The sequence below is a fragment of the Saccharopolyspora rectivirgula DSM 43747 genome (assembly GCF_000497205.1).
GTDB classification, from domain to species: domain Bacteria; phylum Actinomycetota; class Actinomycetes; order Mycobacteriales; family Pseudonocardiaceae; genus Saccharopolyspora; species Saccharopolyspora rectivirgula.
Window position 1 is genome coordinate 1 of record NZ_AYJW01000005.1, and the last position, 55,440, is coordinate 55,440.

The following is a 55,440-nucleotide window of genomic DNA, read 5'->3' on the forward strand; positions in this document are numbered from 1 at the left end:
AGGGCGATCGGGTCGTGCAGAACCTTGCGGGCGCGGCGCAGCGCGTCCCGGATCGCGGCGGTCTTCCGCATCCACGCGCGGTCGTCGATGCCGGTTCCGCGGCCGACCACCGCAACGGGCTCGGTGCTGGTCAACGCCGAGATCAACACCGCGGCCGGGGTGGTGTTGCCGATCCCCATGTCCCCGGCGACCAGCAAATCGGCACCCGAGTCGATCTCCTCGTCCGCGACGGCCTGCCCAGCCCGCACGGCGGCCAGCGCTTCGTCGTGGGTGAGCGCGTCCTCCCGGTCGATCGAGCCCGAGCTGCGCCGGACCTTGTGCCCGCTCACCGGGGCAGGGGTGTCGCCGTTGACCGCCATGTCCACCACGCGCACGCTGGCACCGGCGTTCGCGGCGAGCACGTTGACCGCCGCGCCCCCGGTGAGGAAGTTCTGCACCATCTGCCCGGTGACGTCGGGCGGATAAGCGGACACGCCGTGCTCGGCCACGCCGTGGTCCCCGGCGAACACGACCACGCGAGCCCGCTGGAACGGTTGCGGCGGGCAAACCCCCTGCCGGGCGGCCACCCAGACGCCGAGCTCTTCCAACCGGCCCAGGGAACCCGCCGGCTTGGTCAACTCGCGTTGCCGGGCAGCGGCCTGCTGCCGGGCCTCCTCGTCCGGTTCGGGAACAGCGGGGAACGTGATCGACCCGGGGGAGTCGGTGGACAAGCGGACCTCCGTTCAGCGCAGCTGCAGCGGTAATCCCGCCACGAGCAGAGTCACCTCGTCGCAGATCTCGGCGAGCTGGGCGTTGAGCGCGCCGAGTTCGTCCCGGAAAAGTCTTCCAGACCTGGTTGCGGGCACGACCCCCAGACCGACTTCGGCGGAGACCAGGACGAGCCGGGCGGCCGTGCAGCGAGCCACCGCGTCGGCCAGTTCGCCGGTCCGGGCGTGCACGGTGGTCAGCGCGTCCGGCTCCCGCTCCCACGCGCCGGCGTCGTCGATCGCGTTGGTCAACCAGGTGGCCAGGTCGTCCACCAGCACGAGGTCGCCGGGGGCGGCCTGGTCGACGACCCGCACCAGGTCGGACGGGTCCGGCGCCTCCACGGTGCGCCACGCCGCGGGGCGGCGGGCGGCGTGCGCGGCGATCCGCTCCGCCCACTCGGCGTCTCCCGGGTGGCGTCGAGCGGTCGCCACGTAGACGACCTCGGCAGAACCCGGCATCAGGCCTTCGGCGTGCGCCGACTTGCCCGAGCGAGCTCCGCCGAGCACGAGCGTTCGCTTTGCCAAGCGAGACCTCCGGTACAGCGCGGCTTCACCACGCTGCACGCTACCGGCACCCCGGTGCGCCGCCCCGGCCGGGACTACTGGTGGGAGGCGGTGTTCCGGGGGTCGTAGGTCACCAGGCCGTCCAGCACCTCGTCGATCTTGGCCAACACCTCGCTGGACAGCCGGACACCGGAGGCCTTGGCGTTCTCCGCGACCTGCTCGGGGCGGGAAGCGCCGATGATGGCTGCCGAGACGTTGTCGTTCTGCAGCACCCAGGCGACCGCCAGCTGGGCCAGGGACAACCCCAGGTCGGACGCGATCGGCTTGAGCTGCTGGACGCGTTCCAGCACGTCGTCCCGCATCCAGCGGGAGATCATGTCGGCGCCGCCGCCGGTCTTGTCGGTGGCCCGGGAGCCCTCCGGGGGTTGCTGTCCCGGCAAGTACTTGCCGGTGAGCACCCCTTGGGCGATGGGCGACCAGACGATCTGCCCGATGCCCTCCCGCTGGCAAGTCGGGACCACCTGCGGCTCGATCACCCGCCACAGCATCGAGTACTGCGGCTGGTTGGAGATCAACGGGACCTGGAGCTCGCGCGCCAGTTGGGCGGCCCGCGTGATCTGGTCCGCGGTCCACTCCGACACCCCGATGTAGAGGGCCTTGCCCTGCCGCACCAGGTCGGCGAAGGCCAGCATGGTCTCCTCGAGCGGCACCGTCGGGTCGAACCGGTGCGCCTGGTAGAGGTCCACGTAGTCGGTCTGCAGCCGGCGCAGCGAAGCGTTGCAGGACTCGATGATGTGCTTGCGGCCCAAACCGCGGTCGTTCGGCCCGTCCCCGGTCGGGAAGTAGACCTTGGTGAAGATCTCCACGCTCTCCCGCCGGACTCCCGAGAGCGCGCGGCCGAGCACCGACTCGGCCTTGGTCAGCGCGTACACGTCCGCGGTGTCGAAGGTCGTGATACCGGCGTCCAGCGCGGCCTGCACGCACGCCTTCGCCTGGTCCTCCTCGACCTGCGAGCCGTGGGTGAGCCAGTTGCCGTAGGCGATTTCGCTGATGGACAGTCCGCTGTTGCCGAGGCGACGAAACTCCATGGACAACTACCCTAGAACGTCGAGCCCCCGCCGGCGTGGCGCCGGACTCAGGCGAGCTTGTGGGCGTCCTTGGGGGAGTAACGCGGACGGGGGACCCGCAGCTTGCGCAGCTGCATGGCGCGGGTGAAGGCGTACCAGCCCAGGGAGAACGGGCGGTCCTTGGCGTCCGGGAACTTCTCCCGCACCCGGCGGTTCACCCACATGCCCAGCATCGTGCCCTCGATGACCATGCTCAGCAGGATCGCCATGCACACCAGCGAGGCGTACTGCTGGACGACGACGTTGGGCACCAGCGTGGTGGCGAACACCACGAGCACCAGCGGCATGAACAGCCCCATGACGTGCCGGCGGGAGTCCACCAGGTCCCGCACGTAAGCCCGCACCGGGCCGCGGTCGCGGGGCATCAGGTAGCGGTCGTCGCCCTGCATCATCCGCTCCCGGCGTTCGCGGGCGGCCTTTCGGCGCTCCTCCTTGTTCGCGCGAGCCCGCTTGATCGCCTCCCGCTGGGTCTTGGGAGGAGGTGGAACCGGCCCGCGGCGCCTGCGCTCGGCTTCCCGGCGCTTGGGAGTCGGACGGCCTTTCTTCTGGGCGCCGGCCCGCTCCGCCGTTGACTGGGCAGTTTCTCCCGACTGTGACTCGGTGGTGGCAGCCTGCTCAGTCTTGGTGTCACTACGGCGAAGGAACCTCACACCACAAGGGTATGTGACGCCTCACCGCGGCTTGCACGAGACCGGACACTCGGTGCGGAATTGACGTAGTGTCAGCTCACAACAGCTCCGCGCCCAGCTGTGCCACCATGGACGCTGGAGCCAGACGTACTTCCTCGGGTCCGCCCGTGGGAATAGCCCGGGGCCAGTGCGAGGTTGAACCTCGTGCCGGAATCGGACTGTGAGACTTAAAGGGAGAGTCCATGACCGCCCCTAACACCGCTACCGAGAACGAGGCGCCCGCCCACGGTGTCACGTTGACCGAGGCGGCGGCCAAGAAGGCCAAGGCGCTGCTCGAACAAGAGGGCCGGGACGACATGAGCCTGCGGATCGCCGTTCAGCCGGGTGGCTGCGCGGGTCTGCGCTACCAGCTGTTCTTCGACGAGCGCACGCTCGACGGGGACGCCCGGCGGGATTTCGACGGTCTGGAGGTCGTCGTCGACCGGATGAGCGCGCCGTACCTCGAAGGCGCGGTCATTGACTTCGTCGACACGATCGAGAAGCAGGGCTTCACGATCGACAACCCGAACGCGACCGGTTCCTGCGCCTGCGGTGACTCGTTCCACTGACGGTGCATAGTCGATCTGGCGGCAAGGCCGGGTGCCCGCACGGGCGCCCGGCCTTCGTCATCCACCGCGACCTCACGAAGCGGTCACTCGCACGGTCTCGCCACCGAAGGAGACCTCGTCGCCCACGACCAGCTGCCTGCCGCGGCGGGTCTCGACCTCCCCGTTGACCTGCACCTGGCCATCGGCGATCAGCATCTTCGCGTCAGCCCCCTGATCCACCAGGCCGGCCAGCTTGAGCAGCTGACCGAGCCGGATGGTGCCTTCCCGGATTGGTACGTCACGCATACCCGGCATTGTCCGCTCAGCGGAAAATCGGCCGGCATCCGCTGCCGGCGGTAAGCTCGGAACTTCGTTGACGGTGTCCTTCCACCGGGAGCGTGGGCCGTGCCGGTAGCCGTGACAGGCAGCATCGCAACCGACCACCTGATGCACTTTCCGGGCCGCTTCTCCGAACAGCTGGTCGCGGAGAACCTCTCGAACGTGTCGTTGAGCTTCCTGGTCGACGACCTGGTGGTGCACCGGGGAGGTGCCGCCGCCAACATCGCCTTCGCGCTGGGCGTGCTCGGCCAGCGCCCGGTGCTGGTCGGAGCGGTCGGGACCGACTTCACCGACTACCGCTCCTGGCTGGAGCGGCACGGCGTCGACTGCCGCGGAGTCCACGTCTCCGAGGTGGCGCACACCGCGCGTTTCGTCTGCACCACCGATGAGGAGTTCAACCAGATCGCCTCCTTCTACCCCGGCGCGATGCGGGAGGCGCGCAACATCGAATTGGCCCCGGTGATCGCTGCCACCGGAGCCGATCTGGTGCTCATCAGCCCGAACGACCCGCTGGCGATGCGCCGGCACGCCGAGGAGTGCCGGCAACGGGGCTACCGCTTCGCCGCGGACCCGTCCCAGCAGCTCGCTCGGCTCGACGGCAGCGAGATCCGCGACATCGTCGCGGGAGCCGACGTCCTGTTCACCAACGAGTACGAGTGGGGCCTGCTGCGGCAGAAGACCGGGTGGTCGGCAGCCGACGTGCAACAGCGGGTGGGCATCCGGGTCACCACGCTGGGGCCCAAAGGAGCCGAGGTGTCCGGGCCCGGTGGTGAATGCTTGCAGGTCCCCGCCGTCCCCGAGGAGAAGCGGGTGGACCCCACCGGTGTGGGGGACGGCTTCCGAGCCGGGTTCCTCAGCGCCTTCCAGGCCGGCGCCTCGTTGGAACGCGCGGCCCAGTTCGGCTCCCTGGTGGCGGTGCACGTGCTGGAGACCTCCGGAACCCAGGAGTGGGTGCTGGACCGGGAACGAGCTCTCGACCGGTTCGCCCGCGCCTACGGGGACGCCGCGGCGAGCGAGGCCGAAGCGCTGCTGCCGGTCAGCCCACCAGGAGTTCGGGCGAGAGGACGGTAAGAAGTCCCTGGTGCCGCCCCCGGCACGCTGCATAGCGTCGAGCTGTCGTCGGGAGGAAGGGCAATGACCAAGATGGGTGATCGCCTGGCTTCGGAGATCTCCGGCCGGGTGTTGGAACCGACAGACCCCGAATTCGAATCGGCGCGGAGCTTGTTCAACTCCGCGGTGGAAACTCGGCCGCGGCTGATCGCGCAGTGCGCCAGCGCTGCGGACGTGGCAAGCGCTCTGCTGTTCGCCCGACGCAACGAACTGGAGATAGCGGTCCGCGGCGGTGGGCACAGCGTGGCGGGGGCCAGCCTGGTCGAAGACGGTCTCGTCATCGACATGAGGCGGATCAACTCCGTCGTGGTGGACCCGGACCGCAAGACCGTGCGGGTGGGGGGAGGAGCGGTCTGGCGGGACGTGGACACCGCCACCCAGCCCTACGGGCTTGCCACCACCGGAGGACGGGTGTCCACCACCGGCGTAGCCGGATTGGCGTTGGGCGGAGGATCCGGCTGGGTGGAGCGCAAGTACGGCCTGGTCTGCGACAACCTGCTCGAGGTCGAGCTGGTGCTGGCGGACGGCAGCAGGATCGTCACGAACGAGCACCAGCACTCCCAGCTGTTCTGGGGACTGCACGGCGGAGGCGGCAACTTCGGGGTGGCCACCTCGTTGACGCTGCGCCTCCACGAACTTCCCGAGTTCTCCGCGGCGCTGCTGATCTGGCCGGCCGAGGAAGGACCGCGGGTGACCCGCGGGTACCGGGACTTCCTGGAGAACGCCCCGCGGGACATCGGGGGTGGGCTGCTGTTCTTGACCGCCCCGGAAGAGGAGTTCATCCCGGCTTCCCTGACCGGCCAACTGGCCTGCCTGGTGCTGGTGACCTGCACCGGCCCGGAGGAGCAGCTGCGCCGGGAGATCGGGCCGCTGTTGGCGTTGCGGCCGCACGGTCAGGTCAGCATGGACCTCCCGTACGCGGTGCTCCAGTCCATGTTGGATGACCCCCCGGGCTACCGGAACTACTGGTCCGCCGAGTACCTGCGGGAATTCCCGAACACAGCGGTGGATCTGTTCTGCCGTCGGGCGTACGACATGGTCGTCCCCTCCCCGTCGCAGCACGCACTGCTCCCGTGGGGCGGTGCGGTGGCCGAGGGAGAAGGTCGCTGGCCGATGGCGAACCGCGCCGCCCCGTGGGTGGTGCACCCGCTGGGCTTGTGGGAGAACCCCGAGGACGACCGGAAAGCCCGGGATTGGGCGCACGATCTGCGCGACGACATGCTCCCGTACTCCACCGGTGCGGTGTACCTGAACTTCATCGGTGACGAGGGCCAGAAGCGAGTGGTCGCCGGCTTCGGGGAGGGGAACTACCGGGAACTGGCGAAGCTGAAAGCCGCGTACGACCCGGACAACGTCTTCCACCGCTGGCACAACGTGCGACCCCAGTTGGCCCACGCGTGATCTGGTGGGACGTCAGCTGCTCACCGCGCGGGCGGCCGCGGCCACTCGACCGATGTCGGCCGGACTCACCCGGCAGCACCCGCCGATCAGGCGCGCCCCGTCAGCGCACCAGCGGGGGACGAGATCAGCGGAGAACCCGGCTGGCCCGGTCCACTCCTGGCGGACCGGGTCCCAACCTTCACCGCTGTTGGGGTACAGCACCACCGGTTTCCCGGAAACTTCCCGGGCAACGGACACCGCCCGGGTGGCGTCGGCCGGGGACGAGCAGTTCACCCCGACCGCGATGACGCTCTCCTGGCCCGCTGCCACCGCGAAGGCCTCCTCCAGCGGTTGACCAGCGCAAGTGCGCTCGCCGCGGATCGTGTAGGACAGCCACGCGGGAATCCCGAACTCGGCTGCGAGCTCCACTTCGGCCGCCGCTTCGTCCACGTCCGGGATCGTCTCCAGTGCGAAGAAGTCCGGTTCCGCCTCGGCGAGGACCTCCATGCGCGGGCGGTGGAAATCGCGCAGCTGCCGCGCCGTCAACCCGTAGCGGCCGCGGTACTCGGAGCCGTCGGCCAGCACCGCGCCGTAAGGACCCACCGAAGCCGCCACGTAGCGCTGCGGAGCACCAGCGGCGGCGCGCCGGGCGAGGACGACGCTGCGCCGCATCAGCTCCGCGGCTTCCTCGTGCCCGATGCCGTGCGCGGCGAAGCCGGAAAAGCTCGCTTGATAGCTGGCCGTGGTGGCCACCATGGCTCCGGCTCGGAAGAACGCCTCGTGCGCTGCGGTGATCTCATCTGGACGGTCGGCGAGCAGGCGCGCCGACCACAGCGCGTCGTTCAAGTCGTGGCCACGGGCTTCCAGCTCGGTGGCCAAACCGCCGTCGAGCACCAGCACACCACCGGGAACGGAGCTCACCCCTCCAGGCTAGGCCAGGGCGGAGGGCCGCCGGTGGTTCCAGTCGATCCGCAGAAGGGGCAGGGCGGCGGGAGGAACACCGGGCCGGGGAGGGCAGGAGCGCTTCCTCCCCGGCCACCGTTGAGCTCTCAGAGCCGCACCGGGTACTGCGGTTCGGGCACCCGGGGCGACAGCCGGCCCTCGATGAAGATCGCGTGCCAGATCATGAACACCAGCAGCGCCCACAGCCGGCGGCTGTGGTCAAGAACACCGGACCGGTGCTCCTCCAGCAGCTGCAGCACGGCCCCGCGGTCCAGCAGGTGGTCGGTCTGCGACTGCTGGATGATGTTGCGGGCCCAGTCGTGCATCTCGTCCTTGAGCCAGTGCCGGATCGGCACCGGGAAGCCCAGCTTGCGCCGGTTGATCACGTGGGGCGGGACGACCTGCTGCAGCGCCTGCCGGAGCGCGTACTTGGTGGTCTCCCTGGTGATCTTCTGCTCCAACGGGACCGTGCTGGCGACCCGGAAGACCTCCGCGTCCAGGAACGGAACCCGCAGTTCCAGCGAGTTCGCCATGGTCATCTTGTCCGCCTTGACCAGGATGTCGCCTCGCAGCCAGGTGAACAGGTCCACGTGCTGCATCCGGGTCACCGGGTCCCAGCCGACGGACTGCCGGTACGGCTCCGCCGTGATGTCCTTGTGCGAGACGCCGGGGTCGAAGGCGCGCATCACGGAGCGCAGCTGGTCGTCGCGGAAGATGCGGGCGTTGCCGTAGTAGCGCTCTTCCAGGCTGAGCGAACCGCGGCGCAGCAGGTCCTTGCCGCGCACCCCCTCCGGAATGGCGCTGGAGACCCGGCCCATGGCCTTGCGCAGCGCCCCCGGCACCTTCTCGAACGGTGCCAGCGACAGCGGCTCCCGGTAGATCGTGTAGCCGCCGAACAGCTCGTCGGCGCCCTCACCGGAGAGCACCACCTTCACGTGCTGCCGGGCTTCCCGGGCGATGAACCACAGCGGCACCAGGGCGGGGTCGGCCACCGGGTCGTCCAGGTACCACACGATCAGCGGGAGGGACTCCATCATCTCCTCCGGGGAGACCGTGCGCACCACGTGCTTGACCCCGAGCGCGGCGGCCGATTCGGCGGCCACGTCCACCTCGGAGTACCCCTGCCGCTCGAACCCGGCTGTGAAGGTGATCAGGTTCGGGTTGTGCTCCTTGGCCAGGGCTGCGATCGCGGTGGAGTCGATGCCGCCGGACAGGAACGACCCGACCGTGACGTCGGCCCGCATGTGCTTGGCGACCGAGTCGCGCATCACGTCGATGATCTCGTTCTGCAGCCGCTTGGCGTCCGCGTCGGTGTTCACCGGCCGGGGGTTGAAGTTCGGGTAGAAGTAGCGCTGGGTCACCACCTGTCCGCCGGGGGAGACGGTGAACGAGGTGCCGGACTCGATCCGCCGGATGGACCGGTGCAACGACTCCGGCTCCGGGACGTACTGCAGCACCAGGTAGTGCTGGAACGCCTTGTGGTCCACCTCCTCGGTGATCCCGAGCGTGTTGACCAGATGCAACAGGCTCTTCTTCTCGCTGGCGAAAGCCGAGCCACCGGGGCCGGTGGCGTAGAAGAGCGGCTTGATCCCGAACGGGTCGCGGGCGCCGAAGACCACCCGGCGCTCGCTGTCCCAGATCAGGAACGCGAACATGCCGCGCAGCCGGCTGACCACCGAAGTGCCCAGGTAGTGGTACGCAGCGACGATCACCTCGGTGTCGCCGTCGGTGTTGAACCTGGCGCCGAACCGGCCCATCAGCTCGCTGCGCAGCTCCAGGTAGTTGTAGATCTCGCCGTTGAACGTGATCGTGTAACGATTCGGGTTCTCCGGCGGTCCCCAGGTCAGCGGCTGGTGGGAGTGCTCCAGGTCGATGATCGACAGACGGTTGAAGCCGAAGACCACTTCGCCGTCTTGCCACGTACCGGTCTCGTCCGGACCTCGGTGCCGCTGGCACGGCAGCGCGTTCGCCACGGCGTTGACCGCATAACCGGCGTTTTCTTCAGTGGGACAGACAAGTCCAAGCAGGCCGCACACGCGTCTCGTGCACCTCTCGAGTCGGCGGTGTCTCTTCAGCCCTCGGCGGGTTGCTCCAGTATGCCGCTCTTCTTCCAGGCGCGTGCACGCGCGGGGGGCGTGATACGCCCGGAAAGTGACCGGCGTCTCGGTGTTCGTCAGCTGATCCGGGGTGAAGGTCGAATATGTGCCCCCGAAGCAGTATCGCGGCTACACCTGGGCTAGGCTCAGCGCAGGATTCCGGCGGCGGCCTCAGCAGGACCCGGCAGTGGGACGTGGGGCGCATGCCGCAGCGGTAAGTTTTGCACGAGGAGGCGTCGCGCAGTGGGCCTGAAGGAGGGGACCCGAGTGCCACGGCTGGTCAAAGTCGCTGGTCTGATCGGCCTGGTTGGGGTCGCGGCCACCGGCTGCACGACTGAAGAAGTCCTGCGGTTCGGCTGGCCGGAGGGTGTCACCCCACAGGCCGAATCGATGCGGCAGTTGTGGACCTGGTCGGTCATCGCGGCACTCGCGGTCGGTGTGATCGTGTGGGGCCTGATGTTCTGGAGTGCCGCCTTCCACCGGAAGAAGACGGACGAGCTCCCCCGGCAGTTCCAGTACAACGTGCCGCTCGAAGTCATCTACACGGCGATCCCGTTCGTGATGGTCGTCGTGTTGTTCTACTTCACGGCCGTCACCCAGAACGAAGTGCTGGCCAAACCGGCCAATCCCGACCAGAAAGTCAACGTAACCGCGTTCCAGTGGAACTGGGAGTTCTCTTACCCGGAGTACCGGACTCCGGACGGCGAGCCGGTCCGGACGGTGGGGAGCAGTGACGAGATCCCGCTTCTGGTCGTGCCGACCAACCAGCGGATCGAGTACACGCTGCGCTCCACGGACGTTATCCACTCCTTCTGGGTTCCGGAGTTCCTGTTCAAGCGGGACAACTTCCCGAACCCGGAGAAGAACGACCAGGACAACGTCTTCCAGAACACCATCGATCGCGAAGGTGCCTTCGTCGGTCGCTGCGCCGAGCTGTGCGGCACCTACCACGCGATGATGAACTTCGAGGTCCGTGCGCTTTCTCCGGACAAGTTCGACCAGTACATGCAGCTGCGGACGCAGATCAACCCGCAGACCGGGCAGCCGTACACTGCCGCAGAAGCACTCGGACAGATGAACTGCGGCGAACTGTGCACGCCGCACGCGGTGACCACCACCCCGTTCAACACCGATCGCACTTCCGGAGAGCCCTCGTGATCGAGCGCATGACTCCAGGGGTGCCTTCGGCAGAGCGTACGGCGTGAGAGCGAGGACTCCATGAAGGTCGAAGCCAGGATCTTCAACATCATCACCCTGTTCTTCTTCGTGTCGGCGGCGGTCTACGGGTTCTGGTCCAAGGAGCCCGTGGGCATCGTCGCCCTGCTACTGACCGGTGGGCTGGCCCTGATCATCGGCACCTACTTCCAGTTCGTGGCGCGCCGCATCGACCAGCGGCCGGAGGACAACCCGGACGCCGAGGTCAGTGACGGCGCAGGTGAGCTGGGCTTCTTCAGCCCCGGCAGCTACTGGCCGTTCGGGGTGGCGGCAGCATCCGCTTTCGCCGGTCTCGCGTTGGCGTTCTTCCACGCATGGATGATCGTCCTCGCAATTGGCTTCCTGCTGATCACGGTCGCCGGGCTGGTGTTCGAGTACCACACCGGTCCCAACCACGAGTGATCTGAAAGCCAGAGCTGGAAAGGCCCCCGGTCCGCTTCGGACACGGGGGCCTTTCCTCGTTAACATCCCGTTCTTGTCATCCCGTGGAGCTGGAGGTTCCCGTTGATCACGGCAATCGTGCTGATCCAGACCGCTGCCGACCGGCTTGCCGAAGCTGCGCAGGAAATCGCCGACCTGGACGGCGTGGACGAGGTCTACTCGTGCGCGGGTGATGTGGACCTGATCGCCATCCTGCGGGTCAGCAAGCACGAAGACCTCGCGGACATCGTCCCCGGCCGGATCAACAAGGTCGAGGGAGTGCTGGACACCGACACGCACATCGCGTTCCGCTCGTACTCGCGCCGGGACACCGAAGCGGCCTTCTCGATCGGCCTGGACGAGCAGTGACGCCGCTGCTGCGGCAGGCCTGACTAGGCCTCCTGAGCCTTCAGCTCGGTGGAGCGGGTGGCCCAGCGGTTGAGCAGATCTGCCGCAGCGCCGGAATCGATGGTTTCCGCGGCGCGTGCGATGCGTTCCTGCAGCCCGGTCTTGATGTCGTCGCCCGGCCCGTCGTAGGCCAGCATCGCGCCGGCGGCATTGAGCAGCACGGCGTCCCGCACCGGGCCTTTTTTGCCGTCGAGCAGGTCGCGCACGACAGCGGCGTTGACCGTGGCGTCCCCGCCCTTGAGGTCCTCCGGACGGCAGTAGGGGACACCGAGCTCGGTCGGGACGATGCGGTCTTGCCAGACCGTTTCCTCGTGCACCACCCAGACCTTGCTGTCCGCGGTGGTGGTGATCTCGTCCATCCCGTCGTCGCCGCGGACGACCAGTGCGGAGTTGCCCCGTGCGGCGAAGACCTCCGCCAGCACGGGCGCGTTGTTCAGGTCGGCGCAGCCGATCAGCCCGGCGGCGGGGCGAGCCGGGTTGGTCAGCGGCCCCAGGATGTTGAACGCGGTCGGGATGCCGATTTCCCGGCGCGGAGCGGCGGTGTACTTGAAGGCCGGGTGGAAGACCGGTGCGAAGCAGAAGCCGATGCCCACATCGGCCAGGCACTGCTGGACACCGGCCGGGGTGAGGTCGATCGCGACTCCCAGTTCTTCGAGCACGTCCGCGGTGCCGCACTTGGACGAGGCCGCCCGGTTGCCGTGCTTGACCACCGGAACCCCGGACGCGGCGACCACGATGGACGCCATCGTGGAGATGTTCACGCTGCCGGTGCGGTCGCCGCCCGTTCCGACGATGTCGACCGCGCGGTGCGGCGTGTCCAGCTGGCGGGCGTGCGCCAGCATGGCATCCGCCAGACCGCGCACTTCGGCGGGAGTTTCCCCTTTGGCGCGGAGCGCGACCATGAAAGCCGCGATGCGGGCCGGGGTGGCCTCGCCGGCCATGATGAGGTCCATCGCCCAGGCGGTGTCCTCGGAGGAGAGGTCCTTGCCCTCCACCAGGCTTCCGAGTAGTCCCGCCCAGCTTCCCGCCATGGTTCCCAAGTTTCCTCGCTCCTGCTGCTCGCTGGCGGGCATGGCGCTGCGCGTGCCCGGACTGGCGGGGCTCGCCCGCGCTCAGTCCCCGGAGAAGAAGTGCAACGTCATCGCGGGCCCGCGTCACGTCACGCCGAAATGGCTGGCTTGACCTTGCTGCGCAGCACCTCGGCCACCGTTTCGGCCGAGGCCAGCGGGTCCAGCGGGTGCACCAGCACCGCGTCCGCTTGCGACCAGGTGGCCAGCCATCGGTCGTCCTTGCGGCGCACTGCCACCACGGTGGGCGGGCACTGCGCGATCTCGTTCTTCAGCTGTCGCGAAATGCCCATGCCGCCGGTGGGCTGCGCTTCGCCGTCCAGAATAATCAGATCGGCTCTACCGGCGTCCACCTCGCTTATCACCTCGGCCACCGAAGAGCATTCGGTGTAGTGCAGCCTGCCGAGGTCGGGGGCGGGGCGCCGACCGATCGCTGTGATGATCGCCTCGCGGACTTCGGGGCGGTGGCTGTATACGACGACGTTCGTAGCCGGTGTGCTCATCACGTGCTCCTCGCTGCTCGGCGCAGACTGCCGGTGGACGCTGAGTTACCGGAATGCTAGCGGTCAGCCCGGTGCTGGAATAGTCACTTCGTCGGGTCCGCCCGGTTCGGTGGCGGCTGGAGCGCGTCCCAGCCGAAGGTCTGGCCGCCGTGCCGTTGGGCCAGTCCGGCCATCCGGGAACTCTGCTGTGAGCAAACTAACGCATCCAGCTTCTCCACTCGCAGTGCCTGCCAGGCTTCGAGCTGTCCGTCGGCGCTCTCGGCGCCTCGGCCGCCTGGGCGGAGTTCCCAGCCGTCCGCGGTCAGCAGTTCGAGAGCCGACTGTGAAGTCTGTCTCGGCAGGGCCAGATGGTGCCGCAGGACGGCGGGCAGGTCTGTATCGAGTTCAGTGGCCCGGGCGAGTGCCGAGGAAGCAGCTTCGGTTTCGTCGTAAGCGGTGGCGACGACCCGCAGATCGGGGTCGTTAATGCTGATCAGCGGCTCTTTCTGGCGGCGGAAGCGAGCCTTGAGGGAGCGGTGCAGCTCGGCGAGTTTCTTCACGGGGAGTCACCTCCGGGACTACTTCCGGTCACCCGCTGCTGGGTGGGTAGACCCGAAGCGCGCGCGAAAAACGTCCAAGACATAATGCGTCGTGTGACAACGGCAGCGCCCTCTATCAGTCAACGCGTGCACTCGCTGAACCGGCCGAACATGGTCAGCGTAGGCACCATCGTTTGGTTGGCCAGCGAGCTGATGTTCTTCGCTGGGCTCTTCGCCATGTTCTTCACGGTGAAGGCGCAGAACGAGGGCGAGTGGCCACCACCGCCCGCTCACCTGAACCTCCCGTACGCTCTTCCGTTCACGATCATCCTGGTGGCGTCCTCGTTCACCTGTCAGTGGGGTGTGTTCGCGGCAGAGCGAGGGGACGTCTACGGCCTCCGCCGCTGGTACGTCGTCACGTTGATCATGGGCACGATCTTCGTGCTCGGGCAGGCCGGTGAGTACTACCAGATGGTCACGGAGCACGCGACCACGATCTCGTCGTCGGCCTACGGAAGCGTCTTCTACATGACGACCGGGTTCCACGGCCTGCACGTGATCGGTGGTCTCATCGCCTTCGTTTTCCTGATCATCAGGACCAAGCTGAGTAAGTTCACGCCTGCCCAGGCCATCGCCGCGATCGTCGTGTCGTACTACTGGCACTTCGTGGACATCGTGTGGATCGGCCTGTTCGCCGTGATCTATCTCGTTCCTTGAGTCTGCTCGATGCAGATGAGGTCGTAACCGAACTCCCCGAACTGGACAGCAAGGGTTGCCGCACTCATGACCACGAAAAAGAAGCGAGACCGCGCGGCCTCGAAGCTCAAGCGGCGGGTCTCCGGTGTGTTGGCGCTTGGGATCGCGCTGGTTGGTGCCGGTGGGCTTTACACCGTTGTGACACCAGAGCCGCAGACCGCGCACGCAAGTGCGGACCCGGCTCTGGTTAGGCAGGGTGAGCAGCTGTACAACAACGCCTGCATCACCTGCCACGGCGCGAACCTGCAAGGTGTCGAGGACCGTGGGCCGAGCCTGGTCGGCGTCGGTGAAGCCGCCGTGCACTTCCAGGTGGCCACCGGCCGGATGCCGATGATGCGCCAGGAAGCCCAGGCTTCGCGCAAGCCGCCGGCGTTCAGCCCGGAGGAGATCGACGCGCTGGCCGCCTACGTCCAGACCTACGGCGGCGGCCCGAAGTCCCCGGAGAAGACCGGTGAGGCTCTGCGCGGCGATGACCCGGCGCGTGGTGGTGAGCTGTTCCGGTTGAACTGCGCCTCCTGCCACAACTTCACCGGCCGGGGTATCGCGATGTCCTCCGGTAAGTACGCCCCCAACTTGGACGCTCCTACTGAGCAGGAGATCTACGAGGCGATGCTCACCGGGCCGCAGAACATGCCGAAGTTCTCGGACCGGCAGCTCACTCCGGAGGAGAAGGAAGACATCATCGCCTACATCAAGTCGGTCACCAACGGGAACAACAACCCGGGTGGTAACGCTCTTGGCGGCTACGGGCCTGGGCCGGAGACGGTGGTCGCTTGGGTGATTGGTCTCGGCTCGTTGATCGGCCTCACCCTGTGGATCGGAGCCAGGGCATGAGTGAGCAGAAGAAGGATTACACCGAAGCCGAGCTGGCCGAGATGAGCCGTGAGGAGAAGGTCCGGCTCGGGCTGGCGCTCGACGACGTCGAGCTGGTCGAATACCGCGACAACTGGCCGGTCAAGGGGACCCGGGCTGAGCGCCGCGCCGAACGGGCCGTGGCAGCCTGGTTCACCGTTGCCGGGTTGTCCGCGCTGGCGTTCATCGCCGTCTTCATCTTCTGGCCGTGGGAGTACCAGGACCCGAGCGATGGGCGCGGGCACTTCCTCTACTCCCTGTACAACCCGCTGATCGGCTTCTTCCTCGGGCTGTCGATCCTGTCGGTCGGCATCGGCGTGGTGCTGTACCAGAAGAAGTTCATCCCGCACGAGGTCGCGATCCAGCAGCGGCACGACGGGCACGGTTCCAGCGAGGTGGACAAGCAGACCACCGCGGCGCTGCTGGCCGATGCGGGTGAGCGCAGCGGCATCGCCCGGCGTTCGCTGATCAAGCGGACCGCTGGATTCGGTGTCGGGGCGTTCGGTCTGGGCGCGGGCGTGTACGCGCTCGGCGGTCTGGTGCGCAACCCCTGGGCGGAAGAGGGTGCCGACTCGCTGGAGCACACCCTGTGGCTGTCGCCGAACGGGGAGAAGACCTACCTGCGTCGGGACACCGGTGACCCGCACGAGGTTTCCCTGGTCCGTCCCGAGGACATCGACGCCGGCGGGTTCGAGACCGTCTTCCCGTTCCGGGAATCGATGCGGAACAACGAGGAAGAGCTGGTCCGCTCGCTGCGCAGCGGTGACTCGCCGGTCATGCTGATCCGGCTGCGCCCGGGCAGCAAGCCGATCAAGCGCAAGGGCCAGGAGGACTTCAACTACGGCGACTACTACGCCTACTCGAAGATCTGCACCCACCTGGGCTGCCCGACGTCGCTGTTCGAACAGCAGACTGGTCGCCTGCTCTGCCCGTGCCACCAGTCGCAGTTCGACGTGGTCAACACCTATGCCAAGCCGGTGTTCGGTCCGGCTACGCGGGCTCTTCCGCAGCTGCCGATCACCGTGGACGAGGATGGATATTTCGTGGCGAAGGGCGACTTCATCGAGCCCGTCGGCCCGGCGTACTGGGAGCGTGACTCATGAGTTCCATTACCACGCCCACGAAGCCGGAGAGCGCCCTGTACCGCAAGGCGGCGCATGCGGCCAACGAGCTCGACTCGCGGTACCGGCTGGCTCCCGGACTCCGGCGGCAGCTGAACAAGGTCTTCCCGACGCACTGGTCATTCCTGCTCGGTGAGATCGCGCTCTACACGTTCATCCTGCTGCTGATCACGGGTACCTACCTGGCGTTCTTCTTCGACCCCTCGATGGCGGAGGTCGAATACCAGGGCGCTTACACCAACCTCCGCGGTGTGGAGATGTCCAGGGCCTTCGAGAGCGCCTTGAACATCTCGTTCGAGGTCCGCGGCGGTATGTTCGCCCGGCAGCTGCACCACTGGGCGGCACTGCTGTTCATGGCGTCGATGGTGGCGCACATGTTCCGCATCTTCTTCACCGGTGCGTTCCGCCGCCCGCGCGAAACGAACTGGATGATCGGTATCGCCCTGTTCGTGCTCGGCATGTTCGAGGGCTTCACCGGTTACTCCCTGCCGGACGACCTGCTGTCCGGTACCGGTGTCCGGATCGCTTCCGGCATCACCATGTCGGTTCCGGTCGTCGGCACCTGGCTGCACTGGATCCTGTTCGGCTCCGAGTTCCCGGGCACCGAACTGATCCCGCGGTTCTACCTGTTCCACGTCTTCCTGCTGCCGGGCCTGATCCTGGGTCTGGTGGCGGTGCACCTGGCGCTGGTCTGGTACCAGAAGCACACCCAGTTCCCGGGCGTGCGGCGCACCGAGGAGAACGTGGTCGGCGTGCGGATCATGCCGGTGTTCGCGGTGAAGGCCGGCGGGTTCTTCGCGATGGTCGTCGGTGTCTGCGCGATCATGGCCGGTGTCTTCCAGATCAACCCGATCTGGAACCTGGGTCCGTACCTGGCTTCGCAGGTGTCGGCGGCTTCGCAGCCCGACTGGTACATGATCTGGACCGACGGCTCCAGCCGGTTGTGGCCGGCCTGGGAGGTCTACCTGGGCTCGTTCACGATCCCGGCGCCGTTCTTCCCGACGGCCCTGTTCATGGGCTTGATCTTCACGGTCGCAGCCCTGTACCCGGCCATCGAGCGGAAGCTGACCAAGGACAACGCGCACCACAACCTGCTGCAGCGGCCGCGTGACGTGCCCGTTCGCACCTCCCTCGGTGTGATGGCCATCACCTTCTTCGCGGTGCTGATGATCTCCGGTGTGAACGACATCATCGCGTTCCAGTTCCACATCTCGCTGAACGCGATGACCTGGATCGGTCGCATCGGGCTGCTGGTGCTCCCGCCGATCGCCTACTACATCACCTACCGGATCTGCCTGGGTCTGCAGCGCAGCGACCGGGAGGTGCTGGAGCACGGCATCGAGACCGGCATCATCAAGCGCTTGCCGCACGGTGAGTTCATCGAGCTCCACCAGCCGCTCGGCCCGGTGGACGAGCACGGTCACCCCGAGCCGCTGCCGTACCAGGGTGCTCCGGTTCCGAAGAAGGCGAACAAGCTGGGAGCTGCGGGCAAGCCGGTTCAGGGCAGCCTGCTGCGCCCCGACCCGCCGGAGGAGACGGAGGCGCTGGAGCGCGCTCGGCGCGAGGAGGCCGAGCGCGAGCGCCAGGAGCGCGAGCAGCGCTCGCTGAGCGCAGGCCAGTCCGAGTCCTCGGAGTGAGCGTCTGACGCGCAGAAAGGCCCGGTGCCGTGCGGCACCGGGCCTTTCTGCGCGTGCGGTGGGCGCCACGCCCTTGCGGTCTGCTCATGGCTACTGTTCAAGACCCCGAGATCCGCGAGTTCCTGACTCGGGGCACGAGAACCGGAATGCTCGCCTACAGCGCTGGTGATGGGCGTCCGCTGGTGGCTCCGGTGTGGTTCGTGCTCGAGGGCTCCGAGATCGTGTTCAACACCGGCAAGAACACCGCCAAGGGCAGGTCCATCGCGCGTGATCCCCGGGTATCGCTCTGCGTGGACTTGCCGGAGCCTCCCTACGGGTTCGTGCAGGTCCAGGCGGAGGCATCGATCTCGGAGGACCCCGCTGAGCTGCTGCGCACGGCGACTTCGCTGGCCGAGCGCTGCATGGGGCGGGAGCGTGCCGAGGAGTTCGGGCGGCGCAACGCGGTACCGGGTGAGCTGGTGGTCCGGCTGCGTCCGGTGAAAGTGGTGGCGAACCTCGACATGACCGCCTAGTTGGCCGCGCCGTACGGCTGGCGCGCGCTGCTGGCCTGCTTCGCCCACTCGCGCCAGGAGCCAGCTGAGCGCGCGGGTTCCGCCCATGGTTCGACGCAGTTCACCAGGCGGGTCTCGCCGCTGGTCAGCCAGCGGTAGAGCACGGTGGTCTCGTCGGCCGTGCTGCCGCGCAGCGGTCCCGGGCCGGGAATGACGTTCTCCGCTCCGGTGCGGAGCTCGTTTGCTGCGGGCAGCGGCGGAACACCGCGCGGGGCGGTGCTGGCCGCGGCGAGTTTGCCGTAGCGGATCACAGCAAGTTGCCAGCCGCCGTGCCCGTCCGGTCGGGCCGCGGTCATTTCCGGGATGCTGGCCAGGGCGGCGAGCCGCTGACCGCGGTCGAGGGCTTGGACGAGCTGGGCCAGCCGGTCCCGGTGGGCGGCGGCTTCTTCGAACCGGTGCGCGGCGGAGAGCCGGTCCAGCTCCGCGCGCAACCGGTCCAGCAGCGTGCCGCTGTGCCCGTTGAGCGCGCTGCGCAGCTCGATGACCTTCTTCGCGTACTCGGTTCGGCTCTCCAGACCGGCGCACGGGGCGCCGCAGTGCCCCAGCTCGTGCAGGGCGCACGGGCGGCCGCGCTGGTTCTCCGCGGGGATCCGCTCGGTGCACCGCCGAATCGGGACAGCTGACTGCAGGGTCTCCACCGCTTCGGCAGCGGCTCGACGGGAGCTGAACGGGCCGAGCGCGTCAGCCGGTGGTTTGCGCACCACTGACAGGCGGGGGAACGGTTCTTCGGTCAACGCCACCCACCAGGAGCGTTGGGGGAATTTCGACCGGCGGTTGTAGCGCGGTTGGTGGGCGGTGAGCAGGCGCAGCTCGCGGACTTCGGCTTCCAGCGGGTGCGCGCACACCACGTGGTCGATCCGTTCGCACAGCGCCACCATTTCCTTGATCCGGGCGCGCCGCTCGCCGGCGGTGAAGTACTGGCGCACTCGTTTCCGGAGGCTGGTCGCGGTGCCCACGTAGAGGACTTCGTCGTTGGGGCCGCGGAACAGGTACACCCCGGGGCTGTCGGGGAGCCCGTCGGCGAGGGCGCGTTTGCTCCGCTGGGCGGCGGTGACCCCGGCCAGGTGGGTTTGGAGGTCGCCCAGGGTCTGCACTCCCAGGTTCCCGATCCGTTCCAGCAGGGTGTGCAGCACGTCCACGGTGGTGCGGGCGTCGTCGAGCGCGCGGTGCACGGGTTCGGTGCCGGCGTGCAGCACCTGGGCGAGAGTGGCGAGCCGGTAGTTGGGGGTTTCGTCCTTGGTGATCACTCGTTTCGCCAGCCGCACGGTGTCCACCACCTGCGGTTTCGGCCAGGGGAGTCCTAGTCGTTCGCAGTTGGCCCGCAGGAATCCGATGTCGAACGGGGCGTTGTGGGCGACGAGCACCGCTCCGCGGCTGAACTCCAGGAACGCCGGGAGCACGGAGTCGAGGGGAGGAGCGTCGGCCACCATTTCGTTGGTGATGCCCGTGATCGCGACGATCGACGGCGGGATGTCCCGGCCCGGGTTCACCAGGGTGGTGAATTCACCGAGCACCTCACCACCGCGGATCTTGACGGCACCGATTTCGGTGATCGCGTCTCCGGCGCGGTCGGTTCCGGTGGTCTCCAGGTCCACCACCACGAACGTGACATCGGATAAGAGCTGATCAGCGGGGGTGATCTCGTCGAACGACAGCTGTGCGGACATCGGCGACCAGATTACGTCCTGCCACCGACCTTCCGACTGGTGCGTTGTCCCACCGAGGTGACGATTAGCCTGTGGGAGTGGCAGCGAACCGTGGATCCGGTGATCCACCAGCGAAGGGGTCTGCTGAGGACAGTGCACAGCAGACGGGTGCTGGCGTGCCCGTGTGGGATGCGCTTCCCGGCCCGGTCCGGCAGCGTCTGGCCGAGCTGGCGGCGGATTCCTTGGACGACATGCGGCCCGTGGACATCCCGGCGCCGCTGCGTCCCGTGGTGCGGTTCGCCTCGACGAAGCGCGCGAAGCTGGGCCAGGCGGCGCTGGTGTCCGCGCTGCGGGACGTCCCGGTGTTCCGCACCGCGGTGCTGGATTGGTGCCGCACGCACCGACCGGAGGCGCTGGATCTGGAGCACAGCGATCCGGTGGTGGTGGCGGTGGCCGGGTTGCTGACCGGGGCGAAGTCGGCTGCGCACTACGTGGAGCTGGTGAGCTACCGGACGGAGCGGAGCCAGTTGCGCGCCGAACGCGATGCCGCGTTGGCTCGGGTCCAGCGCATGAGCGCGGAGTTGGAGAATCTCCGCAAGGAGCTGGCCGAGGCGAAGGCCGCCGCGGAGCGGGCGGGCAGCGCTGGCCACGAGGAGGCGGACAAGCTGCGCAAGCGGCTTCGCGAGCAGGGGGTTCGGCTCAAGGAGGCGAAGGACGCAGCTGCGGAGGCCCGCAGCGAGTTGGAACGGGTCCGAGCCGAGAGCGAGGAGTTGGCGGCGAGCCTGGCCGCGGAACGCGATCGGGCCCAGTCGAAGGTCTTGGAGGAGCGCGAGCGGGCGGACCGGGCTTCGGCCGAGGTGGAGATTGCTCGGCAGTCGGCGCGGGAAGCGCGGCAGGGCGACGAGGTCCGCTTGTCCTTGCTGTTGGAGACCCTGGAGGGGGCGGTTTCCGGGTTGCGCCGGGAACTCGGCGCGACCGGTAGCGGGCCGCGGCCCGCCGATATCGTGCAGCGGGTTCGGGCGGATCCCGGGGAGGACCGGGAAGCGTCTGACCCGAGCAGGCTGGATCGGCTGCTCGCGCTGCCCGCGGTTCACCTCATCGTCGACGGCTACAACGTCACCAAGACCGGTTATCCGGAGTTGCCGTTGGCCGATCAGCGGAACCGGTTGGCGCATCAGCTGGCGGCGCTGGCGGCCCGCACCGGCGCGGAGGTGACCGTGGTCTTCGACGGCGCTGATGTCCTCGGGGTGCGCACCGCTGCTCCGCGGGGGGTGCGGGTGCTGTTCAGCGAGCCGGGTGTGCAGGCTGACGACGTCATTCGCGATCTGGTTTCGGCGGAGCCGAGGGGGCGCCAATTGGTGGTCGCCAGTTCGGATCGGGAGGTGGCCACTTCGGTGCGGCGGAGAGGGGCCTACACGGTTTCTTCGGCGGTTCTGCTCAGCCGCTTGGCCCGCATCTGACACGGACTGGTGATCTTCGTCGTCCCTCGGGCCCGGCCGGGTGTGCAGTTTCTCACAGTGATTTTCAGGCCGGGCGCTTCTCTCCCTGGACGAGTGAAAGCGCTGGGTAGAAAGAGCTAATGAAACGCCAAGCTGCTCACAGTAAGCGCATGGTGTTCCTCTGTTAGAGATCTTGTGCATTTTTGTACAAAATTCGCACCTGCTTCTGGACGAGTGCTGCTCGCCTTTCGTAACCTGGCGAAGACTTCGCGGTGATCAGCTGCTCATCAGGGGCAGCCCGCGAGTCACCGCCGAATCGGCTTGTCGGGGAGCCGAACCGGAGCCGTGCCGGGCGTCCGGTTTCAATGCCGCAAGGGGGTCACGGCATTGCGCGCCCGTGTTCTGTGCTCAGTTTCAGTAGGCGGTCGGAGGAGAAAGAAGGAGCAGTCGCGACGTGGAGTCGCACCGACTTAAGCGCTCTCTGCGGGGAGCTTTGACCGCTACCGCGGTTGCTGCCGCTGTTGGTATGACAACCGCGCCGGCTCTCGCAGACCCGCAACTTCCCGACACTGCCTCGGAAGCGGCTCAGCAGGTCCGTGAACTGGCGCACCAGGCGGAGCAGCTGACCGAGGAGAAGAAGAAGGCCGAAGACGACCACGCGGCCAAGAAAGCCGAGCTGGAACGGGCGGAGCAGGAGGCGGAGCAGGCCAAGCAGGTCGCCGACCAGGCTCGAGCGGAAGAGGAGAGGTTCCGCGGCCAGGTCGACCGGCTCACCAACGCCTCCTACCAAGGTGCTCGGCTGAACAAGTTATCGGCGCTGCTGGTCAGTGAGAACCCGAGCGACTTCCTGGACCGCGCTTCGGCGCTGGAAGTCCTGGCCAGGGACAACAACGAAGCGGTCGAGCGGCTGGCTGCCGCGACTCGGCAGGCCGAGGCCGCGGAGAAGAAGGCCCAGCAGGCGCGCGACCGAGCTGCCAAGGCCGAGGCGGAGGCCGCTCGCATCTCCGAGGAGTTGGAGAAGAAGACCGAGGAGATGGAAGAGCGGATCGCCGAGGTCGAGGAGCGCTATGCCGAGTTGTCCGGCATCGACCAGGCCTCGCTGATCACCGACGGCAGCACCGATTTCGGCAGCATCGCGGGTTCCGGCGCTGCGATCGAAGCGGTCAACGCAGCTCTGAGCAAACAGGGGGCTCCCTACGTCTGGGGGGCGAAGGGACCGGACAGCTTCGACTGCTCGGGGCTGATGTACTGGGCCTACCAGCAGGCCGGGGTCACCATCGGTGGTTCCACCAAGACCCAGGTCAACCAGGGGCGCAGCGTTTCGGCCAGCGAGCTCAAGCCGGGTGACCTGATCTTCTACTACAGCCCGGTCAGCCACGTGGCCATGTACGTCGGCAACGGCAAGGCCGTGCACGCGCCGACCACTGGTGACGTGGTGAAGGTGGTCGATTACGAGAAGATCGGTCCGGTGAACTCCATTCGGCGCATCGCCGGTTGAGCTGGACCGAACTCCGCTCAACGGGGCGGGAGCCGAGCTGTCGGCTCCCGCCCCGTGTTGTTTCGGAGAGGATCCGTCGTTTCCACCGCGGTTCCCCGGCGCGGTGGGGCCTCCCGGGGTGCGCGAAGTGCACTGTGGAGTTTCGTGGGCGGTTTTCAGTGCAGGAAGCCGGAAGAAGAAACGGCGGAACCGGACAGCTTCCGGTTCCGCCGTGGTGCGGGCAGCCTCACGAGGAGTAGATCGCTTCGATCTCCGAGGCGTAGTTCTCGGCGACCTTGTTCCGCTTCAGCTTCAGGCTCGGCGTCAGTTCGCCGGTCGCTTCGGTGAAGTCCGTCGGCAGCACGCGGAATTTCTTGATCTGCTCGGCCCGGGAGACCGCTTTGTTGGCCTCGTCCACGGCCTGCTGGATCTCGCTGAGCAGTTCCGGGTCGTTGACCAGGTCGGAGAGCGGGGTGTCCTTCGGCCGGTTCTTGTTCGCCAACCAGTTGGGCAGGAACTCCTGGTCCAGTGTGATCAGCGCACCGATGAACGGCTTCTTGTCCCCGACGACCATGCACTGGCTGATCAACGGGTGCGCTCGCAGCCGGTCCTCCAACACCGCCGGGGCGACGTTCTTGCCGCCCGCGGTGACGATGATCTCCTTCTTGCGGCCGGTGATCCGCAGGAAACCGTCCTCGTCCAGCGAGCCCAGGTCTCCGGTGTGGAACCAGCCGTCCTCCAGGGCTTCCTTGGTGGCCGTCGGGTTGTTCCAGTACTCCCGGAACACCACATCGCCCTTGATGAGCACCTCGCCGTCCTCGGCGATCCGGATCGAGGTGCCGGAGATCGGTCGACCCACGGTGCCCACTTTGAACGCGCCTTCCACGTTCACCGCGGCAGCCGCGGTCGTCTCGGTGAGACCGTAGCCCTCCAGCACCGGAACGCCGATGCCGCGGAAGAAGTGCGCGAGCCGCTCGCCGAGCGGAGCACCACCGGACACCGCGGCGATGCAGCGTCCGCCGAGCGCTGCCCGCAGCTTGCCGTACACGAGCTTGTCGAACACGAGGTGCCGCAGCCGCAGCCCCAAGCCGGGGCCGCCGGTGTCCTGGGCCTGGCTGTAGGCGACCGCGGTGTTCTCCGCCGCGTCGAAGATCTTGCCCTTGCCCTCGCCGTGGGCCTTCTGCTTGGCGGTGTTGTACACCTTCTCGAACACGCGGGGCACGGCGAGCACGAACGTGGGGCGGAAGGTGCCGAGGTCGGCGACCAGGTTCTTGATGTTGGCCGTGTGCCCCAGGGTGACGCGGGAGTACACGCAGCACACCGCGATGGCGCGGGCCAGCACGTGGGCCATGGGCAGGAACATCAGCATGGAGTTGCCGTCCCGCAGCAGCTGCGGGAACGCTGCCACGTCCGCCCGGACCTCGGCCAGCATGTTGCGGTGGGTCAGCACGCAGCCCTTCGGGCGGCCGGTGGTGCCGGAGGTGTAGATCAGCGTCGCGGTGTCGTCAGCGCGCACCGCGCGTCGGCGCTCGTGCACTTCTCGGTCCGCGATGTCGGCTCCGAGGGCGGTCAGCTCCTCGACGACCGACTTGCCGTCGTTCGCCGACTGTTCGATCTGCCACAGGTGCTTGACCTCCGGCAGCTTTTCGAGGGCCTTCTCGACCTCGGCGCGGTGCGTGTCGGTTTCCACGATGACCGCTTTGGCGCCGGAGTCGCTCAGGATCCACTCCGCCTGGTCGGACGACGAAGTCTCGTAGATCGGAACAGGGATGCAGCCCGCTGACCAGATCGCGAAGTCGAGCAGGCTCCACTCGTAGCGGGTGCGGGACATCAGCCCGATCCGGTCACCGGGCTGCAGGCCGGCGGCCACGATTCCCTTGGCCACGGCGAGCACCTGTGCGGCGAACTCTGCGGCGGTTACGTCGACCCAGGTGCCATCCACCCGGCGCCGGAAGCTCACCGTGCTCCCAAAGCGCTCCGCGTTCGCCCACACCATGTCGGTGAGGTTCTCGTCGTCGGCCACGCCCGTGGTGGCAGGTGCGCTGTACTCTCGCACGTCGAAACCTCCGAAAACACGCCGTTGTGGGGCACAACCTAACGCCGATAGTTACCAGGCGGTAGTCCCCGTTATCGCACTGCAGCACACTGGACAGGAACTGGTCAGAAACCTGTCCGGCATGAGCAGTCCAACCTGGAGAGCTTGCCACGCTCGTCCCGGGGTGCGGATGCCGGCCTCTTTCTTGAACAGTTCAGCAACTGCGCCCAGCGGCCGCCGGTGTGCTCCGCACTGGATCACACCGAAGGGTACGAACGGACTCTGCCGCACACCGGAGCCCCGGCAGTAGGTTCATTTGTGGGTGGCCGTTGTAGTTCACAGCAAAGGAGCGGATTTGCGCGTCCACGTTGTGTCGGATGTCCATGGCAACGCCGAGGACCTCAAGCGCGCCGGCGACGGAGCGGATGCGCTCATCGTGCTGGGCGACCTCGTCGATCTCGTCGACTACCGGGACCACAGCAAGGGCATCCTCGGCCGCATCTTCGGTCCGGAGAAGGTCGCCAAGTTCGCCGAGCTGCGGCGCAGTCGACGCGGTGCCGAGATCGGAGCGTACGCGCGTTCCTTGTGGGCCAGCCTGAGCGACCCGGCCCGGGTGCTGCAGGAAGCGGTCCGCGAGCAGTACGCCGAGCTGTTCGGCGCGATGCCCGCTCCCACCTACGCCACCCCCGGCAACGTGGACATGCCGCAGTTGTGGCCGGAGTTCGCCCGATCCGGCATCCACGTCCTCGACGGCGATGCCGTCGACATCGGCGGGCTCCGGTTCGGCTTCGTCGGCGGCACGGTCCTGCCTCCCGGGGGGAAGTTGCGCCGGGACTCCGCCTGGGTGCCCAACATCCGCCCGGAAGAGGAGTACGACGAGCTCGTCGACCAGCTTCCGGAACTGGACGTGCTGTGCACGCACCTGCCGCCGGCCGTCGCCGACCTGACCTACGACGTGGTCGCCAAGCGTCCCGAGCACGGTTCGACCCGGCTCCTCGAGCGGATCCGGGCAGATCAACCGCGGTGGTCGTTGTTCGGGCACGTGCACCAGCCGTTGGCGCGGCGGGTCCGGTTGGGCCGCACCGAGTGCGTCAACGTCGGCCACTTCAAGCAGACCGGTCGGCCGTACGTGATCGAGTGGTGAAATCCTCGAAACGGCGGCTCCGGACGACGCTGTTCAGCTGGGCAAGCGGTAATCTGCGCGCATGGTCGATCAGTCCACCCAGTCCATCGTCATTGAGGCCCCGGCGGCCCCGATCATGGAAGTGATCGCGGACTTCGCCGCGTACCCGGAGTGGGCGGCCGCGGTCAAGGAGACCGAGGTGCTGGAGCGGAAACCGGACGGGACGGCTGAGAAGGTGCGCTTCGTGCTGGACGCTGGGGTGGTCAAGGACACCTACGTCAACGTCTACGAGTGGGCTCCGGACGGGCTTTCCGTCAGTTGGTCCCTCGTCGAGGGCCAGGTGCAGAAAGCGCAGCACGGCACCTACCGGCTCAAGCCGCTGGACGAGAACCGCACGGAAGTCACCTACAGTCTGGCGGTGGACTTGACGATTCCGATGATCGGTTTATTCCGGCGCAAAGCCGAAAAAATGATCATGGACACGGCCTTGAAGGAACTCAAGCGCCGGGTCGAAGGAAATCGTTGAGATCGCAGAGACGGACAATTGCGGATCCTGCTGTTCACCGGAAAGGGCGGGGTGGGCAAGACCACCTTGGCCGCGGCGACCGCCGCTCACGTGGCGAGCCGGGGCGGCAAGGTGCTCGTGGTGTCCACCGACCCAGCGCATTCACTGGGTGATGCGTTCGGGGTGGCGCTGGGTGCGGAACCGGCGGAAGTGCGTTCCAGCAGTCAGGGGCTGGCGCTGCACGCGGCGGAGGTCGACACCCGCTCCCTGGTCGACGACGCGTGGGGAGAGCTCCGCGAGCACCTGCGCACCCTCCTGCAAGGGGCAGGGGTGGAGGAGGTCGCCGCCGAAGAGCTCACCGTGCTGCCCGGGGTGGAAGACCTGCTCGCCCTGACCGAGGTGCACCGGCTCGCGGTCAGCGGGGAGTGGGACGCGGTGCTGGTGGATTGCGCCCCCACCGCCGAGACGCTGCGGTTGCTGGCGCTGCCCGAGGCCCTGGCAAACTACTTGGAGCGGCTCTTCCCCGCGCACCGGCGAGCAGTGCGCGGCCTGCTGGCCACCCTGGCCCGCAGCGACGACGTGGAGCGCTGGGACTCGGTCGCGTCAGCACTGGGACGACTGGCCGAACGGCTGACCGGGTTGCGCGAGATGCTGGCCGCCCCGGGGGCCAGCGTCCGGCTGGTGCTCACGCCCGAAGCCGTGGTCGCAGCCGAGACCCGCAGGACCCTCACCGCGCTCGCGCTGCAACAGATCCGGGTGGACGGCTTGGTGGTCAACCGGGTGGTGCCCGACCCGGGCTCCGCCCGCGGTGCGGCGGCCCACTGGCTGCGCACCCGTCGTCGGGAGCAGCAGAGGATTCTCGATACTCTGCGGGAGACGACACATCTGCCGGTGCGCGTCGTGGAACACCGGGCCAGCGAGCCGGTGGGCGTCGATGCGCTGCTGGAGCTGGGGGCGGAGCTGTACGGTGACGCGGACCCGCTGCGCACCGAGGGGACGGCCCCAGCGATGGAGGTCGTCGGCGGTGGACGGGAGTTGGACTCCCGATACCAGCTGCGCATTGCGTTGCCGCTGCATTCCGGCGCTGACCTCGCCCTGGCCCGGATAGGCGACGAGCTGGCAATCACTGTTGACGGTCGGCGCCGGCTCATCGCCCTGCCTGCTGTGCTGCGCAGGTGCGTCGTCGTCGATGCGGTCGCTGGCGAGGACGGACTGACCGTGGGGTTCCAGCCCGACCCGGAACTGTGGATGCGGTGATGCTTGGTGGAGCAGACTCGGAACGAGACCGGGCACGAGCAGCTGCTCGAAGAGCTCCGGCAGTTGCTCGACGCGCTCGCGCTCCGCGCGGAGGACTACCTGCGCGGCTGCGCCGGTGGCGAAGTCGACAGCGGCTCGGGGGCTTGCGGCTGGTGCCCGATCTGCGCGGCCGCCGGGCTGCTGCGCGGTCAGCGACCGGAGTTGACCGGCCGGGTGGCCGAGCAGCTCGCCGGCTTCCTGCAGGCCCTCCGCCAACTGCTCACCGACCCGTCCGCAGCACCGCAGCGCTCCCGGCCCGAGGAAGCTGCTGAAGAGCGAACTGCGCCGACCAAGGTGCAGCACATCGCGGTGCGCCGGGTCAACGGCCAAGTTCTCAACGACAGAGTCGAGGCGCTTTAGTGCTGACCATCGGAGTTGACGTAGGCGGGACCAGCGTGCGTGCGAGCGTGGTGGATGCGCACGGGCGCATCCTGGACACCCGTCGTGCTCGGACGCCGCGCACCGGCCAGGAGTTAAATTCGGCCATTGCCGACACGGTACGTGCGCTCGCTGATCGCTACCCGGTTGCGGCGGTAGGACTGGCGGTCGCCGGATTCGTCAGCGAGGACCGCCGAATAGTGCGTTTCGCGCCACACCTGGACTGGCGGCACGTGCCGGTGGCGGACGAGCTCGCGGCACGCCTGGACGTTCCCGTGCTCCTCGAACACGATGCCAATGCGGCTGCGGTCGCCGAGCAGCGCTTGGGCGCGGCGGCCGGCGCCAAGGTGGCGGCCCTGGTGGCCATCGGAACCGGCATCGGTGGCGCGCTGGTGCTCAACGGGGAGGTCTTCCGCGGTGCTTACGGGGTCGCCCCGGAGCTGGGGCACCTGCGCCTGGTGCCGGGCGGGCGGCAGTGCCCGTGCGGCAAGCACGGGTGCTGGGAGCGCTATTGCAGCGGCACCGCCCTGGTGGAAACCGCTACCGAGCTGCTGGCCGCGCATCCGGAGGAGACGAGCGTGCTGGCGGCGATCGAGCCGGGGAAGCTGACCGGCGTGCAGGTGGCCCAGGCGGCCGAGACCGGTGATTCGATCGCCCAGCTGGCCATGGCCGATCTGGCCAAGTGGCTCGGCGAGGGGCTCGCGCTGGTGGCCGACGTCTACGACCCGGAGGTGGTGGTGATCGCCGGAGGGGTCTGCGAGTCGGCGCACTTGTTCCTCGGTTCGGCTCGGGAGCACTACGCCGCGGCCGTCACCGGAGCCGGCCACCGCCCGCTGGCCCGGGTGCGGGTCGGCCGCTGGGGCGACAAGGCCGGAATGGTGGGGGCAGCGGTGCTGGCGCGGGAGCACGTCCTGGCCGGCGAACCGCATCTGGCTTGATCAGACCCGAGCGCCGTCGTCATCGTCGGGCTCGTCGGGGCCTTGCCGGAGCCGGAACAGCAGCCAGCCGATGCCACCGCTGATCAGCAACAGCCCCAGCGGGAGGGTCATGCCGGCCGCCGGGCCGGCCAGCTGCGGGAACACCAGGACCAGCAGGCCCAGCAGGATGACGGCGACGCCGAGGAGGGTCGCCGGCTGCGGTCGGGGCAGCGGTGGTGGCTCGGGTGGGACGAAGTGCTCTTCGTCCTCGCCCGCGCCCGCCTCGGCCGCCGGGCCGTCCTCCGGGGCGGTGTCGGGGGCCTTGCCCTCGTCGGCGCGCTGGCGCGCCTCCGCGTCGCTGACCCGCTGGGCGAAGGTCTCGTCCTTCTCCAAGTCCGCGATGATCTCGGCGAAGGCGGCGTTGATGTCCTCCGGCCCATCGGGGTTGTCGCGGCGGGGGGTCATGCGGTTTCCTCCGCGGTTCGCTGCAGCACACGCTGGATGAACTCGGCACTGAGCCGGAAGATTTCCGGGGCGTCGTGGTCCAGGGTCGCGACGTGGTAGCTGTTGGGGAGCACGACTTCCGCACTGTCGGTGCTGCGCACTCCGGTGAGGACGATCTCGGAGTTGACCGGCTCGACGATGTGGTCCACCGCGGAGCGGAACAGCAGCACCGGCTGTTCGATCCGGTGCAGGTCCTGCCGCACGATCTTCCAGAGCTGCTGGAGGCTGGCCATCGCCTTCAGCGGCAACCAGCGGTAGGCGATCTCCTCGCTGCCCGGCTTGGCGATGTCACCCGGGATCCCGGGCAGCCGCGGCAGCACCCGGCACAGCACCGGGAGCAGGGCAGCTCCTCGCCGCAGGGTGGTCACCGACGGGTTGACCAGCACGATCCCGGCGATGTCCGGGTTCTGCTCGGCCAACCGCAAGGTCAGCGTGCCGCCCATGGACTGCCCGAACACGAACACCGACCGGCAACTGCTGCGCAATTCGTCGAGACTGCGGGCGACCGCCGCGTACCAGTCGGTCCACTTCGTTCGGTTCAGATCTCGCCAACTGGTGCCGTGACCGGGCAGCAGCGGGCAGCGGACGGTGAAGTCTGCCGCGGCGAGGTGCTCGGCCCAGTCGCGCATGCTCTGCGGGGTGCTGGTGAAACCGTGGCAGAGCAGGACCCCGGTGCCGCTCGTCCCGTCGTGCGCGAATGGTTCAGCAGCACTGGAACGAACCGGCACAGCAGCCTCCCAACGACACCGGCCTCTGCCTGACGGTCCCATCGTCGCACGCACCGCCGCGCGGTGAGGCGCTAAATTGCGTTGTGGAGCAGATCTGCATTGTGCCGCATCTGCTCGCTGCGTAACCTGAGCAGGCAGACGTGTAGTAATTGGGAGGCGGCAGCACATTGTTCTACTGGGTGTTGAAGCACATCTTGCTCGGCCCCTTGATGAAGCTGTTCTGCCGTCCGCGAATAGAGGGTGTCGAGAACGTCCCGGAACGCGGCGGGGCGATTCTGGTGAGCAACCACCTGGCGGTGGCCGACTCCTTCTTCATGCCGCTGATGATGCCGCGGCGAGTGACCTTCCTGGCCAAGCGCGAGTACTTCACCGGAACCGGTGTCAAGGGCAAGCTGCAGAAGCTCTTCTTCACCGGTGTGGGCCAGGTGCCCATCGACCGTTCCAGCGGAACGGCGGCGCAGGCCGCGCTGGACACCGGTGTGCGGCTGCTGCGGGAGGGGAAGCTGCTGGGGATCTACCCGGAGGGGACCCGCTCGCCGGACGGTCGGTTGTACAAGGGGAAAACCGGCGTGGCCAGGATGGCGCTGGAAGCGAACGTGCCGGTGATCCCGATCGCCATGTTCGGCACCGACAAGGTCAACCCGATCGGCTCCCGGATGTGGCGGCCGCACAAGGTGCTCGTCAAGGTCGGCAAGCCGCTCGACTTCTCCCGGTACGAGGGCATGGCTGGTGATCGCTTCGTCGAGCGGTCGATCACCGACGAGATCATGTACGCCCTGATGGAACTGTCCGGTCAGGAGTACGTCGACGTGTACGCGGCCAAGGTCAAGGACGAGATGGCCGCGAAGGGGAAGCACGTGGCCGGGTGGCGCTCCCCGCAGGAGCGGGCCCGGGACGCCGAGCGGATCCCGGACAGCAGGGCGAGCTGAGGCCCGCGAATTCGGCGGACGGCGCGTTACCTACTCTTGCCCGGTGCGGTTTTTCTACGACTGCGAGTTCATCGAGGACGGACGCACTATCGATCTCGTGTCGATAGGGATGGTCGACGAGTCCGGCCGCGAGTTCTACGCGGTTTCTACGGAGTTCGACGAAAACCGGGCGGGGCCGTGGGTCCGCCGATATGTGCTGCCGCAATTACCGCCCCCCTCTGATCGGGCGTGGCGGTCGCGCGCTCGCATCCGAGAGGACCTGTACGCCTTCCTGACGGAGCGGGGCGAGGAGGAGATCGAGCTCTGGGCGTGGTACGCCGCTTACGACCACGTGGCCCTGGCTCAGCTGTGGGGACCGATGCCGGCGTTGCCGTCGAGGATCCCCAAGTTCACCCGTGACCTGCGGCAGCGCTGGGAGGACGTGGGCAAGCCCAAGTTGCCGGCGGCCCCGGAGAACGCCCACGACGCACTGGCGGACGCTCGGCACAACTTGGAGCGCTGGAAGGTGATAGAGGAAGTTCGCATGAAACGCGGCTACTTGCTGTAGTCAAATGCTTGCTGCACCGATCCAGTCCGTGTCAGGCTGTTCGACGTCAGAGGAGGGGTGGCGGCGACATTAGGAGGCGGCGGAGATGCCGGCTGGAATGCGTGTCGGAGTGCTGACTGGTGGTGGTGACTGCCCCGGGCTGAACGCTGTGCTGCGTGCTGTCACGCGGAAGGGCATCTCGGTCCACCAGCACGAGATCATCGGTTTCCGGAACGGGTGGCTCGGCCCGGTGGAGGACCTGACGACTCCGCTGACGCTCGACTCGGTCGAGGACATCCTCAACCGGGGTGGCACCATCCTCGGTTCCTCCCGGACCAATCCGTACAAAGTGGAGGATGGTGTTGGCCGGCTCAAAGCGGTCCTGCAGCGGCACCGCATCGACGCCCTGATCGCCATCGGCGGCGAGGACACGCTCGGGGTCGCCGAGCAGCTGTTCGCCGAAGGCGTGCCCGTGGTCGGAGTGCCCAAGACCATCGACAACGACCTGGACGCCACCGACTACACCTTCGGTTTCGACACCGCGGTGCACATCGCCACCGAAGCCATCGACCGGTTGCGGACCACCGCGGAGTCGCACCACCGGGCGCTCGTGGTCGAGGTGATGGGGCGGCACGCCGGCTGGATCGCCCTGCACTCCGGGCTGGCCGGCGGGGCCAACGTCATCCTGGTCCCGGAGCAGCCGTTCAGCGTGGAGAAGGTCTGCGACTGGGTGGAGCGCCGCTTCCAGCGGCAGTACGCCCCGATCATCGTGGTGGCCGAAGGGGCCGTCCCGGAGGGCGGTGAGGCGATCCTGGCCACCGGTGAGCGGGACGCGTTCGGACACGTCCGGCTCGGTGGAGTGGGCAACTGGCTGGCCGACGAGATCTCCCGTCGCACCGGCAAGGAATCCCGGGCTGTGGTGCTGGGGCACGTGCAGCGAGGCGGCACCCCGACCGCTTACGACCGCGTCCTGGCCACCCGCTTCGGGTTGCACGCCATCGATGCGGTGACCGACGGCGACTTCGGCACGATGGTCGCGCTGCGCGGAACCGAGATCGTGCGGGTTCCGCTGCGCGATGCCACCGCGTCGCTGAAGACCGTTCCGGTCGAGCGCTACGCCGAAGCTGAAGTCCTCTTCGGCTGAGCGGCTCGTGGCGCAGCCCACCGGAGGTGCGTCCGGTGCGCTCCGCGGGGCCCGGGGTGGTGGACGTCGCGACGGCGAACTGCCCCCCCGTCCGCGCCGAGCGGTAAGGGGCAGCTGGGCTGGTGCGACCGACGTCACCTCTTCCGCCGGGTCGAGGGGTGGCTTGCGCCCGGGCCTCCGCTGAGCAGCGCGGCATCGGGCCTGGGGCTCCCGCGGTGCTTGCTGAATCGAAGCTGGCTGCGGTACCGCATTCTGGGACGAGGCCGGGCGGATGCGGATGGCCAGAACCGCCCCCCTATTCTGGGAGGCGTGAACTGGACCGTTGATGTACCGGTGGACGAGCTCCCGGAACTGCCGCCACTGCCCCCGCAGCTGCGTGAACAGCTCGACGACGCGCTGGCTCGGCCAGCGGTGCAGCAGCCGCAGTGGCCGGACTCGGAGCAGGCACTCAGCGTCCGCAAGGTACTGGAAAGCGTGCCGCCGGTAACCGTGCCCGCCGAGGTGGAGCGGCTGCGCTCGCACCTGGCCGCAGTCGCCCGTGGGGAGGCGTTCCTGCTCCAGGGCGGGGACTGCGCGGAGACCTTCGCCGGCAACACCGAACCGCACATCCGCGGCAACATCCGGACCTTGCTGCAGATGGCCGTGGTGCTCACCTACGGTGCCAGCATGCCGGTGGTCAAGGTCGGGCGGATCGCCGGGCAGTACGCGAAGCCGCGGTCCAGTGACACCGATGCGATGGGATTGCCGTCCTACCGCGGTGACATGGTGAACTCGCTCGCCGCCACCGAGGAGGCGCGGCGCCACGACCCGTCCCGGATGATCCGGGCCTACGCCAACGCCAGCGCCACCATGAACCTGGTCCGGGCGCTCACCAGCGCCGGCATGGCGGCTTTGACCAAGGTCCACGACTGGAACAAGGACTTCGTGCTGAACTCCCCGGCCGGGGAGCGCTACGAGTCGGTGGCCGCTGAGATCGAGCGCGCCATGCGGTTCATGGCCGCCTGCGGCGTGGACGACAGCAGCCTGCACGGCGTGGAGTTCTACTCCAGCCACGAGGCCCTGGTGCTCGACTACGAGCGGGCCATGCTCCGGCTGGACACCTCCGGGCAGACGCCGCGGCTGTACGACCTCTCCGGTCACTTCCTGTGGGTCGGTGAGCGGACCCGTCAGCTGGACGGCGCGCACATCGCGTTCGCCGAGCTGATCTCCAACCCGATCGGGCTGAAGATCGGTCCCTCCACGACGCCGGAGCAGGCGGTGGAGTACGTGGAGCGGCTGGACCCGAACAACGAGCCCGGTCGGCTCACTCTGATCAGCCGGATGGGCAACAACAAGATCCGCGACGTGCTCCCGGCCATCGTGGAAAAGGTCACCGCATCCGGTCACCAGGTCATCTGGCAGTGCGACCCGATGCACGGCAACACCCACGAGTCCAGCACCGGGTACAAGACCCGGCACTTCGACCGGGTGGTCGACGAGGTGCAGGGCTTCTTCGAGGTGCACCACGCGCTGGGCACCCACCCGGGTGGTATTCACGTCGAGCTGACCGGTGAGGACGTCACCGAGTGCCTCGGCGGTGCTCAGGAGATCTCCGACACCGATCTCGCCGGCCGCTACGAGACCGCGTGCGACCCGCGGCTGAACACCCAGCAGTCGCTGGAGCTGGCGTTCCTGATCGCCGAGATGCTGCGCGGCTGAACCGCTTCGAGCGAACGAGGAGGGCCCGGGAAGTCCCGGGCCCTCCTTCGTTTCGCGGCTCACCTCTTGGAAGCGAGCGACTGCAACGCGGAGCGCGCTCCCAGCGGGTCGTGCTTGAGCAGGGAACCGGCGGCCAGCAGGGCGGCGGCGATGCTCACCGCGACGAACGGCCCGTTGTACATGGCCTGCTCGCCGTCCGGGTAGTAGGCCAGGGTGAGCAGCACGGTGCCCCCGACGACCCAGGACATGGCCCGTGGCTTCCACGGCAGCGCGCAGGCCAGTGCCATTCCCCAGCTCAAGTACCACGGCAACACGGTCGGGGAGAGCAGTGCGGCGGCGAAGAGCACTGTTGCGGCCCGGCGCACTGCTCCGGCGCCGCCATCGCGGGCCTGCCACCAGTTCCACACGCCGAACGCGACGAGGACGAGGATGCCGATGAGTCGACCCGCCTCCACGAACGGTCCCATCCCGACGTCCAGGAAAACCGTTGCCAAGCTGTGCAGGAACTGCCCGAAGGCGGTCGGGAGCGACAGGTAGTTGATGATCAGCCCAGGTGCGGACAGCGCCGGGAGCCACCCCAGCCCGGTCCCCGTGAGCAGCATGACGGACCCGAAGACCACCGCGAAGATGCTCAGCGCGGGAAGCACAGCGCGGAAGAAGCGCTCCCAGCGAGGCCCGGTCAGCCGCGCGGCCCAGACCCACACCAGGAACGGCAGGGCCAGGCCGGCCGTGGCTTTGACGGCCATGGCGAGGGTGACGACGGCGATGCCGCTGCCGTGCCGCCCGTTCAGCACCAGCAGCGTTCCGCCTGCCAGCAGCCCCACCACCAGCAGGTCGTTGTGCGGTCCGCCCACCAGTTGGACGACGGTCATGGGGCTGGCAACGGCCAGCCACAGCGCCACGGGTAGCCGGCCGCCGAGGTGGCGCACCAATCCGGGCAGCGAGCAGACCAGCAGCACCAGGCCGCAGAGCAGCACCAACCGGGTGAGGATCACAGCGGTGATGATGTTCTCCCCGGCCAGCAGCACGAGGACCTGCGCGATGCCGATGAACAGCGGCCCGTACGGGGCGGGTGTGGTCATCCAGACCGGATGGACGTTCTCCGGGATGGGGCCGGTGAGCACGGCTGGCCCCAACAGGTAGGGGTCGAGCCCGTGCAGCGCCAGCAGCCCCTGGCCCAGGTAGCTGTAGACGTCCCTGGTGAACAGCGGAGCGGCTACCAGCATCGGGGTGATCCAGGCGGCGGCAGCTGTCAGCACGGCTCGGGCGTTGACCAGGTGCGCGAGCACTCCGCGCCCCAATCGCACCCAAGCCCACACCAGCAGCGCGAAGCCGGCGTAGACGACCGCGGTGGCCAGGTCTCGGCCGTGGCCGAAACGCCACGCGGAGAGCGGTCCGGTGCCGAGCAGCGGATCGCTGACGAGCGTGCCGCCCGCGCCGAAGGAGCCGCCCAGCATCAGCACCGAGCCGAGCGCGCCCAGAGCGATGGTGCGCCAGGGCAGTGACGGGTCCAGCAGCTGCCGAACAGCGGTGCGCAGATCTGCGGTTCCCGCAGCAGCTCGGTCGGGACGGTCTGGAATTGCAGAAACACTCGGGGCCATGTCGGGCCCAATGCTTCCACAATTAACTCGCTGTTAAGCCCGTGAGCACGAGTGATGTCGTGCTGACCGGTCCGGGTGAACCGCAGTCCGGATATCAGCGCAGGTGAGACATACCGGACGAAAGCGTTACACCCGGACAGGTGAAAATGATCACAGCTAGAAAGCTGTGACGTGGATCGTGCTCCCGGGCTCGACCTTGCTTCCGGGCAGCGGCAACTGCCCCAGCACCACCGCACGGGGACGCTGCCACGGCGACCGCACGTCGAGGTTCAACCCCAGCTGCGCGGCCAGCTGCTGCGCCTGGTCCACCTGCTGTCCGGTGAAGTTGGGAACCGTCACCGCGTTGGACACCACCACGCCTATGCGGGGGCGTCCCGCCAGGCGCACCTCGGTCCCGGCAGCGGGATCCGTGCGGATCACGTGTCCGGCCTCGATGTCGGAGTCGAACTCCTGGGCGGCTTCGAACGGTTCGAAGCCCGCATCGCGCAGCGTGGCGAACGCCGATTCCAGATCCATCCCGCGCACGTCCGGCACCTGCACCGGAGGAGCACCTTTGCTGACGATCAAGGTCACCTCGGAGCTGACGTCCAGCCTGGTGCCGGGCGCCGGGTCGACCCCGATCACCCTGCCTTCGGGCACCGTGCTGTGGTACTGGTTGGCGCTCTCGTCCAGGCGCGGTTGCAGCTTGGCGTTGCGGATCTTCGCTTCCGCCTCCGCCACCGTGCTCCCCGGAGCGATCTCGGGCACCTGCGGTTTGCCGAGGGAGACCACCAGCTCGACCTCGCGTCCCTGCGCGAGCCGGGATCCCTCCTCCGGGGAAGAGCTGATGACCACGCCCTCCGGAACCGAGTTGTCGTACTCCTGCGTGATCTTCGGGGTGAGCCCGACTTCGTTCAGCGCTTGTCGGGCTTCGGCTTCCGGCTTGCCGGTCACCGGCGGAACCGTCACCGTCTCGGCGGAGCCGAACCAGTAGGCCACTCCACCGATGAGCGCGGCGAGGGCCAGCACCGCGATCGCCCACAGAACGCCGGGGCGGCGCTTGCGGGCGGGCTGCTTGGCCGCGGGCTCGCGCACCGCCGGGAACTCCTCGGTGCGATCGTCTTCCCCAGCGGGGCGGGCGAGCGCCCGGGTCCCCTGGGGGCCGGCGGGTTCGGCGGCTGCGGACAGCTGTTGGGTCGACGGGGCGTCGTCCTGCGGCAGCTGGACCGTGCGTTCGGCGCTGGCCACGGCCTCGACGGGAACGACCGGGATGTCCAGCTGCTCCCGGAGCTCGCGCAGTTTGGCGAGCATGGCCTCGGCGTTCTGCGGGCGAGCCGCGGAGTCCCGCCGGGTGGCCTGGAGGACCAGTTCGTCGACCTCGGGCGGGAGGTCGGGAACCTCCCGACTCGGCGGCGGAACGTCGTCGTTGACGTGCCGGTAAGCGACCGAGAGCGCGGTGTCGCCGACGTACGGCGGGGTGCCGGTCAGCAGTTCGTAGAGCACGATGCCGGCCGCGTACACGTCCGTGCTGGGGTCGGCCGCGCCGGTGGTGACCTGCTCCGGGGCCAGGTAGGCGACCGTGCCGAGGATGATGCTGCCGCTCGTCGTCCCGGCGGAGGCGGCGGCGCGGACCAGTCCGAAGTCGGCGACCTTCACCGAGCCGTCGTTGCCGATGAGCACGTTCTCCGGCTTGACGTCCCGGTGCACCATCCCGGCTTGGTGGGCGGCGGACAGGGCGGAGAGCACCGGCTCCATGACGCTCAGCGCCAGCGGCAGGGGAAGCCGCCCGTGCTCGTGCAGCAGGTCCCGCAGGGTGCACCCCTCCACCAGCTGCATCGTCAGGAAGACCAGATCTCCGTCGGGCGACCGGTCCACTCCCTGGTCGTAGACCGCGACGATGTTCGGGTGGTACAGCTGGGCCGCGGCGCGGGCCTCTCGTTCGAACCGTTGCACGAACGAGCGGTCGCCGCTGTACTGGTCGTCCATGACCTTGATCGCGACCGGTCGATCCAGTCGCGTGTCCAGACCGCGGTAGACAGCTGACATCCCGCCGCGGGCGATGAGGGAGTCGACCCGGTACCGGCGCTCGAGCGTGCTGCCGACTAGGCTCGCTCCGCGCCCGGATCGTGTACTAGGAGTCATGTTCCGCCAACTGCCGGGTACTGAATTCCAGTCCGATTGTTGCAGGTATACCCCCGCTCCTGCGGGGACGCCTCGGAAACCAGGAGGCTGTGGCCCGCACCGCGATGATCGCAAGTGGTCCGGTGGCCGCTCCAGCTCAACTCACAGTTAACCCGTCCGGTGCAAAGCGAGGCTGTGGGGCGTATGGCATCGTGTGCACTGTGAGTGCTATCCCTGCAGCCCCGGATGTGCTCGCTCCAGATGTGGAGGTCCTTCCGCTGCCCGATGTTGCGGAAAGGCTCGGGCAGCCGATCACCCGGGTGCACCAGCTCATTCGCGAAGGACAAGTGGTAGCTGTGCGCCGGGATGGCGTGCTTGGGATTCCTGCGCCGTTTTTGACCGACGCAGGTGTGGTCAAAGGACTTCCCGGGACCATCACGCTGCTCCGGGACGCCCGCTACCAGGACGACGAAATCCTGCGCTGGCTGTTCACCCCGGACGACTCCCTGCCGGGTACCCCGATCGACGCGCTGCGGGGCAACCGCGGCCGGGAGGTGAAGCGGCGGGCCCAGGCGATGGGGTTCTAGGCCCGGCCGGTCACCCGCTGGGCGGCGAGCTTGCCGGAGAGCAGCACCGGCGGCACGCCCACTCCGGGAGTGGTTCCCGAACCGGCCAGCACGGCGTTGGCCAAGCCGCGGACCATGTTCCCCGGCCGGAACGGACCGGTCTGGGTGAACGTGTGCGCGGCTGAGAAGGGGGTTCCGACGGCGTGCCCTTGGGCTGCCCAGTCGAGCGGGGTGACAGCGTGCAGCAGCTCGACGTCCTCAGCGGTTGCGGGGAAACCGCGATCGCTGAGGACGGTCAACAGCTCCTCGCAGTACGCCGGTCCGATCCGCTTCCAGTCGATCCGGCCGACCTCCAGGTTCGGGCAGGGAGCCAGCACGTAGTGCAATTGCCGCCCGTTCGGCGCGAGTTCCGGGTCGGACGCCGTGGGACGGGTCACCAGCAGTGACGGGTCCGACATCAGTCGGCCGCGGTGGATGATCTCGTCGAAGGTCCTCCGCCACGACTGCCCGAAGCTGATCGTGTGGTGGGCGTCGGTCCAGCCGTGGGTGCTGGCGGCGTGCAGCACCACCGCGGACGGTGCCCAGCGCACCCGGCGGCGCCGGCGGACGCCCAGCAGCCGGTCGGCGACCGGCAAGTCCGCGGTGATCACCACCGCGTCAGCGGCGATGCGCTCCCCGGTCGAGGTGTGCACGGCGGTGATCCGGTCGCCCGTCCGCTCCAAGCGGCGGACCTCGCTGCTGTACTGGAACTTGACGCCGGCGTTCGCAGCCACCTCGGCCAGCGCGCTCGGCACCGCGTGCATCCCGCCCTTGGGGAACCAGACCCCGTGCACGGTGTCCATGTAGGAGATGACCCCGTACAACGCCAGCGCCCGCGCCGGGTCCAGCCCCGCGTACAGCGCTTGGAACGAGAACACCCGGCGCAGCCGCTCGTCGGAGATGAACCGCCGGATGGCCGTGTCGAGCCGGCCGAACCCGCCCAGCGCGGTGAGCTGGAGCAGCTCCGGGCGCACCAGGTCCAGCGGGGAGTCGAAGTTGGCGTCGATGAAGCGCTGCTCTTCCACTCGGTAGAGCTGGGTGAGCCACCGGCGCAGCCGGCGGTAGCCCGCGGCTTCGCCCGGGCCGGCGAACCGGCGGATCTCCGCTTCCATGGCGGCTCCGTCGGTGTGCACGTCCAGCACCGAACCATCGGCGAAGTGGGCGCGGTAGGCCGGGTGCAGCGGCACGAGCTCCAGGTGGTCGCGCATGCTCGCACCCACGGCGGCCATCGCTTCCTCGACGTACTCGGGCATGGTCAGCACCGTCGGCCCGGTGTCGATCAGATGCCCGCGGCGGGCCAGCCTCCCGGCCCGGCCGCCGGGGGAGTCCTCCCGCTCCACGACGGTGACCTCTCGGCCTGCTCCGGCCAGGTGCAGTGCGGCGGAGAGGCCGGCCAGCCCAGCGCCGACGACCACCACGTGATCGGTGGGTCCGGTGACGGTGCGCATCAGTAGCTGCGGTCGGTGACGGCGACGGCGAGTTCGGCGAGCCGCGAGGCGGCCGGTTCGGCGAGGCTCGCCGAGTGCAGCGCCATCATCGCCGACCCGGTCAACTCGGTGATCCGCTTCTCCACAGCGGTCACCGCCCCGAGCTCGGTCAGCAGTTCGCGGGCCTGCTCCACGTGCTCCTCCTCCAGCTGCGGATTGCCGAGCATGTTCCGCAGCATCTCCAAGGACCGGCTGTCGTGCTGGTCGCGGGCGCACTCGAAGGCCTCCGCGATCAGCACCGTGCGCTTGCCCTCGCGCAGGTCGTCCCCCGCCGGTTTGCCGGTGACCACCGGGTCGCCGAACACCCCGAGCAGATCGTCCCGGAGCTGGAAGGCCACCCCGATGTCGGAGCCGAACCGGCGCAGCGCGGTGATCGTCTCCGGGTCGGCCCCGGCGATTTCCGCGCCGAGCTCCAGCGGCCGCTGGACCGTGTAGGAGGCGGACTTCAGCTCGCAGACCCGCAGCGCGGCCTGACGGGTGTCGTCCTGGCGGTACTGGCCGAGGATGTCCAAGTACTGCCCGGCGAGCACCTCGGTGCGCATCGCCCGCCACGGCCGCAGGGCCCGGGCGAGCGCGGCAGGGCTCAGCCCGGCCGAGTGGAACAGGTCATCGGCCCAGGACAGGGCCAGGTCGCCGAGCAGCACCGCGGCTGCCATGCCGAACTGCCTACTGTTGCCGCTGTAGCCGGCAGCCCGGTGCAGCTGCTCGAACTTCCGGTGCACCGTCGGGTTGCCGCGCCGGGTGTCGGACTCGTCGATGAGGTCGTCGTGCACGAGCGCACAGGCCTGCAGCAGTTCCAGTGCGCTGGCGGCCCGCAGCGTCGCCTGCGCTTCCGGGCCGTGATCGGCACCACCGGCGGCGCGCCAGCCCCACCAGGCGAAGGTGGGCCGGAGTCGTTTGCCGCCGCCCAGCACGAAGTCGGTGAGTTCGGTGACCGCTGCGGCGAACGCCGGATCGAGCTCGGCGGTGTCGGCTCGTCGGGTTTGCAGGTACTCGGTCAGGACGCGCTGCACCTGACCTGGGAGATCGGCTTCCACGAGGGGGTCCTTGTCGGCGACGTCGTTGGTTGCCAAATCAGTAACGGGCACGTCTCCATCCTCCGCGATGGAGTTTCGGCGCGAAGCGCGGGTCTGGCCCTGCTGTCCCAGCAGTTGGACCGGATTCGATGCGGAGCGGTGGTTGCCTATTCTTGGCGCATGACTGCGGTGGTTGATCGGCTCAACACCGGGCGCACCAGTTTCTCGGTGGAGTTCTTCCCACCGCGCAACGAGGACGAGGAGCGGTTGCTCTGGCGAGCGGTCCGGGAGGTGGAACCGCTCGACCCGGCCTTCGTCTCGGTGACCTACGGGGCCGGCGGGTCGACCCGGGACCGCACCATCCGCACGACCGGGCGAATTGCGAACGAAACCACGCTCACCCCGATGGCGCACCTGACCGCGGTGAACCACTCGGTGGCCGAGCTGCGCAACGTCATCGGCTGGTACGCGGCTTCGGGAGTGCGCAACATCCTCGCGGTCCGCGGCGATCCCCCGGGAGACCCCAACGGGGAGTGGGTGCCGCACCCGCAGGGGTTGACCTACGCGGAAGAACTGGTGCGGCTCATTCGCCAGCTCGGGGACTTCTGCGTGGGAGTGGCCGCCTTCCCGCACGGGCACCCGCGTTCGGCGGACCTGGAAGTGGACGCGGACCACGTCGCCCGCAAGATCCGGGCCGGAGCCGACTTCGCGATCGCCCAGCTGTTCCTGGAGCCCGAGCACTTCCTGCGGTTGCGGGACCGGTTGGCCAAGCGCGGCTGCGAGGTCCCGCTGCTGCCCGGGATCATGCCGATCACCACGCCGAAGGTGCTCGCCAAGTTCCAAGAACTGGCCGGGGTCCCGGTGCCGGACCGGGTCAGCGACCAGCTGCTGCCGCTGGCCGAGGACCGCGCTGCTTTCCGCGCGGCCGGGATCGAGCTGACCACGGCGCTGTGCGAACGGCTGATCTCCGAAGGCGTGCCAGGACTGCATTTCTACACCTTGAACAGATCGACGGCGACCAGGCAGGTCGTCACCCAACTCGGACTGGCCGGGATCGCGGTGGGCTGAGCGCTGCTACGGCTGCTGGGCACGGGCCTGCAGGTGGTGCCGCAGCGCCAGCATTCCGACCAGCACCGTCACCGCCAGCACGGGAGCGCTGAACAGCAGCGTCCAGCCGAGCCACCCGGCCCCGGCCCGACTGGTGAACTGGTACGTCGCGAAGACCTCGCTCACCTCGCCGGGCTCCAGCGTCCAGTTCACCGTGCCGGCGCTCTCCTTGCCGTTGGTGTTGGTGATCTCCCCGGGGGCGCTGATCTCCAGCACGACCGAGGTGTCCGTGTTCGCCAGCGGCGTGAGGTCCGCTTCGCCTTCCACGGTGACCAGGGACCCGGACCGGTGGAGCTGGAACTGGAACCGGTTGTCGGTCGGGCTCAGCGCATTGGCCAGTTGGTTGACCTCGTCGAAGGAGAGGTCTTCGAAGGACAGGTGGGAGCCCGCACGGCCGTCCTTGGTGTACGGGCGCACTCGGACCCGGTCCTCCAGGGATTCGGGAGGCTCCAGTCGGAACGGCACCTGGCCGTCCGGGGTTTGCGTGGACACCAGGACTTCGCCGGACACCGAATCATCACCCGAGATGGTCAGGGAAGCGTCGACGTGCATGCAGCCGGCGAGCAGTGCACAGATCACCATGGACACCGCGAGCAGCAGCGCTCGCCAGCGGTGTCGTGCTCGGGAAGGATTGCCGTTCATCGCGGAGATATTCCCACTCCGCACCGGTTTTCGCCGGGTTGCGAAGTCTCGCCAGAGAGGTGCGCCGCGGCTGTCGCGCGATAGCGTGGCCAGCATGGGAGCTGACCACGAAGGTGTGCACGAGATCAGCGACCGGTTCGTCGACGAACTGGCCGAGCTCGATCCGATAGCCGCGACCTACCTGGGGGTGCCCGGGGGCGAGGACGAACTGACGGACTACTCCCCGGACGGCCACCGGGCCAGGGCCGAGCTGGCGCGCCGCGCCTTGGAAGCGGTGCGGCGGGCCGAGCCCGCTGACGAGTCCGAGCGGATCGCCCGCGCGGTGTTCGTGGAACGGGTCGGGTTGGACGTCGAACTCCACGAAGCCGGGGCGGACATGTCCTCGTTGAACGTGATCGCCAGCCCGGTGCAGGACCTGCGCCAGGTTTTCGACCTGATGCCTGCGCAAACCCCGGAGGACTGGCAGCACATCGCCCGGCGCATGGCGGCGGTTCCGGAAGCGGTGCGCGGCTTGCGGGCCGGATTGCTCGAGGCGGCGAGGAACGGGAACGTCTCCGCGGCTCGGCAGGTCACCCGGGTGGCGGAGCAGTGCGATGCCTGGGCCGGTCGCGGGAACCGGAAGTCGTTCTTCGATTCGCTGGCCGAGCGCGCCGAAGGGGTTCCGGAACAGCTGCGCGAGGAGCTGCGGGCCGGTGCTGGCGCCGCGGCCGAAGCGTTCGGCGAGCTGGCCGACTTCCTGCGCACCGATCTGCTGCCGGTCGCTCCTGCCAAGGACGCGGTCGGGGCCGAGCGGTACCAGCTCTGGTCCCGGTACTTCACCGGAGCGCAGCTCGACCTGCAGGAAGCCTACGAGTGGGGATGGCAGGAGTTCACCAGCATCGAGGCCGAGATGAAGGAGGTGGGCAACCGCATCAAGCCGGGGGCGACGCTGGCGGAGGCGGCTGCCGCCCTGGACTCGGACCCCCGATACCTGGTCCACGGCAAGCAGGCGTTCCAGGAGTGGATGCAGCAGCTGTCGGACCGGGCGCTGGGCGATCTGCGCGACCGGCACTTCGACATCCCGGACCCGTTGATGCGCTTGGAGTGCCTCATCGCCCCTCCCGGTGGTGGGGTCGGCGCCTACTACACCGGGCCCACCGACGACTTCTCCCGGCCTGGCCGGATGTGGTGGTCGGTTCCGGAGGACAAGGACGTCTTCCCGACTTGGCGGGAAACGTCCACTGTCTACCACGAGGGGGTGCCCGGGCATCACCTCCAGGTCGGTACCGCGGTGCACCAGGCGCAGTCGTTGAACAAGTTCCAGCGGCTGGCGTGCTTCGTCTCCGGGCACGGCGAGGGATGGGCGTTGTACGCCGAGCGGCTGATGCGGGAGCTCGGTTACTTCACCGATGACGGCGACTTGCTCGGCATGCTCAACGACCAGCTGTTCCGCGCCGCCCGGGTGGTCGTCGACATCGGGATGCACCTGGAGCTGGAGATCCCCAAGGGCACCGGCTTCCACGAAGGGGAGCGGTGGACACCGGAGCTGGGCCTGGAGTTCATGCTCACCCGCACGATCGCGGAACCGGCCCACGTGCGGGACGAAGTGGACCGCTACCTGGGCTGGCCCGGCCAGGCTCCGTCGTACAAGCTGGGCGAGCGGTTGTGGCGGGCGGCCCGGGACGAGGCCAAGCAGCGCTACGGGGACGCGTTCGACGTCAAGGACTTCCACACCCGAGCGCTGCGGATGGGCCCGATGGGGCTGGACACGCTGCGCGAACAGCTGGCCCTGCTCTAGGTTCCGGTGGCGGGCGCCGGTGCGCGGCGCCCGCCGCTCTCACCGCTCCGCGGCCGGAGGGTCGAGGGGGAGGGGACGGCCCAGCACGGCGAACGGCCGAGGATCCCCGTTGAACCGGTAGTTGCGCAGCACGTCCACGAAACCCACCCGCCGGTACAGCCGCCACGCCCGGGTGGGGCCTTCCGGGGTGGACAGCAGCACTTTGCTCGCGGTCACGCCGCTGAGCAGCCGGCGCAGGATCTCCTCCCCGAGCCCGGCACCTTGGCTGGCCGGCTGGACGTGCAGTTCGGTCAGCTCGAAGTAGTCGGTGAGCCACTGCTCGGTCTTCTGCTGGTCGGGCAGCAGACCGCGGCGGACTTGTTCGTGCCACCACTGGCCCGGCGCGCCCAGGTACCCGTACCCGATGCCGATCAGCTCGTCCTGGTCGTTGAAGGCGCCGATGCAGCGCCAGCCCTCGCGGAGCCGGTGGGCGAGCCACATCGGGGCGCGCTGCTGCGCGGTGGAGGGCGGGTACTTCATGGCCGTCACGTAGATCTGCAGGGCCTCGTCCAGCCGATTCCGGAACTGATCGGCGGTCAGTTCGGCGATTCGTTTGCAGCGGGGTGATGGCGCAGCGGTCACGTGCTGACAGTAACTGTTTTGCGCGCCGCGGTCCTTCTGGGCCGACGAGATCATCTGATCGGACATCTGCGGCCCGTCCTTCACCGTCAGGAGTTAACTCCTGACTCTTCGCTTGCAGCCCTTCTGCGCCGGCGGCTATATTCGAACTCGAGTTCGTCGAACTGGAGTTCGACAACGATCGGCGGTCGTCCGCCGGTCGCGCGTCGGGCTCTGAACTCGGCCTGTTGCAGAGGAGAACACCGATGCCCTTCTCCGGCGGTTTTTCCATCCCGAGCCCGAGGTGCTCAGCCGAGGACTGCGAGGACTTCCAGGTGCCGAGCACCCCCTCGGTAGCTTTGACCAGGCTGTTGGAGGCTCGAGCGCACCTGCGCCAGGCATCCCGGGAGAGCAGTCCGGCCCGTTGCTACGCGGCGGCCTACCTGGCCGCCCTCCGGGTGGCGGCGGCAATCGCGTTGGACCGTTCCCAGCTCGCCGACCGGCGCCCGCAGAGCGCCTGGAAGCTGCTCGACGATGCCGCGCCCGAGTACACCCAGTGGGCGCAGTTCTTCGCCGCTCGTTCGCAGCGCCGGTTGCTGGCCGAATCCGGCTCCTCGTCGATCACCGCTGCTGAGGCGGCGGAAATGCAGCAGCGGGCCGCGGAGTTCCTGCAGGCCGCCTCCCGAGGGCTGTCGGGGGTTGCGCGGTGAGCCGGGGACCGCTGATCGACTACGGGCGGATGCTCGAGCTGCTGCAGGCCGAAGCGCGATTGCTCGTGGCAGCCGCGCAGGGCGCACCGCCGGATTCGCCGACCGTCGGGGTTTCCGGGCGGACGCTGGGGGAGACCGTCCGGTACGCCGGTGACCTGTGCGAAGACGTGCTGAGCTGGCTGGGCGCCTCGGAGGAAGCGGCTCGGCGGTGGACCGTTCCGAACGACCCCACGATCGGTCAGCTGACCAGTCGATTCGCTCTGCGACTAGCTGAACTGCTCGAGCAGCTGCGCGTTCGCTCGCCGGAAGACCCCTGCCCCAGTTGGTGTCCGGTGGACCGCACCGTGCGGTTCTGGGCCCGGCACGTGCTGCACAGCACCACGGTGCAGCGGGTGGACGTGCAGACCGCGGCCGGGGTGGAGATCAGTCCGATCGACGAGGACGCCGCGCTCGACGGCATCGACGAAACCCTGCGCGTCTGGTTCGGCCACCGGTTGAACGCGCTCGGGATCGTCCCGTCCAAGAAGTGCTCGGTGGCGGTCTCGTCCGGTGGTCGGAACTGGTTGGTCACCACCGGGCCCGAGGTGGCCGTGGTGGACGGCTCCGATGTCGAGGCCCCTGCTGCCGCGGACGCGGTGGTGACGGGAGTTCCGCAGCGGGTTTGCCTGTGGCTGCGCGGGCGGCTGCCGAACCACGCGGTCAGCACAGGAGGGGATCCCGATGCGGTCGCCCAGCTGTGGGGGCTGTTGCAGGTCTGCACGAAGTAGCCCGGGAACCGGCCGCGGGGCGGTGATGCGACGGACGCAGCACCGCCCCGCGGTGTCCGCATTGCTGTCTCGTCGCGCTCGATGTCGGGAGCAGGAGCGGAGGAGGCGCTCCGATGCGACCCGTGCGCGGCGGCCGTCCGAACGGGCTGAGCACCACGCGGGGAACGGTCCGCGGAAGGGCTTCACCTCAAGCGCGAATGCGGAGTCCCTGCGGGGTGACCCGAAAACCGGCTTCGGTGAGGACCTCCGCCAGCCGGGAACCACGAGCGCCTTCCCCGTCCGCTCGCTGCACCACGAGCTTTTCCAACCAACCCTTCTCGACAGCTTCGACCAGGGCCTTCGCCGCCTTCCGCAGGTCCTCTTCCTGTTCGGTGAACGACAGCAGAGACCGACCGCCCCGCTCCACGTAGAGCACCGGTTCCCCGCGGACCAGCACGACCAGCGCACCGGCTTTGCGTCCCGGCCGGTGCCGCGTGCTCCCCACCGCCTCCGGCCAGGGCAGCGCCGCGCCGTACGGTTGCGCTGGATCGGTCGCGGCCAGCACGACGGTGTCCGAACTGGAACCGTCGTCGCTGCGGGAGAACGCGCGCAGCCGGTCGACAGCTCCCGGGACGGCGAACTGGGCAGCTCCCAGGCCTTCCACGATGTACCCCCGGCGGCAGCGGCCGGCCTCCTCCATCGCCCGCAGCACCTTGTACACCGCGGAAAAACCGCCGGAAACCCGTTCGACGTCCAGCGCTCCTCGGGTGAGCACGCCGTGGCGCTCCAGGAACGCCTCCGCCCGGGCGTGCGCTCGCCGAGTGGGGTCGGTCTCCAGTTGCGGGACCAACGACCACCGCCCGGACACCGTGGGCGGACCGGTCCTGGTGGGCATGGCCGGTCGGCTGGCCCGCAACCTCGCGTACCGGCCGCGCGGCGCACGGCGCCGGGGCCGGTGGGCGGCTCCGCTCCCGGAAACCAGCACGCGCAGCGGGGCGAGCGTGTCGTTGGTGACGATTCCCGACCACACCAGGTCCCACAGGGCTGTGACGACCGCTTCGTCCGCAGGGGCTTCTTCGCCTTGCTCCAGCAGCAGAGCGCCGACCCGGTCCGCGAGCTGGCGGAAGAACAGGGCGCCGCCGTCCAGAGCGGAGACGACGCTGCGGTGCAGCGGGGAATCGTCCTGCTGCTCGGGCGGATCGGGCAACAGCAGGTCCGCCACTTCCGCGGGAGCCAGGGCGATCCACCCGTCGCTCCCGGGGAGGGAACCGGCCCCCGCCCAGACCACCTCACCGGTGGCGGTCAGCTCGTCCAGCAGGGACGGCGAGTAGCCGGGGAGGCGTGCGGGCAGCACCAGCGACTCCAGGGCGCTGGCCGGCACCGGTATCCCGGCGAGCTGCTCGACCACCGCGTACACCTCGTCGGGGGTGGGGGTGCCCCGCCGTCGCCCGCCGATGCCGTGCCAGGCGGGCAAGAACCTGCCGTAGACGGCCGGCTCCACCGGTTCCATCTCCTTGCGGAGTCGGGCCAGCGAGGCGCGGCGCAGCCTGCGGAGCACTTCGGCATCGCAGTACTCGAGCGCGGAACCGCCGCCGGCGTCCAGCGGTCGCAGCTCGCCGCGGACGAGTTGGCCGGTCCCGGTCAACCGGTCCAGCGCGCTGTGCACGACCGCCACCCCCAGGCCGAACCGCCGCGCGGCTGCTTCGGCGGTGAACGGGCCGCGGTTGCGGGCGTACCGGATGAGCAGTTCCCCGAGCGGATCCGCGGTGGGTTCGGTGAACGCTTCCGGCACCCCCACCGGCAGCGCCACCCCCAGCGCGTCGCGCACCTTCCCGGCGTCCTCGACGGGAATCCACCGGTCTTCTCCGGCGATGCGGACCTGCAGCACGCGCCGCTGCGCTGCCAGTTCGGCCAACCACTCCTGATCGACACCGCGTTGCGCGGCTTCGGCGGTGGACAGGTCGCCCAGCGCGTGCAGCAGGTCGGCGGTCTCTTCGGCGTTGCGCGCTCGTCGGTCCGGGGCGAGGCGCTGCAGCTGCTGCTCCGTCTCCAGAACCACCTCCGGGTCGAGCAGTTCCCGCACGGCTTCCGCACCCAACAGCTCGGCCAGCAGCTCGGGGTCCAGGCTCAGCGCTGCCGACTTCCGCTCGGCCAGCGGTGTGTCCGCTTCGTACAGGAACGTGCCCAGGTAGCCGAAGAGCAGGCTGCGGGCGAACGGGGACGGGGAAGCGGTCTCCACTTCCACGACGCGGACCTTGCGGGACGCCACCTGCGTCATCAGTTCGGTCAGTCCGGGCAGGTCGTAGACGTCTTGCAGGCACTCCCGCATCGCCTCCAGCACGATCGGGAACTGCTCGTACTTGGCCGCGACGGCGAGCAGCTGGGCGGCCCGCTGGCGTTGCTGCCACAGCGGGGTGCGCCGACGCGGATCGCGGCGCGGCAGCAGCAGCGCCCGGGCGGCGCACTCCCGGAAGCGGGCGGCGAACAGGGCGGAGCCACCGACCTCGTCGGTCACGAGTTGCTGCACTTCATCGGGTGGGACGAGCACGTCTTCGGCGGTGGGCAGGATGTCCCGCCCGCTCTCGTCGAGGGCGTCGGTGAGCCGGAGCACGATCCCGTCGTCGGAGGAGGCCACCTGGGGCTCCACACCGCGACGTTCCCTGATGCGCGCGGCGATCGCCAACGCCCACGGGCCGTTGACCTTGGCGCCGAACGGGGAGTGGACGACCAACCGCCAGTCGCCGAGCTCGTCCCGGAAGCGCTCGACGACGATCGTCCGGTCGTCGGGCACGTGCCGGGTCGCCGCCCGCTGCTCATCCAAATAGGACAACAAGTTGTCCTGCGCCCACTCGTCCAGGCCCGCCTCGGCCAGCCGACTGCGCGCCGCGGTGGGGTCCGAACCGGTCAGCTCCCGGATGAAGCGCCCCATCGCTCTGCCCAGTTCCAGGGGGCGTCCTGGCGAATCCCCCTTCCAGAACGGCATCCTCGCCGGTTGGCCGGGAGCTGGGACGACGACGACCCGGTCGTGGGTGATGTCCTCGACCCGCCAGGCGCTGGTCCCGAGCAAGAAGGTGTCGCCCACCCGGGACTCGTAGACCATCTCCTCGTCCAGCTCGCCGACGCGGCGACCGCCCCGGTCGTCCCCTTCCCCGGGCGTGGTGACCTTGAACAGGCCGCGGTCGGGGATGGTGCCTCCGGAGGTGACCGCGAGCCGTTGCGCTCCCGGTCTGGCGCGCAGCTCGTCGTTGACGCGGTCCCAGACCAGGCGGGCCCGCAACTCGCCGAACTCCTCGCTGGGGTACCGGCCGGAGAGCATGTCCAGGACCGCGTGCAGCGCGGAGTCCGGCAGACCGGCGAACGGCGCTGCTCGGCGGACCACCGAGGCCAGCCGGGAGACCGACCAGGTGTCCATCGCCACCATCGCCACGATCTGCTGGGCCAGCACGTCCAACGGGTTGCGCGGGAAGGACAGCGCTTCGATCAGACCGTCCGACATCCGCTCGGACACCACGGCACAGCCGATGAGGTCCCCGCGGAACTTCGGGATGACGACTCCCCGGGAGACCGCGCCGACCTGGTGCCCACCGCGTCCTATGCGCTGCAAGCCGGAGGCCACGCTGGGCGGTGTTTCGACCTGGACGACCAGGTCCACGGCCCCCATGTCGATGCCGAGCTCCAAGGAGGACGTGGCCACGACGCAGGGCAGTTGCCCGGTCTTCAGCTCTTCTTCGACAGCGGCCCGCTGGTCCTTGGACATCGATCCGTGGTGCGCCTTGGCCACCACCGGCAGCGTCGTGGTGGCCACCCCGGAAGCACCCACCGCCTGCGCGGGGAATTCGGTCATCGGCTCGGGCTCCTCGCTGGCCAGTTCGTTGAGCCCCGAGGTGAGCCGTTCCGCCAGCCGGCGGGAGTTGGTGAACACGATCGTGCTGCGGTGCTGGCGGATGAGCTCCAGGATCCGCTGCTGCACCGAGGGCCAGATCGAGGTGCGCTGCTCGGGCCCGGAGGCCGGACCGGTCACTTCACCGGTGGTGGTGCCGAGCTCGGCCAGGTCGGGGACGGGGACCTCCACCTTGATCTCGACCTCTTTCGGGTGAGGCGGCTGGACCACCCGCACCGCGCGACCGCCGGCCAGGAACGTCTGGACTTCTTCCACCGGTCGCACGGTGGCGGAGAGCCCGATGCGCTGGGCCGGTTTCACCAGCAGCTCGTCCAAGCGCTCCAGCGACAGTGCCAAGTGCGCGCCGCGTTTCGAACCGGCCAGCGCGTGCACTTCGTCCAGGATCACGGTTTCGACCCCGCGGAGCGCTTCCCGCGCGGCCGAGGTGAGCAGCAGGAACAGCGACTCGGGTGTGGTGACCAGCACGTCCGGTGGGGTCCGGGCGAACGAGCGGCGCTGTTCGGCGGGGGTGTCGCCGGTGCGGATCCCGACGCGGATGTCGGGTGGTGGTTCGCCGCGGCGCCGGGCGACCTGCCGGATGCCCGCGAGGGGGGAGCGCAGGTTGCGCTCCACGTCGACCGCCAGGGCTTTCAGCGGGGACACGTAGAGCACTCGGCAGCGCTTCTGCGGATCGGCGGGCGGGCCTTCGGCGGCCAGCCGGTCGAGCGCGTGCAGGAAGGCGGCCAAGGTCTTGCCGGATCCGGTGGGGGCCACCACCAGGGTGTGCTCACCGGCCGAGATGGCCGGCCAGGCCTCCCGCTGGGCCCGGGTGGGGTTGGCGAACGCTCCCTGGAACCACTCCCGGGTCACCGGTGAGAACGCGTTCAGTGCTTCGGCCACTCCTCCATGCTGACGCATCGGGCCGACAACGCCGGCCTGGTCAGCGGCGGCGGTCCCAGAGGAAGCGGACGCACAGGCCGATGACCACCAGCAGCATGGCCGCGATCACCACTTTGCCCAGTGGTGTGGAGAGGCCGGTGGGGTCGGTCTGCAGCAGCAAGAGCATGTGCCCAGCGTACGGGCGCTAGGCTGGCGCTCGATGCGTCACACAGTTTTTCGCCGCCGGATGGCTGAGGAGTTCGGGCGGGTCCGCGCCGAGATGCTGGCGCAGGACCACGTGATGTCCGCCTTGGGCGGTCGCACCGTCAACGAGGCCCTGGAGGCCGGGGTGCCGCCCAAGGAGGTCTGGCTCGCGGTTTGCGAGACCTTCGAAGTGCCGTGGGAGCGCCGGTAGGCGCGCCGGCTCCTCCAGGGCCGCCTTTTCTCACTCGTTCGGGTGGACGTGCTGGCGTGTCGGGCAGGCGGTCGAATATTCGTTCGACTAGGATTGGCTAGTGCGGGATCGGGCTGTCCACGATCTGTAGCCCCGTGTGTGGATTGTCGGTCCCGGGTCGTAGCGTCGGAATTGACGAGACGGCGAGCGGCTCAAGACGAAGATCAGATCTGACCGAGGTGGACCCCCGATGGCAGCAGCGACACCTGACAAGAACAAGGCGCTAGAGCTCGCCCTTGCCCAGATCGACAAGCAGTACGGCAAGGGATCGGTCATGCGGCTCGGCGACGAGACGCGGACGCCGATCGAGGTCATCCCGACCGGTTCCATCGCGCTGGACGTGGCGTTGGGGATCGGTGGGCTGCCGCGGGGGCGCATCGTGGAGATCTACGGTCCCGAGAGCAGTGGTAAGACCTCGGTCGCCCTGCACGCGGTGGCCAACGCGCAGAAGCTCGGCGGCACCGCGGCCTTCATCGACGCCGAGCACGCGCTGGACCCCGAGTACGCCAAGGCGATCGGGGTGGACACCGACTCGTTGCTGGTGTCCCAGCCGGACACCGGTGAGCAGGCCCTCGAGATCGCGGACATGCTGATCCGCTCCGGCGCGCTGGACATCATCGTCATCGACTCGGTGGCCGCGCTCGTGCCGAAGGCGGAGATCGAAGGCGAGATGGGCGACAGCCACGTGGGTCTGCAGGCCCGTCTGATGAGCCAGGCGCTGCGCAAGCTGACCTCCGCGCTGTACAACGCCAAGACGACGGCCATCTTCATCAACCAGCTCCGGGAGAAGGTCGGCGTGATGTTCGGTTCCCCGGAGACCACGACCGGCGGCAAGGCGCTGAAGTTCTACGCTTCGGTGCGCCTGGACGTGCGGCGCATCGAGACGCTGAAGGACGGCTCGGAGCCGGTGGGCAACCGCACCCGGGTCAAGGTGGTGAAGAACAAGGTCGCGCCGCCGTTCAAGCAGGCGGAGTTCGACATCATCTACGGCACCGGGATCAGCCGCGAGGGGTCGCTGATCGACATGGGTGTCGATCAGGGCATCATCCGCAAGTCCGGCGCCTGGTACACCTACGAGGGCAGCCAGCTCGGGCAGGGCAAGGAGAACGCCCGCAAGTTCTTGCGGGAGAACCCCGATGTGGCCAACGAGATCGAGAAGAAGATCAAGGAGAAGCTCGGCATCGGAGCGCAGGTGGATGCCGAGGACTCCGAGCAGGCGCCCGTCGACTTCTGATCCAGCTGATGTCTAACGGTGCAGGCCGGGAAAGCGACCGGACGGGCCGCTTTCCCGGCGGTTCCCCCGGGCCGGAGGGCGAGCGCGGTGGTGCGCAGTTCTCCGATGCCGAACGACGCGCCCGGGACGTCATCTACCGCCTGCTGGCGGCGCGCGCTCGCAGTCAGCAGGAGCTTCGGCAGGCGCTGCAGCGCAAGGGGATAGACGAGGAAACCGCCGAGCGGGTGCTGCAGAAGTTCGTCGATGCCGGGTTGGTGGACGACGCCGCGTTCGCGCGGGACTGGGTGCGGTCTCGTTCGCGCAGTCGTGGACTGGGGCGCAAAGCGCTGGGCTTCGAGTTGCGCCGCAAGGGCGTCGACGAGTCCCTGATCGAAATCGCTTTGTCAGAAGTGGACAGCGATGACGAAGAGGAGCGCGCCCGGGAGCTGGTGCAGCGCAAGCTGCGGACGATGACGATCGGTGATCCGGTGGTCGTCACGCGCCGGCTCATCGGCATGCTGGCCCGCAAAGGTTATTCGGAAGGTCTCGCGTTCCGCATCGTCCGAGAAGAACTCGAGAGATCCGGTGCTGGCACCGAGTTCGACTCGGAGGTTCCGTAGTCACAAAAGCTACCGGGGGCACGTCCGCAGCCTCTAGAGTCGCCGGCTGTGGAAGCCACCGAAGACCCGATGCACATCGTCTGGGATTGGAACGGAACGCTCTTCGACGACAACCACGCCGTGCTCTCCGCGGTCAACGCGGTGTGCGCGGAGTTCGGTCGAGCGCACATCGACTTGGAGACCTGGCGCTCGATCTACAGCCGCCCCTTGTGGACGTGCTACGAGCGCCTGCTCGGCCAGTCGTTGAGCGAACAGGACTGGGCCCGGATCGATCAGCGGTACCACGAGGTCTACCGGGAGCTGCTGCACACCTGCGACCTGGCCGACGGGGTGCCGGAAGTGCTGGAGAAGTGGGCTGCTGACGGTCGGTCCCAATCGCTGCTGTCGCTGTGGTTCCACGACGAACTGGTGCCACTGGTGACGGACTTCGGCATCCACCGCTTGTTCACCCGCGTGGACGGGTTGCGGGAAAAGGTGGGCGGCGGCTCCAAAGCCGAGCACTTGAAACGGCACCTGCAGGCCCAACAGCTCGACCCCGCCACGGTGGTGTTGGTGGGGGACGTGCTGGACGACGCCCACGCGGCTCAGCAGGTCGGAGCCCGCTGCGTGCTGGTCACCACCGGCGTGACCGGTCGGCGAGAACTGGAGAAGACCGGGTTCCCGGTGGCGGATTCGATCGTCGAAGCGGTCGGGCTCGTTGGTGCCGGCCTGTCCTGACCGGCACCAACGAAGGTTCAGCGCAAGCTGGCGGCTTCCCGGGCCAGTTCTTCGACCCGGCCCCATTCGCCGGCGGCCAGCAGGTCCTTCGGAGCGAGCCACGAACCCCCGACGCAGCCGACGTTGGGCAGTGCCAGGTAGCTCGCCGCGTTCTGCGGGTTGATGCCGCCGGTCGGGCAGAACCGCAGCTGCGGGAGTGGGCCGGCGACCGCTTTCAGGAAGCCGACCCCGCCGCTCTGCTCGGCGGGGAAGAACTTCATCGCCGACAGGCCGCGTTCGGCCAGCCGCATCGCTTCGGAAACGGTGCTGGCTCCGGCCAGGAACGGAACCCCGGCACTGTCCAAAGCGTCCAGCAGGCGCTCGGTGGAGCCGGGGGTGACCAAGTACTGGGCTCCCGCCGCGACCGCAGGCTTGATCTGCTCCGGCTCCGTGATGG

At 68.6% G+C, this 55,440-nt stretch carries 55 protein-coding genes (1 of these 55 only partly in view); 32 read left to right on the forward strand and 23 right to left on the reverse strand.

Annotation, left to right across the window (positions count from 1 at the left end):
• The 4 genes from SREC43747_RS0102375 to SREC43747_RS0102390 all read right to left on the reverse strand — a co-directional run.
• On the reverse strand, positions 1 to 710 hold a 710-nt coding region (locus tag SREC43747_RS0102375), incomplete at its 3' end, for a nicotinate-nucleotide--dimethylbenzimidazole phosphoribosyltransferase (RefSeq protein ID WP_029719556.1).
• A gap of 12 nt (positions 711 to 722) precedes the next feature.
• Positions 723 to 1,271, reverse strand: coding sequence for a bifunctional adenosylcobinamide kinase/adenosylcobinamide-phosphate guanylyltransferase (gene cobU / locus SREC43747_RS0102380; RefSeq protein ID WP_029719557.1), 549 nt, complete (start codon positions 1,269 to 1,271; stop codon positions 723 to 725).
• A 74-nt stretch (positions 1,272 to 1,345) separates the two neighbouring features.
• On the reverse strand, positions 1,346 to 2,338 hold the full coding sequence (locus SREC43747_RS0102385) for an aldo/keto reductase family protein (RefSeq protein ID WP_029719558.1): 993 nt from the start codon (positions 2,336 to 2,338) through the stop codon (positions 1,346 to 1,348).
• 47 nt (positions 2,339 to 2,385) lie between these two features.
• Positions 2,386 to 3,027: a DUF3043 domain-containing protein gene (locus SREC43747_RS0102390; protein WP_029719559.1), complete on the reverse strand. Its 642-nt coding sequence runs from the start codon at positions 3,025 to 3,027 to the stop codon at positions 2,386 to 2,388.
• Between the two features lie 221 nt (positions 3,028 to 3,248).
• Between SREC43747_RS0102390 and SREC43747_RS0102395 the strand changes: the two genes are divergently transcribed.
• Positions 3,249 to 3,614 carry a HesB/IscA family protein gene (locus tag SREC43747_RS0102395; protein WP_029719560.1) on the forward strand — a complete coding sequence of 122 codons (366 nt, stop codon included), beginning with the start codon at positions 3,249 to 3,251 and terminating at the stop codon, positions 3,612 to 3,614.
• A gap of 72 nt (positions 3,615 to 3,686) precedes the next feature.
• Here the strand turns inward: SREC43747_RS0102395 and SREC43747_RS0102400 are convergent, their stop codons facing one another.
• Entirely contained in the window at positions 3,687 to 3,899 is a 213-nt protein-coding gene (locus tag SREC43747_RS0102400; protein ID WP_029719561.1) for an RNA-binding S4 domain-containing protein, read from the reverse strand.
• A 141-nt stretch (positions 3,900 to 4,040) separates the two neighbouring features.
• Here SREC43747_RS0102400 and SREC43747_RS0102405 point away from each other — a divergent pair, with 141 nt between their 5' ends.
• Positions 4,041 to 5,003 carry a carbohydrate kinase family protein gene (locus tag SREC43747_RS0102405; protein ID WP_081722397.1) on the forward strand — a complete coding sequence of 321 codons (963 nt, stop codon included), beginning with the start codon at positions 4,041 to 4,043 and terminating at the stop codon, positions 5,001 to 5,003.
• 63 nt (positions 5,004 to 5,066) lie between these two features.
• Positions 5,067 to 6,443: an FAD-binding oxidoreductase gene (locus SREC43747_RS0102410; RefSeq protein WP_029719563.1), complete on the forward strand. Its 1,377-nt coding sequence runs from the start codon at positions 5,067 to 5,069 to the stop codon at positions 6,441 to 6,443.
• A 12-nt stretch (positions 6,444 to 6,455) separates the two neighbouring features.
• Here the strand turns inward: SREC43747_RS0102410 and mmuM are convergent, their stop codons facing one another.
• Together mmuM and asnB are read right to left on the reverse strand one after the other, a co-directional pair.
• Positions 6,456 to 7,343 carry a homocysteine S-methyltransferase gene (gene mmuM / locus SREC43747_RS0102415; protein WP_037331217.1) on the reverse strand — a complete coding sequence of 296 codons (888 nt, stop codon included), beginning with the start codon at positions 7,341 to 7,343 and terminating at the stop codon, positions 6,456 to 6,458.
• A 128-nt stretch (positions 7,344 to 7,471) separates the two neighbouring features.
• Positions 7,472 to 9,400: an asparagine synthase (glutamine-hydrolyzing) gene (asnB, locus tag SREC43747_RS0102420; RefSeq protein ID WP_029719565.1), complete on the reverse strand. Its 1,929-nt coding sequence runs from the start codon at positions 9,398 to 9,400 to the stop codon at positions 7,472 to 7,474.
• Between the two features lie 303 nt (positions 9,401 to 9,703).
• On the opposite strand from asnB, the gene ctaC reads away from it, so the two are divergent.
• The 3 genes from ctaC to SREC43747_RS0102435 all read left to right on the forward strand — a co-directional run bounded on the left by ctaC (position 9,704) and on the right by SREC43747_RS0102435 (position 11,464).
• Complete coding sequence (gene ctaC / locus SREC43747_RS0102425) at positions 9,704 to 10,618, forward strand: aa3-type cytochrome oxidase subunit II (protein ID WP_029719566.1); 915 nt, start codon at positions 9,704 to 9,706, stop codon at positions 10,616 to 10,618.
• 60 nt (positions 10,619 to 10,678) lie between these two features.
• On the forward strand, positions 10,679 to 11,077 hold the full coding sequence (locus SREC43747_RS0102430; RefSeq protein ID WP_029719567.1) for a cytochrome c oxidase subunit 4: 399 nt from the start codon (positions 10,679 to 10,681) through the stop codon (positions 11,075 to 11,077).
• 102 nt (positions 11,078 to 11,179) lie between these two features.
• A complete protein-coding gene (locus SREC43747_RS0102435) occupies positions 11,180 to 11,464 on the forward strand; it encodes an Lrp/AsnC family transcriptional regulator (RefSeq protein ID WP_029719568.1) in 285 nt (94 codons plus the stop codon).
• 23 nt (positions 11,465 to 11,487) lie between these two features.
• Here SREC43747_RS0102435 and trpD read toward each other — a convergent pair whose 3' ends face one another.
• Positions 11,488 to 12,534: an anthranilate phosphoribosyltransferase gene (gene trpD, locus SREC43747_RS0102440; RefSeq protein ID WP_201768610.1), complete on the reverse strand. Its 1,047-nt coding sequence runs from the start codon at positions 12,532 to 12,534 to the stop codon at positions 11,488 to 11,490.
• Between trpD and SREC43747_RS21240 the strand changes: the two genes are divergently transcribed.
• Positions 12,533 to 12,685, forward strand: coding sequence for a hypothetical protein (locus tag SREC43747_RS21240; RefSeq protein ID WP_160173023.1), 153 nt, complete (start codon positions 12,533 to 12,535; stop codon positions 12,683 to 12,685). The genes trpD and SREC43747_RS21240 overlap by 2 nt on opposite strands.
• On the opposite strand, the gene SREC43747_RS0102445 is transcribed toward SREC43747_RS21240, so the two are convergent.
• Together SREC43747_RS0102445 and SREC43747_RS0102450 are read right to left on the reverse strand one after the other, a co-directional pair.
• Positions 12,663 to 13,073 carry a hypothetical protein gene (locus SREC43747_RS0102445; protein ID WP_029719570.1) on the reverse strand — a complete coding sequence of 137 codons (411 nt, stop codon included), beginning with the start codon at positions 13,071 to 13,073 and terminating at the stop codon, positions 12,663 to 12,665. The genes SREC43747_RS21240 and SREC43747_RS0102445 overlap by 23 nt on opposite strands.
• A gap of 83 nt (positions 13,074 to 13,156) precedes the next feature.
• Positions 13,157 to 13,612, reverse strand: a complete 456-nt coding sequence (locus tag SREC43747_RS0102450) for a ribonuclease E inhibitor RraB (RefSeq protein WP_236622987.1) — start codon at positions 13,610 to 13,612, stop codon at positions 13,157 to 13,159.
• Between the two features lie 84 nt (positions 13,613 to 13,696).
• On the opposite strand from SREC43747_RS0102450, the gene ctaE reads away from it, so the two are divergent.
• The 5 genes from ctaE (at position 13,697) to SREC43747_RS0102475 (ending at position 18,469) form a co-directional block, all read left to right on the forward strand.
• Entirely contained in the window at positions 13,697 to 14,308 is a 612-nt protein-coding gene (ctaE, locus tag SREC43747_RS0102455; RefSeq protein ID WP_081722392.1) for an aa3-type cytochrome oxidase subunit III, read from the forward strand.
• A 66-nt stretch (positions 14,309 to 14,374) separates the two neighbouring features.
• Complete coding sequence (qcrC, locus tag SREC43747_RS0102460; RefSeq protein ID WP_029719573.1) at positions 14,375 to 15,181, forward strand: cytochrome bc1 complex diheme cytochrome c subunit; 807 nt, start codon at positions 14,375 to 14,377, stop codon at positions 15,179 to 15,181.
• The gene (gene qcrA, locus SREC43747_RS0102465; protein ID WP_029719574.1) at positions 15,178 to 16,302 is read left to right on the forward strand and encodes a cytochrome bc1 complex Rieske iron-sulfur subunit; all 1,125 of its coding nucleotides are present in this window, start codon (positions 15,178 to 15,180) and stop codon (positions 16,300 to 16,302) included. The genes qcrC and qcrA overlap by 4 nt, the downstream gene beginning before the upstream one ends.
• Positions 16,299 to 17,957, forward strand: coding sequence for a cytochrome bc1 complex cytochrome b subunit (gene qcrB, locus SREC43747_RS0102470; RefSeq protein ID WP_029719575.1), 1,659 nt, complete (start codon positions 16,299 to 16,301; stop codon positions 17,955 to 17,957). The genes qcrA and qcrB overlap by 4 nt, the downstream gene beginning before the upstream one ends.
• Before the next feature lie 86 nt (positions 17,958 to 18,043).
• Entirely contained in the window at positions 18,044 to 18,469 is a 426-nt protein-coding gene (locus tag SREC43747_RS0102475; RefSeq protein ID WP_029719576.1) for a PPOX class F420-dependent oxidoreductase, read from the forward strand.
• Here the strand turns inward: SREC43747_RS0102475 and SREC43747_RS0102480 are convergent.
• Positions 18,466 to 20,175, reverse strand: coding sequence for a DEDD exonuclease domain-containing protein (locus SREC43747_RS0102480; protein WP_029719577.1), 1,710 nt, complete (start codon positions 20,173 to 20,175; stop codon positions 18,466 to 18,468). The two genes, SREC43747_RS0102475 and SREC43747_RS0102480, sit on opposite strands and share 4 nt — an antisense overlap.
• Before the next feature lie 155 nt (positions 20,176 to 20,330).
• Between SREC43747_RS0102480 and SREC43747_RS0102485 the strand changes: the two genes are divergently transcribed.
• On the forward strand, positions 20,331 to 21,614 hold the full coding sequence (locus SREC43747_RS0102485) for an NYN domain-containing protein (protein ID WP_029719578.1): 1,284 nt from the start codon (positions 20,331 to 20,333) through the stop codon (positions 21,612 to 21,614).
• A gap of 505 nt (positions 21,615 to 22,119) precedes the next feature.
• Positions 22,120 to 23,091 carry a C40 family peptidase gene (locus SREC43747_RS0102490; RefSeq protein WP_081722393.1) on the forward strand — a complete coding sequence of 324 codons (972 nt, stop codon included), beginning with the start codon at positions 22,120 to 22,122 and terminating at the stop codon, positions 23,089 to 23,091.
• 226 nt (positions 23,092 to 23,317) lie between these two features.
• Here SREC43747_RS0102490 and SREC43747_RS0102495 read toward each other — a convergent pair whose 3' ends face one another.
• Entirely contained in the window at positions 23,318 to 25,126 is a 1,809-nt protein-coding gene (locus tag SREC43747_RS0102495; protein ID WP_029719580.1) for an AMP-dependent synthetase/ligase, read from the reverse strand.
• Positions 25,127 to 25,460: 334 nt separating this feature from the next.
• Between SREC43747_RS0102495 and SREC43747_RS0102500 the strand changes: the two genes are divergently transcribed.
• The 5 genes from SREC43747_RS0102500 to SREC43747_RS0102520 all read left to right on the forward strand — a co-directional run bounded on the left by SREC43747_RS0102500 (position 25,461) and on the right by SREC43747_RS0102520 (position 29,345).
• Positions 25,461 to 26,249 carry a metallophosphoesterase family protein gene (locus SREC43747_RS0102500; protein ID WP_029719581.1) on the forward strand — a complete coding sequence of 263 codons (789 nt, stop codon included), beginning with the start codon at positions 25,461 to 25,463 and terminating at the stop codon, positions 26,247 to 26,249.
• Between the two features lie 61 nt (positions 26,250 to 26,310).
• Entirely contained in the window at positions 26,311 to 26,754 is a 444-nt protein-coding gene (locus tag SREC43747_RS0102505) for an SRPBCC family protein (protein WP_029719582.1), read from the forward strand.
• Between the two features lie 18 nt (positions 26,755 to 26,772).
• Positions 26,773 to 27,990 carry an ArsA family ATPase gene (locus tag SREC43747_RS0102510; RefSeq protein ID WP_029719583.1) on the forward strand — a complete coding sequence of 406 codons (1,218 nt, stop codon included), beginning with the start codon at positions 26,773 to 26,775 and terminating at the stop codon, positions 27,988 to 27,990.
• 6 nt (positions 27,991 to 27,996) lie between these two features.
• The gene (locus SREC43747_RS0102515; protein WP_029719584.1) at positions 27,997 to 28,389 is read left to right on the forward strand and encodes a hypothetical protein; all 393 of its coding nucleotides are present in this window, start codon (positions 27,997 to 27,999) and stop codon (positions 28,387 to 28,389) included.
• Positions 28,389 to 29,345 carry an ROK family protein gene (locus SREC43747_RS0102520; RefSeq protein WP_029719585.1) on the forward strand — a complete coding sequence of 319 codons (957 nt, stop codon included), beginning with the start codon at positions 28,389 to 28,391 and terminating at the stop codon, positions 29,343 to 29,345. Before SREC43747_RS0102515 ends, SREC43747_RS0102520 begins: the two co-directional genes overlap by 1 nt.
• Here the strand turns inward: SREC43747_RS0102520 and SREC43747_RS0102525 are convergent, their stop codons facing one another.
• Both SREC43747_RS0102525 and SREC43747_RS0102530 read right to left on the reverse strand, forming a co-directional pair.
• On the reverse strand, positions 29,346 to 29,789 hold the full coding sequence (locus SREC43747_RS0102525) for a hypothetical protein (RefSeq protein WP_029719586.1): 444 nt from the start codon (positions 29,787 to 29,789) through the stop codon (positions 29,346 to 29,348).
• On the reverse strand, positions 29,786 to 30,598 hold the full coding sequence (locus tag SREC43747_RS0102530) for an alpha/beta hydrolase (RefSeq protein WP_051387606.1): 813 nt from the start codon (positions 30,596 to 30,598) through the stop codon (positions 29,786 to 29,788). Before SREC43747_RS0102530 ends, SREC43747_RS0102525 begins: the two co-directional genes overlap by 4 nt.
• A gap of 125 nt (positions 30,599 to 30,723) precedes the next feature.
• Here SREC43747_RS0102530 and SREC43747_RS0102535 point away from each other — a divergent pair, with 125 nt between their 5' ends.
• From SREC43747_RS0102535 to SREC43747_RS0102550, 4 genes are all read left to right on the forward strand, one after another.
• On the forward strand, positions 30,724 to 31,485 hold the full coding sequence (locus SREC43747_RS0102535) for a lysophospholipid acyltransferase family protein (protein WP_029719588.1): 762 nt from the start codon (positions 30,724 to 30,726) through the stop codon (positions 31,483 to 31,485).
• Positions 31,486 to 31,528: 43 nt separating this feature from the next.
• The gene (locus SREC43747_RS0102540; RefSeq protein WP_029719589.1) at positions 31,529 to 32,032 is read left to right on the forward strand and encodes a polyadenylate-specific 3'-exoribonuclease AS; all 504 of its coding nucleotides are present in this window, start codon (positions 31,529 to 31,531) and stop codon (positions 32,030 to 32,032) included.
• Between the two features lie 97 nt (positions 32,033 to 32,129).
• Positions 32,130 to 33,155 (forward strand): 6-phosphofructokinase, encoded by a 1,026-nt coding sequence (locus SREC43747_RS0102545; protein WP_029719590.1) that lies wholly within the window; start codon positions 32,130 to 32,132, stop codon positions 33,153 to 33,155.
• A 309-nt stretch (positions 33,156 to 33,464) separates the two neighbouring features.
• Positions 33,465 to 34,853 carry a class II 3-deoxy-7-phosphoheptulonate synthase gene (locus tag SREC43747_RS0102550; protein WP_029719591.1) on the forward strand — a complete coding sequence of 463 codons (1,389 nt, stop codon included), beginning with the start codon at positions 33,465 to 33,467 and terminating at the stop codon, positions 34,851 to 34,853.
• A 59-nt stretch (positions 34,854 to 34,912) separates the two neighbouring features.
• Here the strand turns inward: SREC43747_RS0102550 and mptB are convergent, their stop codons facing one another.
• Positions 34,913 to 36,454: a polyprenol phosphomannose-dependent alpha 1,6 mannosyltransferase MptB gene (gene mptB / locus SREC43747_RS0102555; protein WP_168156618.1), complete on the reverse strand. Its 1,542-nt coding sequence runs from the start codon at positions 36,452 to 36,454 to the stop codon at positions 34,913 to 34,915.
• 156 nt (positions 36,455 to 36,610) lie between these two features.
• On the reverse strand, positions 36,611 to 38,575 hold the full coding sequence (gene pknB / locus SREC43747_RS0102560; RefSeq protein WP_029719593.1) for a Stk1 family PASTA domain-containing Ser/Thr kinase: 1,965 nt from the start codon (positions 38,573 to 38,575) through the stop codon (positions 36,611 to 36,613).
• A gap of 200 nt (positions 38,576 to 38,775) precedes the next feature.
• Between pknB and SREC43747_RS0102565 the strand changes: the two genes are divergently transcribed.
• Positions 38,776 to 39,141, forward strand: a complete 366-nt coding sequence (locus SREC43747_RS0102565; protein ID WP_201768611.1) for an Rv2175c family DNA-binding protein — start codon at positions 38,776 to 38,778, stop codon at positions 39,139 to 39,141.
• Here the strand turns inward: SREC43747_RS0102565 and crtI are convergent.
• Together crtI and SREC43747_RS0102575 are read right to left on the reverse strand one after the other, a co-directional pair.
• Complete coding sequence (gene crtI, locus SREC43747_RS0102570; RefSeq protein ID WP_029719595.1) at positions 39,138 to 40,607, reverse strand: phytoene desaturase family protein; 1,470 nt, start codon at positions 40,605 to 40,607, stop codon at positions 39,138 to 39,140. The two genes, SREC43747_RS0102565 and crtI, sit on opposite strands and share 4 nt — an antisense overlap.
• On the reverse strand, positions 40,607 to 41,734 hold the full coding sequence (locus SREC43747_RS0102575; protein ID WP_236622988.1) for a polyprenyl synthetase family protein: 1,128 nt from the start codon (positions 41,732 to 41,734) through the stop codon (positions 40,607 to 40,609). The genes crtI and SREC43747_RS0102575 overlap by 1 nt, the downstream gene beginning before the upstream one ends.
• A 108-nt stretch (positions 41,735 to 41,842) precedes the next feature.
• Between SREC43747_RS0102575 and metF the strand changes: the two genes are divergently transcribed.
• Positions 41,843 to 42,730 (forward strand): methylenetetrahydrofolate reductase [NAD(P)H], encoded by an 888-nt coding sequence (gene metF, locus SREC43747_RS0102580; RefSeq protein WP_029719597.1) that lies wholly within the window; start codon positions 41,843 to 41,845, stop codon positions 42,728 to 42,730.
• A 6-nt stretch (positions 42,731 to 42,736) separates the two neighbouring features.
• Here metF and SREC43747_RS0102585 read toward each other — a convergent pair whose 3' ends face one another.
• Positions 42,737 to 43,411, reverse strand: a complete 675-nt coding sequence (locus tag SREC43747_RS0102585; protein WP_029719598.1) for a DUF3153 domain-containing protein — start codon at positions 43,409 to 43,411, stop codon at positions 42,737 to 42,739.
• 94 nt (positions 43,412 to 43,505) lie between these two features.
• On the opposite strand from SREC43747_RS0102585, the gene SREC43747_RS0102590 reads away from it, so the two are divergent.
• On the forward strand, positions 43,506 to 45,188 hold the full coding sequence (locus tag SREC43747_RS0102590) for a DUF885 domain-containing protein (protein ID WP_029719599.1): 1,683 nt from the start codon (positions 43,506 to 43,508) through the stop codon (positions 45,186 to 45,188).
• A 39-nt stretch (positions 45,189 to 45,227) separates the two neighbouring features.
• Here the strand turns inward: SREC43747_RS0102590 and SREC43747_RS0102595 are convergent, their stop codons facing one another.
• On the reverse strand, positions 45,228 to 45,809 hold the full coding sequence (locus SREC43747_RS0102595; RefSeq protein ID WP_029719600.1) for a GNAT family N-acetyltransferase: 582 nt from the start codon (positions 45,807 to 45,809) through the stop codon (positions 45,228 to 45,230).
• Positions 45,810 to 46,051: 242 nt separating this feature from the next.
• Between SREC43747_RS0102595 and SREC43747_RS0102600 the strand changes: the two genes are divergently transcribed.
• Complete coding sequence (locus SREC43747_RS0102600) at positions 46,052 to 46,495, forward strand: SAV_6107 family HEPN domain-containing protein (protein ID WP_029719601.1); 444 nt, start codon at positions 46,052 to 46,054, stop codon at positions 46,493 to 46,495.
• On the forward strand, positions 46,492 to 47,262 hold the full coding sequence (locus tag SREC43747_RS0102605) for a maleylpyruvate isomerase mycothiol-dependent enzyme family protein (protein WP_236622989.1): 771 nt from the start codon (positions 46,492 to 46,494) through the stop codon (positions 47,260 to 47,262). The genes SREC43747_RS0102600 and SREC43747_RS0102605 overlap by 4 nt, the downstream gene beginning before the upstream one ends.
• A 187-nt stretch (positions 47,263 to 47,449) precedes the next feature.
• On the opposite strand, the gene SREC43747_RS0102610 is transcribed toward SREC43747_RS0102605, so the two are convergent.
• Positions 47,450 to 52,039, reverse strand: a complete 4,590-nt coding sequence (locus SREC43747_RS0102610; RefSeq protein ID WP_408005216.1) for an ATP-dependent helicase — start codon at positions 52,037 to 52,039, stop codon at positions 47,450 to 47,452.
• Positions 52,040 to 52,061: 22 nt separating this feature from the next.
• The gene (locus SREC43747_RS22130) at positions 52,062 to 52,187 is read right to left on the reverse strand and encodes a hypothetical protein (RefSeq protein ID WP_269077837.1); all 126 of its coding nucleotides are present in this window, start codon (positions 52,185 to 52,187) and stop codon (positions 52,062 to 52,064) included.
• A 33-nt stretch (positions 52,188 to 52,220) separates the two neighbouring features.
• On the opposite strand from SREC43747_RS22130, the gene SREC43747_RS20460 reads away from it, so the two are divergent.
• The 4 genes from SREC43747_RS20460 to SREC43747_RS0102635 all read left to right on the forward strand — a co-directional run bounded on the left by SREC43747_RS20460 (position 52,221) and on the right by SREC43747_RS0102635 (position 55,004).
• Positions 52,221 to 52,415, forward strand: a complete 195-nt coding sequence (locus SREC43747_RS20460; protein ID WP_029719604.1) for a DUF3046 domain-containing protein — start codon at positions 52,221 to 52,223, stop codon at positions 52,413 to 52,415.
• A 229-nt stretch (positions 52,416 to 52,644) separates the two neighbouring features.
• Complete coding sequence (recA, locus tag SREC43747_RS0102625) at positions 52,645 to 53,688, forward strand: recombinase RecA (protein WP_029719605.1); 1,044 nt, start codon at positions 52,645 to 52,647, stop codon at positions 53,686 to 53,688.
• A gap of 8 nt (positions 53,689 to 53,696) precedes the next feature.
• Positions 53,697 to 54,287, forward strand: coding sequence for a regulatory protein RecX (locus tag SREC43747_RS19545; RefSeq protein WP_081722394.1), 591 nt, complete (start codon positions 53,697 to 53,699; stop codon positions 54,285 to 54,287).
• A 48-nt stretch (positions 54,288 to 54,335) separates the two neighbouring features.
• The gene (locus SREC43747_RS0102635; RefSeq protein ID WP_236622990.1) at positions 54,336 to 55,004 is read left to right on the forward strand and encodes an HAD family hydrolase; all 669 of its coding nucleotides are present in this window, start codon (positions 54,336 to 54,338) and stop codon (positions 55,002 to 55,004) included.
• Positions 55,005 to 55,021: 17 nt separating this feature from the next.
• Here SREC43747_RS0102635 and eda read toward each other — a convergent pair whose 3' ends face one another.
• Positions 55,022 to 55,440: the 3' portion of a bifunctional 4-hydroxy-2-oxoglutarate aldolase/2-dehydro-3-deoxy-phosphogluconate aldolase gene (gene eda, locus SREC43747_RS0102640; RefSeq protein WP_029719608.1), read on the reverse strand. Its footprint extends 202 nt past the window's final position; only the last 419 of its 621 coding nucleotides appear in the window; its start codon lies off the right edge, out of view; the stop codon is at positions 55,022 to 55,024.

Coding starts and splice junctions, on each gene's coding strand:
- SREC43747_RS19545 (WP_081722394.1), top strand. CDS start 53,697: ATGTCTAACGGTGCAGGCCGGGAAAGCGACCGGACGGGCCGCTTTCCC.
- crtI (WP_029719595.1), bottom strand. CDS start 40,607: ATGCGCACCGTCACCGGACCCACCGATCACGTGGTGGTCGTCGGCGCT.
- SREC43747_RS21240 (WP_160173023.1), top strand. CDS start 12,533: ATGGTTCCCAAGTTTCCTCGCTCCTGCTGCTCGCTGGCGGGCATGGCG.
- trpD (WP_201768610.1), bottom strand. CDS start 12,534: ATGGCGGGAAGCTGGGCGGGACTACTCGGAAGCCTGGTGGAGGGCAAG.
- qcrB (WP_029719575.1), top strand. CDS start 16,299: ATGAGTTCCATTACCACGCCCACGAAGCCGGAGAGCGCCCTGTACCGC.
- SREC43747_RS0102430 (WP_029719567.1), top strand. CDS start 10,679: ATGAAGGTCGAAGCCAGGATCTTCAACATCATCACCCTGTTCTTCTTC.
- ctaE (WP_081722392.1), top strand. CDS start 13,697: ATGCGTCGTGTGACAACGGCAGCGCCCTCTATCAGTCAACGCGTGCAC.
- SREC43747_RS0102400 (WP_029719561.1), bottom strand. CDS start 3,899: ATGCGTGACGTACCAATCCGGGAAGGCACCATCCGGCTCGGTCAGCTG.
- SREC43747_RS0102585 (WP_029719598.1), bottom strand. CDS start 43,411: ATGAACGGCAATCCTTCCCGAGCACGACACCGCTGGCGAGCGCTGCTG.
- qcrC (WP_029719573.1), top strand. CDS start 14,375: ATGACCACGAAAAAGAAGCGAGACCGCGCGGCCTCGAAGCTCAAGCGG.
- SREC43747_RS0102395 (WP_029719560.1), top strand. CDS start 3,249: ATGACCGCCCCTAACACCGCTACCGAGAACGAGGCGCCCGCCCACGGT.
- SREC43747_RS0102545 (WP_029719590.1), top strand. CDS start 32,130: ATGCGTGTCGGAGTGCTGACTGGTGGTGGTGACTGCCCCGGGCTGAAC.
- mptB (WP_168156618.1), bottom strand. CDS start 36,454: ATGGCCCCGAGTGTTTCTGCAATTCCAGACCGTCCCGACCGAGCTGCT.
- SREC43747_RS0102385 (WP_029719558.1), bottom strand. CDS start 2,338: ATGGAGTTTCGTCGCCTCGGCAACAGCGGACTGTCCATCAGCGAAATC.
- SREC43747_RS20460 (WP_029719604.1), top strand. CDS start 52,221: ATGCGTCACACAGTTTTTCGCCGCCGGATGGCTGAGGAGTTCGGGCGG.
- SREC43747_RS0102480 (WP_029719577.1), bottom strand. CDS start 20,175: ATGTCCGCACAGCTGTCGTTCGACGAGATCACCCCCGCTGATCAGCTC.
- qcrA (WP_029719574.1), top strand. CDS start 15,178: ATGAGTGAGCAGAAGAAGGATTACACCGAAGCCGAGCTGGCCGAGATG.
- pknB (WP_029719593.1), bottom strand. CDS start 38,575: ATGACTCCTAGTACACGATCCGGGCGCGGAGCGAGCCTAGTCGGCAGC.
- recA (WP_029719605.1), top strand. CDS start 52,645: ATGGCAGCAGCGACACCTGACAAGAACAAGGCGCTAGAGCTCGCCCTT.
- SREC43747_RS0102490 (WP_081722393.1), top strand. CDS start 22,120: ATGACAACCGCGCCGGCTCTCGCAGACCCGCAACTTCCCGACACTGCC.
- SREC43747_RS0102590 (WP_029719599.1), top strand. CDS start 43,506: ATGGGAGCTGACCACGAAGGTGTGCACGAGATCAGCGACCGGTTCGTC.
- SREC43747_RS22130 (WP_269077837.1), bottom strand. CDS start 52,187: ATGCTCTTGCTGCTGCAGACCGACCCCACCGGCCTCTCCACACCACTG.
- SREC43747_RS0102525 (WP_029719586.1), bottom strand. CDS start 29,789: ATGACCCCCCGCCGCGACAACCCCGATGGGCCGGAGGACATCAACGCC.
- SREC43747_RS0102610 (WP_408005216.1), bottom strand. CDS start 52,039: ATGCGTCAGCATGGAGGAGTGGCCGAAGCACTGAACGCGTTCTCACCG.
- SREC43747_RS0102475 (WP_029719576.1), top strand. CDS start 18,044: ATGGCTACTGTTCAAGACCCCGAGATCCGCGAGTTCCTGACTCGGGGC.
- SREC43747_RS0102600 (WP_029719601.1), top strand. CDS start 46,052: ATGCCCTTCTCCGGCGGTTTTTCCATCCCGAGCCCGAGGTGCTCAGCC.
- SREC43747_RS0102530 (WP_051387606.1), bottom strand. CDS start 30,598: ATGGGACCGTCAGGCAGAGGCCGGTGTCGTTGGGAGGCTGCTGTGCCG.
- metF (WP_029719597.1), top strand. CDS start 41,843: ATGACTGCGGTGGTTGATCGGCTCAACACCGGGCGCACCAGTTTCTCG.
- SREC43747_RS0102505 (WP_029719582.1), top strand. CDS start 26,311: ATGGTCGATCAGTCCACCCAGTCCATCGTCATTGAGGCCCCGGCGGCC.
- SREC43747_RS0102410 (WP_029719563.1), top strand. CDS start 5,067: ATGACCAAGATGGGTGATCGCCTGGCTTCGGAGATCTCCGGCCGGGTG.
- SREC43747_RS0102445 (WP_029719570.1), bottom strand. CDS start 13,073: ATGAGCACACCGGCTACGAACGTCGTCGTATACAGCCACCGCCCCGAA.
- SREC43747_RS0102405 (WP_081722397.1), top strand. CDS start 4,041: ATGCACTTTCCGGGCCGCTTCTCCGAACAGCTGGTCGCGGAGAACCTC.